This window comes from Cognatundibacterium squillarum, from assembly GCF_014652435.1.
Classification (GTDB): Bacteria; Pseudomonadota; Gammaproteobacteria; order Burkholderiales; family Burkholderiaceae_D; genus Undibacterium; species Undibacterium squillarum.
This window is the reverse complement of sequence record NZ_BMYU01000004.1, coordinates 1-56,499: the sequence shown is the minus strand read 5'-3', so window position 1 is coordinate 56,499 and position 56,499 is coordinate 1. Positions and strand designations below refer to the sequence as shown.

58 protein-coding genes and 1 pseudogene (1 of these 59 only partly in view) are annotated in these 56,499 nt (G+C 49.8%); 44 read left to right on the top strand and 15 right to left on the bottom strand.

Features of this window, described 5'->3' with window-relative positions; all coding sequences use genetic code 11:
- The 6 genes in view from IE092_RS09340 to IE092_RS09315 are tightly spaced (at most 17 nt apart) and all read right to left on the bottom strand, a layout consistent with a single transcriptional unit that may run on beyond the window.
- Positions 1 to 522, bottom strand: partial view of a pilus assembly protein gene (locus tag IE092_RS09340; RefSeq protein WP_189356906.1) — the start only. 3,666 nt of this gene lie to the left of the window's left edge; the window shows 522 of its 4,188 coding nt (coding positions 1-522); it begins with the start codon at positions 520 to 522; its stop codon lies beyond the left edge, outside the window.
- A 17-nt stretch (positions 523 to 539) separates the two neighbouring features.
- Positions 540 to 1,145, bottom strand: coding sequence for a pilus assembly PilX family protein (locus IE092_RS09335; RefSeq protein WP_189356905.1), 606 nt, complete (start codon positions 1,143 to 1,145; stop codon positions 540 to 542).
- Positions 1,142 to 2,206 carry a PilW family protein gene (locus IE092_RS09330; RefSeq protein WP_268249274.1) on the bottom strand — a complete coding sequence of 355 codons (1,065 nt, stop codon included), beginning with the start codon at positions 2,204 to 2,206 and terminating at the stop codon, positions 1,142 to 1,144. The genes IE092_RS09335 and IE092_RS09330 overlap by 4 nt, the downstream gene beginning before the upstream one ends.
- Positions 2,203 to 2,631 carry a type IV pilus modification protein PilV gene (pilV, locus tag IE092_RS09325; protein ID WP_189356904.1) on the bottom strand — a complete coding sequence of 143 codons (429 nt, stop codon included), beginning with the start codon at positions 2,629 to 2,631 and terminating at the stop codon, positions 2,203 to 2,205. Before pilV ends, IE092_RS09330 begins: the two co-directional genes overlap by 4 nt.
- The gene (locus IE092_RS09320; RefSeq protein ID WP_189356903.1) at positions 2,625 to 3,149 is read right to left on the bottom strand and encodes a GspH/FimT family pseudopilin; all 525 of its coding nucleotides are present in this window, start codon (positions 3,147 to 3,149) and stop codon (positions 2,625 to 2,627) included. The genes pilV and IE092_RS09320 overlap by 7 nt, the downstream gene beginning before the upstream one ends.
- Positions 3,143 to 3,589 carry a type IV pilin protein gene (locus IE092_RS09315; protein ID WP_189356902.1) on the bottom strand — a complete coding sequence of 149 codons (447 nt, stop codon included), beginning with the start codon at positions 3,587 to 3,589 and terminating at the stop codon, positions 3,143 to 3,145. Before IE092_RS09315 ends, IE092_RS09320 begins: the two co-directional genes overlap by 7 nt.
- 261 nt (positions 3,590 to 3,850) lie before the next feature.
- Between IE092_RS09315 and recA the strand changes: the two genes are divergently transcribed.
- The 11 genes from recA (at position 3,851) to IE092_RS09260 (ending at position 14,024) form a co-directional block, all read left to right on the top strand.
- Positions 3,851 to 4,888 carry a recombinase RecA gene (gene recA / locus IE092_RS09310; RefSeq protein WP_189356901.1) on the top strand — a complete coding sequence of 346 codons (1,038 nt, stop codon included), beginning with the start codon at positions 3,851 to 3,853 and terminating at the stop codon, positions 4,886 to 4,888.
- A gap of 47 nt (positions 4,889 to 4,935) precedes the next feature.
- The gene (recX, locus tag IE092_RS09305; RefSeq protein ID WP_189356900.1) at positions 4,936 to 5,394 is read left to right on the top strand and encodes a recombination regulator RecX; all 459 of its coding nucleotides are present in this window, start codon (positions 4,936 to 4,938) and stop codon (positions 5,392 to 5,394) included.
- A 613-nt stretch (positions 5,395 to 6,007) separates the two neighbouring features.
- Positions 6,008 to 7,186 carry an ADP-forming succinate--CoA ligase subunit beta gene (gene sucC, locus IE092_RS09300; RefSeq protein ID WP_268249276.1) on the top strand — a complete coding sequence of 393 codons (1,179 nt, stop codon included), beginning with the start codon at positions 6,008 to 6,010 and terminating at the stop codon, positions 7,184 to 7,186.
- A gap of 18 nt (positions 7,187 to 7,204) precedes the next feature.
- Positions 7,205 to 8,086 carry a succinate--CoA ligase subunit alpha gene (sucD, locus tag IE092_RS09295; protein WP_189356898.1) on the top strand — a complete coding sequence of 294 codons (882 nt, stop codon included), beginning with the start codon at positions 7,205 to 7,207 and terminating at the stop codon, positions 8,084 to 8,086.
- Between the two features lie 234 nt (positions 8,087 to 8,320).
- A complete protein-coding gene (locus IE092_RS09290; protein ID WP_189356897.1) occupies positions 8,321 to 9,127 on the top strand; it encodes a Stp1/IreP family PP2C-type Ser/Thr phosphatase in 807 nt (268 codons plus the stop codon).
- Positions 9,128 to 9,150: 23 nt separating this feature from the next.
- A complete protein-coding gene (locus IE092_RS09285; RefSeq protein ID WP_189356896.1) occupies positions 9,151 to 9,741 on the top strand; it encodes an FHA domain-containing protein in 591 nt (196 codons plus the stop codon).
- A 165-nt stretch (positions 9,742 to 9,906) separates the two neighbouring features.
- Complete coding sequence (locus IE092_RS09280; RefSeq protein WP_189356895.1) at positions 9,907 to 10,356, top strand: pilin; 450 nt, start codon at positions 9,907 to 9,909, stop codon at positions 10,354 to 10,356.
- Between the two features lie 29 nt (positions 10,357 to 10,385).
- Complete coding sequence (locus tag IE092_RS19025; RefSeq protein WP_308427127.1) at positions 10,386 to 10,886, top strand: pilin; 501 nt, start codon at positions 10,386 to 10,388, stop codon at positions 10,884 to 10,886.
- A 144-nt stretch (positions 10,887 to 11,030) separates the two neighbouring features.
- Positions 11,031 to 11,492 carry a pilin gene (locus IE092_RS18845; protein ID WP_189356894.1) on the top strand — a complete coding sequence of 154 codons (462 nt, stop codon included), beginning with the start codon at positions 11,031 to 11,033 and terminating at the stop codon, positions 11,490 to 11,492.
- A 30-nt stretch (positions 11,493 to 11,522) separates the two neighbouring features.
- Positions 11,523 to 12,302: a pilus assembly protein gene (locus IE092_RS09265; protein ID WP_189356893.1), complete on the top strand. Its 780-nt coding sequence runs from the start codon at positions 11,523 to 11,525 to the stop codon at positions 12,300 to 12,302.
- 9 nt (positions 12,303 to 12,311) lie between these two features.
- Positions 12,312 to 14,024 carry a PglL family O-oligosaccharyltransferase gene (locus IE092_RS09260; RefSeq protein WP_189356892.1) on the top strand — a complete coding sequence of 571 codons (1,713 nt, stop codon included), beginning with the start codon at positions 12,312 to 12,314 and terminating at the stop codon, positions 14,022 to 14,024.
- Positions 14,025 to 14,048: 24 nt separating this feature from the next.
- On the opposite strand, the gene moaC is transcribed toward IE092_RS09260, so the two are convergent.
- The gene (gene moaC / locus IE092_RS09255; RefSeq protein ID WP_189356891.1) at positions 14,049 to 14,555 is read right to left on the bottom strand and encodes a cyclic pyranopterin monophosphate synthase MoaC; all 507 of its coding nucleotides are present in this window, start codon (positions 14,553 to 14,555) and stop codon (positions 14,049 to 14,051) included.
- Between the two features lie 21 nt (positions 14,556 to 14,576).
- Between moaC and IE092_RS09250 the strand changes: the two genes are divergently transcribed.
- The 10 genes from IE092_RS09250 (at position 14,577) to IE092_RS09205 (ending at position 24,559) form a co-directional block, all read left to right on the top strand.
- Entirely contained in the window at positions 14,577 to 16,166 is a 1,590-nt protein-coding gene (locus tag IE092_RS09250; protein WP_229793119.1) for a M48 family metalloprotease, read from the top strand.
- A 120-nt stretch (positions 16,167 to 16,286) separates the two neighbouring features.
- The gene (locus IE092_RS09245; protein WP_189356890.1) at positions 16,287 to 16,586 is read left to right on the top strand and encodes a hypothetical protein; all 300 of its coding nucleotides are present in this window, start codon (positions 16,287 to 16,289) and stop codon (positions 16,584 to 16,586) included.
- A gap of 23 nt (positions 16,587 to 16,609) precedes the next feature.
- Positions 16,610 to 18,694 (top strand): O-linked N-acetylglucosamine transferase, SPINDLY family protein, encoded by a 2,085-nt coding sequence (locus IE092_RS09240; protein ID WP_189356889.1) that lies wholly within the window; start codon positions 16,610 to 16,612, stop codon positions 18,692 to 18,694.
- On the top strand, positions 18,684 to 19,808 hold the full coding sequence (locus tag IE092_RS09235; protein ID WP_189356888.1) for a DegT/DnrJ/EryC1/StrS family aminotransferase: 1,125 nt from the start codon (positions 18,684 to 18,686) through the stop codon (positions 19,806 to 19,808). Before IE092_RS09240 ends, IE092_RS09235 begins: the two co-directional genes overlap by 11 nt.
- A complete protein-coding gene (locus IE092_RS09230; RefSeq protein WP_189356887.1) occupies positions 19,805 to 20,839 on the top strand; it encodes a 3-oxoacyl-ACP synthase III family protein in 1,035 nt (344 codons plus the stop codon). The genes IE092_RS09235 and IE092_RS09230 overlap by 4 nt, the downstream gene beginning before the upstream one ends.
- 10 nt (positions 20,840 to 20,849) lie before the next feature.
- Positions 20,850 to 21,077, top strand: a complete 228-nt coding sequence (locus IE092_RS09225; RefSeq protein WP_189356886.1) for an acyl carrier protein — start codon at positions 20,850 to 20,852, stop codon at positions 21,075 to 21,077.
- 1 nt (position 21,078) lies between these two features.
- A complete protein-coding gene (locus IE092_RS09220) occupies positions 21,079 to 22,140 on the top strand; it encodes a ketoacyl-ACP synthase III (protein ID WP_189356885.1) in 1,062 nt (353 codons plus the stop codon).
- On the top strand, positions 22,137 to 22,898 hold the full coding sequence (locus IE092_RS09215) for an SDR family NAD(P)-dependent oxidoreductase (protein WP_229793118.1): 762 nt from the start codon (positions 22,137 to 22,139) through the stop codon (positions 22,896 to 22,898). The genes IE092_RS09220 and IE092_RS09215 overlap by 4 nt, the downstream gene beginning before the upstream one ends.
- A gap of 6 nt (positions 22,899 to 22,904) precedes the next feature.
- Entirely contained in the window at positions 22,905 to 23,552 is a 648-nt protein-coding gene (locus IE092_RS09210; protein WP_189356884.1) for an acetyltransferase, read from the top strand.
- Positions 23,552 to 24,559: an aromatic ring-hydroxylating oxygenase subunit alpha gene (locus IE092_RS09205; RefSeq protein ID WP_189356883.1), complete on the top strand. Its 1,008-nt coding sequence runs from the start codon at positions 23,552 to 23,554 to the stop codon at positions 24,557 to 24,559. The genes IE092_RS09210 and IE092_RS09205 overlap by 1 nt, the downstream gene beginning before the upstream one ends.
- A gap of 6 nt (positions 24,560 to 24,565) precedes the next feature.
- Here the strand turns inward: IE092_RS09205 and IE092_RS09200 are convergent, their stop codons facing one another.
- From IE092_RS09200 to IE092_RS09185, 4 genes are read right to left on the bottom strand one after another with little or no spacing between them, the layout of a single operon-like run.
- Entirely contained in the window at positions 24,566 to 25,162 is a 597-nt protein-coding gene (locus IE092_RS09200; RefSeq protein ID WP_189356882.1) for a DUF2946 family protein, read from the bottom strand.
- A 1-nt stretch (position 25,163) separates the two neighbouring features.
- Positions 25,164 to 26,114, bottom strand: coding sequence for a YheT family hydrolase (locus tag IE092_RS09195; RefSeq protein WP_189356881.1), 951 nt, complete (start codon positions 26,112 to 26,114; stop codon positions 25,164 to 25,166).
- Positions 26,114 to 26,545 (bottom strand): YybH family protein, encoded by a 432-nt coding sequence (locus IE092_RS09190; protein ID WP_189357211.1) that lies wholly within the window; start codon positions 26,543 to 26,545, stop codon positions 26,114 to 26,116. Before IE092_RS09190 ends, IE092_RS09195 begins: the two co-directional genes overlap by 1 nt.
- Before the next feature lie 16 nt (positions 26,546 to 26,561).
- The gene (locus IE092_RS09185; protein WP_189356880.1) at positions 26,562 to 26,759 is read right to left on the bottom strand and encodes a zinc-finger domain-containing protein; all 198 of its coding nucleotides are present in this window, start codon (positions 26,757 to 26,759) and stop codon (positions 26,562 to 26,564) included.
- Between the two features lie 245 nt (positions 26,760 to 27,004).
- Here IE092_RS09185 and IE092_RS09180 point away from each other — a divergent pair, with 245 nt between their 5' ends.
- The 9 genes from IE092_RS09180 to IE092_RS09140 all read left to right on the top strand — a co-directional run bounded on the left by IE092_RS09180 (position 27,005) and on the right by IE092_RS09140 (position 35,880).
- Positions 27,005 to 27,706 (top strand): AzlC family ABC transporter permease, encoded by a 702-nt coding sequence (locus IE092_RS09180; RefSeq protein ID WP_189356879.1) that lies wholly within the window; start codon positions 27,005 to 27,007, stop codon positions 27,704 to 27,706.
- A complete protein-coding gene (locus IE092_RS09175) occupies positions 27,699 to 28,043 on the top strand; it encodes an AzlD domain-containing protein (RefSeq protein ID WP_189356878.1) in 345 nt (114 codons plus the stop codon). Before IE092_RS09180 ends, IE092_RS09175 begins: the two co-directional genes overlap by 8 nt.
- 185 nt (positions 28,044 to 28,228) lie before the next feature.
- Entirely contained in the window at positions 28,229 to 29,422 is a 1,194-nt protein-coding gene (locus IE092_RS09170) for a phosphoglycerate kinase (RefSeq protein WP_189356877.1), read from the top strand.
- A gap of 37 nt (positions 29,423 to 29,459) precedes the next feature.
- Positions 29,460 to 30,890, top strand: a complete 1,431-nt coding sequence (pyk, locus tag IE092_RS09165; RefSeq protein ID WP_189356876.1) for a pyruvate kinase — start codon at positions 29,460 to 29,462, stop codon at positions 30,888 to 30,890.
- A gap of 87 nt (positions 30,891 to 30,977) precedes the next feature.
- Positions 30,978 to 32,042, top strand: coding sequence for a class II fructose-bisphosphate aldolase (gene fba / locus IE092_RS09160; RefSeq protein WP_189356875.1), 1,065 nt, complete (start codon positions 30,978 to 30,980; stop codon positions 32,040 to 32,042).
- A gap of 80 nt (positions 32,043 to 32,122) precedes the next feature.
- Complete coding sequence (locus IE092_RS09155) at positions 32,123 to 33,025, top strand: phosphoribosylaminoimidazolesuccinocarboxamide synthase (RefSeq protein WP_189356874.1); 903 nt, start codon at positions 32,123 to 32,125, stop codon at positions 33,023 to 33,025.
- Positions 33,022 to 33,516: a 5-(carboxyamino)imidazole ribonucleotide mutase gene (gene purE / locus IE092_RS09150; protein WP_189356873.1), complete on the top strand. Its 495-nt coding sequence runs from the start codon at positions 33,022 to 33,024 to the stop codon at positions 33,514 to 33,516. The genes IE092_RS09155 and purE overlap by 4 nt, the downstream gene beginning before the upstream one ends.
- 115 nt (positions 33,517 to 33,631) lie before the next feature.
- Positions 33,632 to 34,849 carry a 5-(carboxyamino)imidazole ribonucleotide synthase gene (locus IE092_RS09145; RefSeq protein WP_189356872.1) on the top strand — a complete coding sequence of 406 codons (1,218 nt, stop codon included), beginning with the start codon at positions 33,632 to 33,634 and terminating at the stop codon, positions 34,847 to 34,849.
- Complete coding sequence (locus IE092_RS09140) at positions 34,846 to 35,880, top strand: L-threonylcarbamoyladenylate synthase (RefSeq protein WP_189356871.1); 1,035 nt, start codon at positions 34,846 to 34,848, stop codon at positions 35,878 to 35,880. Before IE092_RS09145 ends, IE092_RS09140 begins: the two co-directional genes overlap by 4 nt.
- Before the next feature lie 39 nt (positions 35,881 to 35,919).
- Here IE092_RS09140 and IE092_RS09135 read toward each other — a convergent pair whose 3' ends face one another.
- Both IE092_RS09135 and IE092_RS09130 read right to left on the bottom strand, forming a co-directional pair.
- Positions 35,920 to 36,180: a SemiSWEET transporter gene (locus tag IE092_RS09135; protein WP_189356870.1), complete on the bottom strand. Its 261-nt coding sequence runs from the start codon at positions 36,178 to 36,180 to the stop codon at positions 35,920 to 35,922.
- Positions 36,177 to 36,686 (bottom strand): flavin reductase family protein, encoded by a 510-nt coding sequence (locus IE092_RS09130; RefSeq protein WP_189357210.1) that lies wholly within the window; start codon positions 36,684 to 36,686, stop codon positions 36,177 to 36,179. Before IE092_RS09130 ends, IE092_RS09135 begins: the two co-directional genes overlap by 4 nt.
- Positions 36,687 to 36,851: 165 nt before the next feature.
- Here IE092_RS09130 and IE092_RS09125 point away from each other — a divergent pair, with 165 nt between their 5' ends.
- From IE092_RS09125 to lnt, 7 genes are all read left to right on the top strand, one after another.
- Positions 36,852 to 37,235, top strand: a complete 384-nt coding sequence (locus tag IE092_RS09125) for a hypothetical protein (protein WP_189356869.1) — start codon at positions 36,852 to 36,854, stop codon at positions 37,233 to 37,235.
- 20 nt (positions 37,236 to 37,255) lie between these two features.
- On the top strand, positions 37,256 to 38,596 hold the full coding sequence (gene miaB / locus IE092_RS09120; RefSeq protein WP_189356868.1) for a tRNA (N6-isopentenyl adenosine(37)-C2)-methylthiotransferase MiaB: 1,341 nt from the start codon (positions 37,256 to 37,258) through the stop codon (positions 38,594 to 38,596).
- On the top strand, positions 38,593 to 39,693 hold the full coding sequence (locus tag IE092_RS09115; protein ID WP_189356867.1) for a PhoH family protein: 1,101 nt from the start codon (positions 38,593 to 38,595) through the stop codon (positions 39,691 to 39,693). Before miaB ends, IE092_RS09115 begins: the two co-directional genes overlap by 4 nt.
- Positions 39,680 to 40,150, top strand: a complete 471-nt coding sequence (gene ybeY, locus IE092_RS09110) for an rRNA maturation RNase YbeY (RefSeq protein ID WP_189356866.1) — start codon at positions 39,680 to 39,682, stop codon at positions 40,148 to 40,150. The genes IE092_RS09115 and ybeY overlap by 14 nt, the downstream gene beginning before the upstream one ends.
- A gap of 59 nt (positions 40,151 to 40,209) precedes the next feature.
- On the top strand, positions 40,210 to 41,061 hold the full coding sequence (locus IE092_RS09105) for an ion channel (RefSeq protein WP_229793117.1): 852 nt from the start codon (positions 40,210 to 40,212) through the stop codon (positions 41,059 to 41,061).
- A 119-nt stretch (positions 41,062 to 41,180) separates the two neighbouring features.
- A complete protein-coding gene (locus tag IE092_RS09100) occupies positions 41,181 to 42,062 on the top strand; it encodes an HlyC/CorC family transporter (protein ID WP_189356864.1) in 882 nt (293 codons plus the stop codon).
- Positions 42,046 to 43,632: an apolipoprotein N-acyltransferase gene (lnt, locus tag IE092_RS09095; RefSeq protein ID WP_229793116.1), complete on the top strand. Its 1,587-nt coding sequence runs from the start codon at positions 42,046 to 42,048 to the stop codon at positions 43,630 to 43,632. Before IE092_RS09100 ends, lnt begins: the two co-directional genes overlap by 17 nt.
- A 420-nt stretch (positions 43,633 to 44,052) precedes the next feature.
- Here the strand turns inward: lnt and IE092_RS09090 are convergent, their stop codons facing one another.
- Positions 44,053 to 44,409 (bottom strand): hypothetical protein, encoded by a 357-nt coding sequence (locus IE092_RS09090; RefSeq protein ID WP_189356862.1) that lies wholly within the window; start codon positions 44,407 to 44,409, stop codon positions 44,053 to 44,055.
- 378 nt (positions 44,410 to 44,787) lie between these two features.
- Between IE092_RS09090 and IE092_RS09085 the strand changes: the two genes are divergently transcribed.
- The 7 genes from IE092_RS09085 (at position 44,788) to IE092_RS09055 (ending at position 56,289) form a co-directional block, all read left to right on the top strand.
- A complete protein-coding gene (locus IE092_RS09085) occupies positions 44,788 to 47,463 on the top strand; it encodes a TonB-dependent receptor (RefSeq protein WP_189356861.1) in 2,676 nt (891 codons plus the stop codon).
- Between the two features lie 226 nt (positions 47,464 to 47,689).
- Entirely contained in the window at positions 47,690 to 49,015 is a 1,326-nt protein-coding gene (locus IE092_RS09080; RefSeq protein ID WP_189356860.1) for an MFS transporter, read from the top strand.
- 51 nt (positions 49,016 to 49,066) lie between these two features.
- On the top strand, positions 49,067 to 50,782 hold the full coding sequence (locus tag IE092_RS09075) for an alpha-amylase family glycosyl hydrolase (protein WP_189356859.1): 1,716 nt from the start codon (positions 49,067 to 49,069) through the stop codon (positions 50,780 to 50,782).
- On the top strand, positions 50,779 to 53,190 hold the full coding sequence (locus IE092_RS09070; RefSeq protein WP_189356858.1) for a glycoside hydrolase family 31 protein: 2,412 nt from the start codon (positions 50,779 to 50,781) through the stop codon (positions 53,188 to 53,190). The genes IE092_RS09075 and IE092_RS09070 overlap by 4 nt, the downstream gene beginning before the upstream one ends.
- Positions 53,191 to 53,278: 88 nt before the next feature.
- Entirely contained in the window at positions 53,279 to 55,132 is a 1,854-nt protein-coding gene (locus IE092_RS09065; RefSeq protein ID WP_189356857.1) for a glucokinase, read from the top strand.
- Positions 55,133 to 55,184: 52 nt separating this feature from the next.
- A complete protein-coding gene (locus IE092_RS09060) occupies positions 55,185 to 56,015 on the top strand; it encodes a DUF6348 family protein (protein ID WP_189356856.1) in 831 nt (276 codons plus the stop codon).
- Positions 56,016 to 56,037: 22 nt separating this feature from the next.
- On the top strand, positions 56,038 to 56,289 hold the full coding sequence (locus tag IE092_RS09055) for a hypothetical protein (RefSeq protein WP_189356855.1): 252 nt from the start codon (positions 56,038 to 56,040) through the stop codon (positions 56,287 to 56,289).
- Between the two features lie 105 nt (positions 56,290 to 56,394).
- Here the strand turns inward: IE092_RS09055 and IE092_RS18840 are convergent.
- Positions 56,395 to 56,499: pseudogene (locus IE092_RS18840) on the bottom strand (biopolymer transporter ExbD); the annotation flags it as partial.

Below are 56,499 nucleotides of genomic sequence, written 5' to 3'. Positions count from 1 at the left end.
TTTTCCGCCAATGGTAGAAGGCAGCAGGAAATTATTATTCCGCAGACAGTCACTGGGATTATTGTCATTGCACCAGACAAAATCGTCCAGATCGGTTAGCAGATTCACAAAAGGTGAGTCCGGATCAAAAGCGTTTTGCCTGACGCGGGTATAAGTGGTGATTGATGGATATTCGTTACCTGCGCCGTCAACGGGAGGCTGATAGCGGATCTCAGGGTTGTAGTAAACCGCGTTAAAGTCGCCGCTGAAATAAGGAGGAAGCTGGCGGCAATCCTGACCGAAGTACATGTATCCGTCCAGCTGATATGCACAGTAAACCCAGCCTGCCCAGTCTGGTAAATACTTCTCCCCCATACTGCCGGACGAATCAAGAATAAACATCAGGTTTGGTTTCACCTGACTAATCGCAGCAGTAGACAGCGGAGCCTGCGGAATCGTGAGTGGTGCCGCAGCGAATGCCACATTGCTGTGTACCATTTGCGTAACCAGAGAGAAAGACAGCAGATAAACAGACTTCTTCATAGCGATTTTATCCATGGTCAGTAAACAAAGCCTTGTACATAACTGATGGTGTTGCGCGGGCCGCTGATTTTGACGGTAATCCGGTAGACTGGGCTTTTACCGTTCTTCACAGCACCCGCCTGTGTGGCATTGATAACGTTATGGCCGTCGTTATCTTCGGCAGAGTCGCTGAACAGGCAGTTCGCATCACTCAGTACCTGATTGGGAGTGCGGCACATACGCTGAATCACATATCGGATCTGATTGGATGCGGCATCTTTTCCGGCATCCACACTGTTCGTGTTATTCCATGTCATGCTGATCAGATTTTTTTGCGGATCCATGCTGGAGTAATAGCCATTTGCGGCACGGTCCGTATTCAGCGGATGGGCTGTGCTCTGCCACGGGTCCATTCCGCCGGCACCGTTATCCGATGTGCGCAGCCAGCGGATGGCGACTTCAATCCCGCGGTCACCTCCGCTGGTGGCGGATTCCCGGAATGCAAGATTGCCGGCAATAATGGCATTGATATCGGTCATCTTGACCAGCGCAACCATGGATATCGAAATGATGACCAGAATGATCAGGGCGAAGAACATGGAGATGCCCCGCTGATTACGAGCTAACTGAAGTGAAATATTCATAAATTCCCCCGTGCCCAGATGACATTGCGTAAAGGAATAATGGTTTCAAAGACCCGATACCGATAGCGGCGCCAGTCCGGGTCCTGCAGCGCGAGATTCATGAGTGGCGAAGGATCGGCTGCAGTGCCGGCCCATGCGCAGATACCGCTGGGTTTCGCCGCGGTCAGTGAGCTGCAGGAAACTACTTCGGGAATTTCTTCGCGCTCAGCCTGACCACTCCGTACAATCAGCGCTACGCGGATCGCGCGAATCCGGTTACGGTTTGCCAGTGTCGGTGTGGCCGCTGTGTATGACCAGTCGTTACCGCTGGCATTCACCCAGCTGGTGATCTGATTCGAATTCACATCATTTGCAAGACCGTACTGTGCTTGCAGACTGACTACATCGCTGGCAATTTCCCGTTGATTTTCAGTGAGTTTTTGCAATGCAGTGGTTGCAAAGCGGAATTCAGTAAAATTTCCCATACAGGCAACCGAAGCCCCGATTGCAGCGTTCGTTGCGGCTGCAGTTACGATGTCGGTGTTGTTGCCGGCAGGTACATTCGTCACCTTTGTCATGGAGCAGGCTGAGCCATTGCTGATCATGACGACATCCCCGTTTTTGCAGCCAAAGTTACTGTTCAGCGTCAGGGTGTTGCCTGCCATAGTGTTGATGCGTGCAGGAATGCCGCCGGTGTCAGAATCTCCCTGATGGACAATCAGTGTATCGCTGGCACCGTTGGCGCCATCGATAATGGATACCGGAAAATAGTCAATCGGATCTGTCGCCGGATTATTGTCATGATCCAGTCCAGTGCCTACCGCACAGCGCATTGCCGGATTATTCTTATTTTGCAGAGGTAAGCCGAAAGCAGCATTTGCAACTCGGCGCTGGATCAGGTACAAGCTGATGTTGCCACTGGTTTGTGCATTGGTGACACCGCTGTTGCGCTCTCTGCTTTGTATAAAACTGACATACAGACTGGTGCTGATTAAAACAACAGCCAGACCAATCGCCAAACCTATCATCAGTTCGATCAGGCTGAACCCGCCGGATCTTTTGTTTAAAGGGCGCCGGATCATACGCCACCTGTCATATAGGCTGTCCGGACAAATGAACGGGTTTCTGTTGAGCCTGGAATTTTCCACTGAATAGTGATAACGAAACACTCAGCGTTTTTCGCATTCGACGCGTCGGTATCACAATCGGCAGTCGCACGTTGCGTACTCCGCTTCGCGCCCGGAAGCGTGGTTTGGGATGAGATATCTGTAGACGTCTCAATGAAATTGTTCAGATTTTCCTGATTAACGAATATTTCCGAGATGCGCTTTTGTGCCAGTAGTGCAGCCTCGGAACGGTATTTTGCATCGGAGGTATTTCTGACATTCAGTGATTGCATATTGAGCAATGCGATAATGCCAATTGCAACCAGAAGAAGCGATACCAGAGATTCGATCAGCGCAATACCTTGTTGCGCGTCAGGCTTACGGATGGTTTGTGTCAGCATGGTGTTGTCACCGGTGTTGAAGGAATAGTCTCTTTCGGGCACTGACGGACACTTCCCGTCTGAGCAATCTGAATACGGACCTGACTGTTGATTTTCGAATCCGGGCTTTTCACCGTGATAAAGAGCGGACCTGGATTACTGAGTGGGATTGCCAGTTGGCCAAGTGAATTGAAAACAACACTATTGCCTTCACTAAACTGGGTCACCAGTCGTCCGGTTTTGGTTTCGCCCGACTTTTGTTGCTGAATAACCGCCGGACAATCGGGTGTAACCGTAACGCAGGAGATGGTCCACGCATTGCTCGCGTCTTTGGTCAGTTTGACCAGTGCATTCCTGCGCAGACTTTCGCTCTTGGTGAGTTGCACAGCGCCGGTAATTTGCTGTGCAGCAGAGCGGATCTGGGTGTTTGCTGTCCAGCTCTGAAATGCGGGTGCCGCAAATGCCATCGAAATCGCAAGAATTGCGACTGCCGTGAGCATCTCGATCAGTGTGAATCCTGCCTGGCGGAAGTTCAGCATGTCTCGCCCGCCTTAGAAATCCAGCAGGGTTGAGGTGAGCTCATGCCCGGAAGCAGACTGCTTTTCTGCCTGTCCTGATCGACCGTAAGCACATAATCTTTCATACCACCCGATGCTTTACCTTTTGCGGTGATCGAGTAAGTCATATCGGTGGTCGTGCATTCAAAACTGAAGTACTGACTTGGCTGAATGATTGTGCCAAAGGCGGCGTTCTCAGGACTGCAATCTGCTTTCACATAGTTGAGGTAGGTGCGCGCATCCTGAAAGCGCTGCTCCAGACGCATCTGTGCTTCAGTCAGCCCTTTAGTGGCTTCCATCAGTTTGCCCCGGACCATCTGTTCCTTATAGTTAGAAAAGGCAAAGCTGCTGAGTATCGAGATGAGAGCAACCGTTACCAGTGCTTCGATCAGGGTAAATCCGTTTGATTTGAGCGATATCATAAGTTGCTTTCAGTAAATATGTGTTAAATATATTTGAATTTGGTGAATGTAGCATGCTTCCGCAGGCTAATCGTTATGACATTGATAAAAGGTCGTTTTCAGCCGACGAAGATACTTTGGGAAGGCTTTCAAATCGCCTTCGGTCAGCAATGCTGTAATCAACGGAACAAATGCTTGCAAAAATCACTGATCTTTTATACAGTACTGTTCATGGCGACTTTGCTGCCTGAAATTTCCGCTTATTAACCGACGAAAGACATCATGGACGATAAAAAACCTGATAACGCTTCTGAAAAAAGTAAGGCTCTGGCTGCTGCGCTGGCGCAGATTGAAAAGCAGTTCGGCAAGGGGTCCATCATGCGTATGGGCGACGATGAGGCTAAAGAAGAAGTGCAGGTCGTCTCTACCGGCTCTCTCGGATTGGATATTGCATTAGGTGTTGGTGGTTTGCCACGTGGTCGCGTCGTTGAAATTTACGGCCCTGAGTCCTCGGGTAAAACAACACTGACGTTGCAGGCAATTGCAGAGATGCAGAAACTCGGCGGAACTTGTGCGTTTATCGATGCCGAACATGCACTGGATGTCGGATATGCACAAAAGCTGGGCGTGAATATTTCTGAGTTACTCATTTCCCAGCCAGATACCGGTGAGCAAGCCCTGGAAATTACGGATGCACTGGTACGTAGTGGCAGTGTCGATCTGGTGGTGGTCGATTCGGTTGCTGCACTTACCCCGCGCGCTGAAATCGAAGGTGATATGGGCGATAACCTGCCGGGCCTGCAAGCACGTCTGATGTCTCAGGCTCTGCGTAAATTGACCGGTAGCATCAAGCGAACAAATACGCTGGTGATTTTCATTAACCAGATTCGTATGAAAATCGGTGTCATGTTCGGAAGCCCTGAAACGACAACTGGCGGTAATGCACTGAAATTTTATGCATCGGTTCGTCTGGATATTCGCCGCGTCGGCTCAATTAAGTCCGGTGATGAAGTGATTGGTAACGAAACGAAAGTTAAAGTCGTTAAAAATAAAGTTGCTCCACCTTTCAGAGAAGCCCACTTTGATATTCTTTATGGCGAAGGTACTTCTCGTGAGGGCGAGATTCTTGATCTGGGCGCGGAAGCCAAGATTGTTGAGAAATCCGGCGCATGGTATAGCTATGGTGGTGAAAAAATTGGTCAGGGCAAAGACAATGCCCGCATTTATCTCAGAGAACATCCCGAACTTGCTCGTGAAATTGAAAATAAAGTACGGGCACATCTCGGCGTACCTTTGCTCGCACCCGTAAGTGCAGAGTAATTAACTGAAAATACCTACAGGCCGGGGGCTTTCCCGGCCTTTGTTTTATGCGTCAGAAACTTAGTCTGAAGGCAAGAGCCTTGCGATATCTTGCTGGCAGAGAATATAGTCGCCCCGAGCTGTTAAGAAAACTGGGCCCTTATGCGGAATCCGAGGATGAACTTGAGTCCGTTCTCAACTGGTTGCTGAAGTGCGGATATCTTTCAGATCAGCGTTTTGCAGATTCATTAGTGCACCGTATGCAAAATAGGTATGGCAATCAGAGGATTTTGTATGAGCTGACGCAACATGATCTGGATCCTGATCTGCTGGCAGAGTGTCGGACATCGCTCTCAGAGTCGGAGTCTGAGCGTGCAATTTATTTGTTGCAAAGAAAGTTTGCCTCGCAGGAGGTAACGCCGGAACTAAAAGCCAAAATGTACCGTTATTTAGCTCAGAGAGGTTTTTCAAGTAATCTTGTGCAGCGAGCAATTAAAAACTGGATTGCTGAAAATCATCCTGAATAAGGTACGGATGCCGGATCAGGAAAGTTTTTGCGAATTGTCAGAACCGTTTGCAGCTGTGCTAGAATTTCGAGGTTTTGCAGCGCCGCAGGAGCGGCTGTTACCATAGAAACTGTGGTGACGACACGCAATTGTGGCTAGAAAAGATTAGCCGCCGGAAGGCTTTATGCCATCAAAACCACTTACACCGCTGAGCCAACAGTTCTTCTGCCAGCTCTCGCCATACGTGTTACTGCTCTGCACGACGCGTCAGGGGTTTATGCTGAGGACAAGACGCACAAATATTATGCGTTTGAAAGGGCCACTGTTATTTTCCGGAATCGGACAAATAAGTATAGTGTTGTTCTTACTCAGCAGCGCAATCCAATTTCAATTCTGCATAATACCCAAACAATCAGTTCAGTCTGTACTCCGGTTATATGCGCCGACGATTTTCAAATTTTCGAATCAACAGTCTATAATGCAGCCGGTAAATCAGGGGAACGCGTGATTTCGCAGCTTCATTCAAATTTCAGAATGTCGTCGCAGATCATTCAGTCATTATCAATTTCTGATTAAAACAGGAATTGTAGTGTTCAAAAAGTTTGTTTGTTATTAACTATTTATACCTCAGTGTCTGAAGGGAAGTCGTATGAAAATCCATGAGTATCAGGGTAAAGAAATCCTCCGTAAATTCGGAGTGACTGTACCACGCGGTATCCCATGCTTGTCCGTTGATGAAGCAGTAAAAGCCGCAGAAACCCTGGGCGGACCAGTTTGGGTCGTTAAGGCGCAAATCCATGCGGGTGGCCGTGGTAAAGGTGGTGGCGTTAAAGTTGCAAAATCGATCGAACAAGTTCGTGAATATGCAGATGCGATCATGGGTATGCAACTGGTTACTCACCAGACTGGCCCTGAAGGCCAAAAAGTCCGTCGCTTGCTGATCGAGGAAGGCGCAGATATTAAGAAGGAACTGTACGTAAGTATGGTGACAGACCGTGTTAGCCAGCGTGTAGTGCTGATGGCATCGTCTGAGGGCGGTATGGATATTGAAGAAGTGGCGGAAAGCCATCCTGAACTGATTCACTCGATCGCTATCGATCCGGGTGTCGGTCTGAAAGATGAAGAAGCCGACGACATCGCGCGTAAAATCGGTGTGCCTGATGCTTCCGTTGAAGATATGCGTACACAGCTGCATGGACTGTACAAAGCGTTCATGGAAACCGATGCGTCTCTGGCTGAAATAAATCCGATGATTCTGACGGGTTCCGGTAAAGTAATCGCACTGGATGCGAAGTTCAATTTTGATGCGAACTCACTGTTCCGCCAGCCAGAAATCGTTGCATACCGTGATCTGGATGAGGAAGATCCTGCTGAAATCGAAGCCTCTAAATTCGATCTCGCGTACATCTCTCTGGATGGCGATATTGGCTGCCTGGTAAATGGTGCTGGTCTCGCGATGGCAACTATGGACACAATTAAGTTGTTTGGCGGTGAGCCAGCTAACTTCCTGGACGTTGGTGGTGGCGCTACAACTGAGAAAGTCACTGAAGCTTTCAAAATTATGCTGAAAAACCCTGGTTTGAAAGCAATCCTGGTCAACATCTTCGGTGGCATTATGCGTTGTGATGTGATCGCAGAAGGCGTTATTGCTGCTTCTAAAGCGGTTTCTCTGCAAGTGCCGTTGGTCGTTCGCATGAAAGGTACTAACGAAGACATCGGTAAGAAAATGCTGGCCGATTCCGGTCTGCCTATTATCTCCGCTGACACGATGGAAGAAGCTGCACAAAAAGTTGTTGCAGCTGCTAAAGCTTAATATTTGCAAGGAAATAACATGTCCATCCTGATTAATAAAGATACAAAAGTTATTACCCAAGGTATCACTGGTAAAACTGGTCAGTTCCATACCCGCATGTGCCGTGATTATGCAAACGGCAAAGAATGTTTCGTTGCAGGTGTTAACCCTAAGAAAGCTGGTGAAGATTTCGAAGGCATCCCGATTTACGCAAGCGTAAAAGACGCTAAAGCAGAAACCGGTGCAACTGTTTCTGTCATTTATGTACCGCCAGCAGGTGCTGCAGCGGCGATCTGGGAAGCTGTTGAAGCTGAGCTGGATCTGGCAATCTGTATCACGGAAGGTATTCCTGTTCGCGATATGATGATGCTCAAAGATCGTATGGCAAAAGCTGGCAGCAAAACAAAGCTGCTTGGCCCTAACTGTCCTGGTTTGATTACACCGGATGAAATCAAAATTGGCATTATGCCGGGTCATATCCATAAGAAAGGCCGTATCGGTGTTGTTTCCCGTTCCGGTACGCTGACATATGAAGCAGTCGGTCAGCTGACAGCTCTGGGCCTCGGTCAATCTTCTGCAGTTGGTATTGGCGGTGATCCAATCAATGGACTGAAACATATCGACGTGATGCAGATGTTCAATGATGACCCTGATACAGATGCAGTCATCATGATTGGTGAAATTGGTGGTCCGGATGAGGCGAATGCGGCATACTGGATTAAAGAAAACATGAAGAAACCGGTTGTTGGATTCATCGCTGGTGTCACTGCGCCACCAGGAAAACGTATGGGTCACGCAGGTGCTCTGATTTCAGGTGGTGCAGATACTGCGCAAGCTAAGCTGGATATCATGGAAGCTTGTGGTATTCGTACGACTAAGAATCCGTCAGAAATGGCGCGATTGCTGAAAGCAATGCTGTAATCGCGGAAATTTCGCAAAAGCGGCTTCCTCCTGGAAGCCGCTTTTTTTATTTTAAAGTTTTCTAAGTAGCGTTGATAAGCACGTTGTATGAGGTTTGATCGCAACTTTCCGATTAAGCGGAGTGCAAAGCAACGATCTTAGTGTTAAGCTATTTCAGAGCGAAATAATGTTGAATTTTGGAAACTTTTTCCTTTTTAGCTAATCTGAGACGAGTTTTCATTTGCACGCCATTCGATGAGTCACCGACAAATCCTAGAATTTTCAGCACAGTCCGATACTGGGCAGGTCAGAGAGCATAACGAAGACGCAATCATTGTTTGTGCTGAATATGGCTGCGTTGTGCTTGCTGATGGGATGGGAGGCTATAACGCTGGTGAAATTGCCAGTGCAATGGCGACACAGATCGTCGCAGATTACCTTTGTGAGAAACTCGATACCCTGTGGTTGAGGCATGTTGGTATTCGCGCCAAGCCATTGCAGCGGTGGATGGCTGAAGCAATTTCTGAAGCTAACCGGCAGATTCTCGAGTCGTCATTATCCAATCCTGAATGTTCCGGAATGGGAACGACGATCGTTGCGACATGCTTATTTGATCATAAAATTCTGGTTGCGCATGTAGGTGATTCTCGTGCTTACGTCTTCAGGCAAGGGAAATTAGTCAGACTCACGCATGATCACTCTGTTTTGCAGGATCAGATTGACGCTGGATACATTAGCGAGGAGCAAGCAAGGTTTTCTGCCGTTAAGAATCTAATAACCCGGGCGGTCGGAACGCAACCTGATCTTGAAGCTGAGTTGCATTTGTATCCGGCTGACGAACGAGACCTTTTTTTAATCTGTTCTGACGGATTGACCGATATGCTTAATCATGATGAAATCGAACGTATTATCATCACAAATCATGATGATCTGCATCTCTGCTCTGCGGCACTGATTGCTGAAGCGAACGCCGCTGGTGGTGCAGATAACATTTCCGTTGTTCTGTTCAAGGCAGAACCCCTCCGGGAAAGCTCATGGGTCCGAAGAATTTTTAAACGATAAAAAGAACGTTTTCTGAGAGTGCTATGGCGAAAATTATCGTCACATTTAACGGGTTAGTGCAGCAAGAGTATGGAATAACCAAATCCAGAGTCACGATTGGGCGGCGCCCGGGAAATGATCTGGTTATTGATCACCTGACTGTCAGCGGACAACATGCAGCAATAGATACTACGAGTAGTGGCTCTTTTGTACTTGATCTGGGTAGTACAAATGGAACTATGGTTAATAACCAGCCAGTGAAAAAGCACTTGCTGCAGCATGGTGATGTGATTGATGTGGGTAAATATAAGCTGCGATTCCAGCAGGACGTATCTGCCCAAACACATTCAATTCCATCTGCTGTGCAGCAAGTATTAACTGGAAAGATTAAGGTTCTTAACGGGCCCAATGCAGGTAAAGAGCTTACATTATCAAAACCATTGACCACAATAGGGTCGCCGGCAACATTGGTTATGGCAATCTCAAAGCAAGCTGACCAGTATTTTTTACGCCATGTTGAGGGGCGTGATGCTCCTAAAGTGAACGGGATTCCGGCTGGCGCAGAGCCTTTATTGCTAAAAGGTGGTGACATCATCGAAATGCTGAGTGTTCAGATGCAATTTTTCCTTGCTTAAGCCAAATCTCGGTCACTTGACTGACAAAAAACGGCATTTTCTTGTGACATCAAATGTCAGAAAAAAAGGATTGATCAAAAATATGCATTTTGCATAGCTGGCATAAGAGTTGCTCTCTTAAATGTTCGGGGAGAATCCTCTTTCTACATTTTTTGGAGAGCAAATATGAAAGTTGCAAAAAAAGTACAGCAAGGTTTTACCTTGATCGAGTTGATGATCGTTGTTGCGATTATCGGTATTTTGGCAGCGGTTGCACTGCCTGCTTATAACGATTACACAACCCGCGCTCAGGTTTCTGAAGGTATCGAATTGATGGGTGGCTTGAAAGGTCCACTCGCCGAGTATGGGTATCAAAAAAATGCATGGCCAAGTGCTTTAATCCCTTCCACAGGCACTCCGGCAGCGACAGAACTGACAGCAACTTTGGTTGGTAAATATTCTACAGTTAGTAACTCTGTTGCAGGTACATTCCCATCTGGCACATTGACTGCAACTATGACTTCTGGCCAGGCCAATGGCAGCACTGTAACTCTGGCAACAGCTGACGGTGGCAATACTTGGACTTGTACTGGTGGTACGGTTGCAAACAAATACCGCCCAGTTGCATGTAAATAATCTGTTTTGAGTGAAAAAAGGCGTCCTTTGTGACGCCTTTTGTTTGTCCGTTATTCCGGGGGGATGCAGTGAGTAATTTGAATACAAGTAGCAAGCGTTTGCAGCAAGGTTTTACTTTGATTGAGTTGATGATCGTTGTTGCGATTATCGGTATTTTGGCGGCGGTTGCATTGCCTGCTTACAATGACTATACGACTCGTGCTCAGGTTTCTGAGGGAATTGAGCTGATGGGTGGTTTGAAAGGCCCTTTGGCAGAGTATGGATATCAGAAGAATGCTTGGCCTTCAGGTTTGGTGCCTTCTACTGCGACGCCAACAGCATCCCAGTTAACTGCGACTCTCGTCGGTAAATATTCTACGGTTTCGAACTCAGTTGCCGGTACTTTTCCATCTGGTACTTTGACTGCGACGATGACTTCTGGTCAGGCAAATGGTAGTACTGTTACACTTGCAACAGCTGATGGTGGAAACACGTGGACGTGCACAGGTGGCACGGTAGCGAATAAATATCGTCCAGTTGCGTGTAAGTAATCGTAGCTTGTTTAGCAGAAGCCACAACTTGGGTTGTGGCTTTTTTATTTGTTTTTTGTGAGCCATTGGAACAATATATGCTAGAGACGGCAAATATTCGTTTGTTCTCGTTCAGGGAACGTTACTTTTTTCCGGAAAGTTGCCATGGAAAATACCAGAGGGTTGTATCGTGCCGTCCAGTCAGGCTTTACCTTGATTGAGCTGATGATTGTTGTTGCTATTATTGGGATATTGTCCGCTATTGCCTTGCCAGCATATAACGATTATGTGACAAGAACCCAGGTGATTGAGGCAGTTAATTTGCTTAGTGGAATGAAGGAGACAACAACTGAGTTCGCTGCACAGAGGAGTTCATGGCCAACAGCATTTGTTCTATCCAGTGCTACTCCGTCACAAACCGAGATTATTGCCACAATCAATGGTAAGTACAGTACTGTCAACTCGCCCATGACAGGAAGTTATCCTTCTGGCACAATATCCGCCACCATTAATTCTGGCCAGGCGGCAGGCAAAACAATACACATGTCGACTGTAGATGGCGGTAATTCCTGGGATTGCCGCGGTGGAACCGTGGATAAAAAGTATCGTCCTGTTGCTTGTCAGTGAAGTAGATAATTTGAAATTCAGATTCTATCCATGAATAGTGTTACATACATCAGATTGAAAGCGGCGCTGATTCATTTGACATTATCTGTTGTCGTTGCTGTGCTCTGTGCAGTCCTGATTTTGCACTTATGGTTTCCCGGTCAATACAGGGAAATGGCAGGCGGTAGTCATTTGTTGATTCTGATAATCAGTGTTGATGTTGTTCTTGGGCCTTTGCTGACATTTGTTGTGTTTAATACGCAAAAGCCACGCCGTGAGATTCTTCGTGATTTACTCGTAGTTTTTGTACTGCAAATTAGTGGGTTGGCTTATGGTATTCATACCGTATACCTGGCGCGACCAGTGGCGCTTGTTTTTGAGCAAACCAGATTTCGTGTCGTTAGCTTTATCCAGGTGGAGCAATCAGAACTCTTGAATAAGTCATCTGATGTGGAGGATATATCCTTGTCTGGCCCTATATTGTTATCAGTCCGGGATTTTAAAGACGATAAAGAGAAGTCTGATGCGGCAGAGAAGGGTTTGGCAGGTTCCGATGTCGGCGTCCGTCCAAAATTCTGGCAACCTTATCATTTTGCAGATATGCAATTGAGGAAAGTTGCTCGGCCATACGATGTTTTATTAAAAAAATATCCGGCGGATTCGATCGTAAGTGAATTACCCGGAAAATTAGGGGCTGCTCCAAGTGAGTTGGTCTTTGTGCCCGTGGTGACCAGGACCGGAGATTGGGTAGCTGTGCTATCGTCTCGGACTTTAGTTCCTTTAGATTTTATTCCTAAAGATGGCTTTTTCGAGCTTGCGGCAAAATCTTGAATAGTTGTAATGAAAAACTATCTTACGCCTCGTGCTGCTGTTGTAGCTTTTTCAATTGGAACAGCATTTTCCGTATTAGTCCCATTTCATATCCATCCATTGCGTAGTTTTTGGAATGACTTTGTATCATTCTATGCACTTTTCTTAGCATTTCTATTGTTATCGTTTTTAAATTTAAAAACATGGCGATGGACAAAATTGTCTCTATTGCCGATCGCGTTGTTGGGGATATTTGCTATTCAGCTTTTGTGTATTGATGGGATTTTTGGCTGGGACTTGCTCCTACCAGCAATGTATCTTCTCGCCTTACCTTTTGCATTTGGACTTGGCGCTACAATTTCCGAAAGCCGCGAGAACTTCGATTATTTCTGCTTCGCATTGAGTTGTGCTTTTGTTATTTCTGCAGTTTGTTCGGTAGTTGTACAACTTATGCAAGTTGGTGGGATTCGATTGTCACCATGGATCATGGCAATGCCAGTTTCAGGCTGGAGTATTCGACCTTATGCAAACCTGGGGCAACCAAATCAACTCGCACTTTGGATTACCTTCGGACTAAGTGCTGTCTGGTATCTGTTCCGGCAGGGAAAGTTTTCAGGTGTGCTGGCTTATGCAATTTCTGCATTACTCGCATTTGGACTTGCGCTGACCCAGTCAAGAATTGGCTGGATCATACTTCCCGCGATGTTTTGTTTGTTTATTTTCTATCCCCGTGAGCGTAAGAGGTCTTTGTGGGGCAGTGGAATATCCATCGCGCTACTATATTTTTTTTTCGTATTCGGGCTGCCGTTGCTCCTTGCGCATTTTAATCAGGAAAATTCGGCCGGCGTTGTTGCACGAATTGGAGGAAGATCAGAGCGCCTTGGGTTGTATCAACATGCGCTGCATATGCTCCAGGCGCATCCGTTATTAGGCGTTGGGTGGGGGCAATTTGGGGAGCATCAGGTGATGATCGCCAGTGAGTTTTCCTCAACGACGTATTCAGAGCATGCACATAATCTTGTGATGCAATTTGCTGCCGAAATAGGTGTTATCGCAACATCCTTAATTCTGGGTATTCTTGGATATTGGAGTTTTCGAGTTTATCTGCAGGCAAAAGAATTAGATGGACTAATGTTTATCTTTGGTTGTCTGGTGGCGATTGGTGTTCACAGCATGGTTGAATTTCCACTATGGTATGCGTACGTGCTCATACCTGCAGCTGTGCTGATGGGGGCTGCAGACGGCCATGTCTCCAGAGGCACTTTTTATAGAGCTTATCCTTTGGTGGGCATTGTTGTATTCGGAGTGGTAATAGTTTTTTCCGTATTTCTGATTCGTGATCACAATAAAGTAGTCAGCGGATTTAATCAGTTGAGGAGTGCGCAATCTGATAAGTCAGGTTCACTGGCAATTGTTACACAGCCTACTTATACAGCATTGCCCTATTACTACCGTTATTTTGAATTGATGCGAATTGAGCCAGTCGAAAAAATGTCTTTGTCCGATATTCAATTTCTTGAGCGCTGGAGTCTTCGCTTCGGATTTGTTCACATTATCAACAAACTTGCTGAGGTACATGCTTTGAACGGAATGGAAGATGCAGCTGTCAAAGATATGATGACTTTGCAAAAGCTGCACCCAGATCGATATCCGGAATATTACGACTACTGGTATTCCAAGAGTGCGTTTGATTTCAGATACGGGAGAGTTGTTTCAAAAATGCCTGCTCGAAATTCTCCATAAGCTGCCGCAAGACAACTAAGTTTGTCAGCTTTGAGCAGATGCTATCCAAGTACCTGATTGGCCTCCCGATTTTTCGATAAGTTTTACGTCTGTGATAGTCATGCCTTTATCAACGGCTTTACACATATCATAAATTGTCAATAAACCGACTTGTACTGCCATCAGCGCTTCAATTTCTACGCCGGTTTTTCCAAATGTTTCGACACGGGTTTCGCAAATGATGGTTGATGTATTCTCGTTGGTTTTAAATTCGACAGCAACTTTTGTCAGTGCAAGAGGGTGGCATAATGGAATTAGGTCAGCGGTTCGTTTTGTAGCCATAATTGCGGCAATTCTGGCAATGCCTATGACATCACCTTTACGATGGTTACCACTGAGAACCAATGCAAGTGTCTCTGGGAGCATGCGGATGACGCCGGATGCCTTTGCAATCCTGTGGGTGATATCTTTGTTGCCGACATCTACCATATGTGCCTGACCAGCTTGGTCGAAGTGCGTCAATTCTTTGTGGTTAGTTTGAATTTTATTCATCGTATCAGGAGAGTTAAATACATGTCCGGAGTATATCGGCGGAATTTTTTTGTTACCAGTACAGATGATAAATTCTTGACCTGGAAGCGTAGATTGATAAGTTTTGGCTTGGCGACAATTTCCGGATTTTTCTTTCCGGCAATGTCAGGGGATGCGATGGCTCAGAATTTACCGGTTCTGGGAGATACAGCACGCGAAGAGTTGTCTCCGTTAATGGAGAGGCGTCTTGGTGAGCAAATTATGTACATTGTCCGGCGTGATCCTGATTACATTGAAGACTGGGCAATATCTGAATACCTAAACCGGCTCGGAAATAAAATGCTGGATGCACGTCCAGATGCCAGAGGTGAGGCTAACTTTAATTTTGATTTTTTTGCAGTACGTGATCCTGTATTGAACGCATTTGCATTTCCGGGTGGTTTTATTGGCTTTCACTCCGGACTTATCCTGTCAGCGCAGTCTGAGTCGGAGCTCGCGTCGGTGATGGGACATGAGATTGGGCATGTCGCCCAGCGGCACATTGCTCGAATGCTTGCGGCACAAAAATATGATGCATTTATACCTATTGCGGCTTTAGCATTGGCAGTGCTTGCAGCAAGAAGCAGTCCCGATGCAGCAATTGCTGTTGCGACCGGAGGGCAGGGGTTAGCAATTCAAAAGCAGCTTAATTTCTCCAGAGATGCAGAACGGGAGGCAGACAGGATTGGGTTTTTGATCCTGCGTGATGCTGGGTTTGATACAAACGGCATGGTGAGTTTTTTTGGCAGATTGCAAAATTCGATGCGAAATTATGCGGATAATGCACCTGCATTTCTCAGAAGTCACCCGCTGACAAGTGAACGCATTGCTGATATTCAAGGGCGCGTTGCTGATCAGCGCTACAAGCAGGTGCCGGATAGCCTTGATTTCCTGTTGACTAAAGCAAGGATCAGAGTGCTGCAGGATTCTGGGGCGCAGGGCCTTATTGATGCGCGCGCATGGTTTGACCAGGCACTTCGGTCTGGACGTGCCGAAGACCTTGTGATGGCTTACTACGGGCTTTCATTTGTTGCGATGAAGCAAGGGTTGCATTCGGAGGCGCTTCGGTATCACAAATTATCATCGAGCATTGTTCAGAAGAGTGAATCACTTGCAATTCAGGCGCGGGCGAGTTGTATGTATATATGCCTGGAGCTTGAAATAAAGTTAGCGGCAAAGCAATACGACGACGTTATTCGCCAGGCTGAACCTGCAATGAAGGAGTTGCCATTGTCGCGGGGAATCGTATATTTATTTACCGAGGCTCTGTTGAATAATAAATCACCGAATCGGGCAGAGAATTTTCTTCGCGACCAGATTTCCCTTTACCGTACAGAGCCTAAATTGTACAAATTGCTTGCAAGAACATATGCGCAGCAAGGAAAGCAGGCATTGCAGCATATAGCGCTGGCGGATGAAGCTGCTGTACAGGGGGGCTGGAGTGCAGCCATACATCAGCTTGAAATTGCAAGACAGCAAAAAGATGCCAGCTACTACGATATGTCGGTTATTGATGCCAAAGAGCGGGAGTGGAGAGAAGTGCATAAAGAAGAGCTTGCGGCTGAAAAGAAACAATCAAAACATGCACAGTAAAATTTTTTAGAACTTGTTCAATCTGGCACTATCTTTGCTTTTTACGAAGTAGAGAAATTCGTTTTCGTCTGTTGCATTTGAATTTGACGTCCTGCATAAGTCAGGTTAGAGAGTGTGTATATGATATTTGGTTGGTTTAATGCTAAGGAATCTAAGAATTTTGGTGCTTCACTCGCAGATTACTATCTGAGTGGTATGAAATTTGATCAGGTTAAACGATCATTGAAACAAAATGACAAAAAGCAAAAAGAAGTTCTGATTCAGGTGGTGAACAGAGTGGAGTCGTTTAAAGATAGAGAGAAGTTAAACATCTATAAAAAAGCGCAACTTTGTAATGCATTTAAGTGGCGTCTGCTCGAGGCGGGGGTGGAAAGATCTCATGTTGACGAATTGACAGCCTGGCTGGTTCGCGGCCTATAAACATCATTGAATATTTCCTGAATATGTCATTTATCGCAAGACTCGGCACCAAATTGCATCAAATCATGAATCGCCGGCTTGATGTCTTGATCGCCCGCCAACATGCCGAATCTGCCGAACTGCCTCACAAAGGTGGCGGCAATCTTATGGCGCTGAAATTTGAACAAGCTGAATTGTTGATTACAGATGGTCATACCAAGGAGGCTGTAAATGACTTTGCCGGTGCATTTGAATGTTACCAGCAAGCTGACAGACTGGCTCCTGAGTTTCCAAAAGTGCCGTTGAATTTAGGAAATATCTATCTTTATCAGGGCAACCTGAATTCTGCATTAGACCAGTACAAGCGCGCCGTGCGGCTTGATCCTGAATATGCCGCAGCACATTTTAATCTGGGAAATGTGCTGGATATGCTTAATCAGAAAGCAGATGCTGAACTCAGCTATCTGGAAGCGATTCGTCACAAGCCTGACTTTGCAGATGCTTACGTTGGTCTCGGCAATGTCCAAAGTGATACGGGACGCAAAGATGCAGCAATTATCAGTTATCGAAAGGCGCTTGAGCTTGTTCCGGACTATCACAATGTACGCTGCAATATTGCGCTGGCGTTAAGAGAGCTGGGAAACAGAGAGACCGCAGTCACTGAATACGAGTTCATACTTGAGCGTGATCCGGACTTTCTTGAAGCATACGGAAATCTGGCCGTTGTTTATCGGGAATTGGGACTGCTGAATAAGGCGATGGAAGTATGTCGTGGATACTTAGACCGCAATCCACACAGTGCCATGATGGCGACTCTGCTATTGTTCTGCATGGCACATAGCGAAAAAGTAAGCTCCGATGAATTGTTTGATTCTCATCGTCAACTGGGATTGCAGATGGAGTCCCCATTTTCCAGTTTGTGGAGTCGGCCGCTTCGTGAACCGAACCCAGGTCGGGTATTGAAGATTGGCTTCGTCAGTGCGGATTTTTTCCGGCATGCTGTTATGCAGTTTCTTGAGCCATTGCTGGAACATTTGCATTCAGATCCAGATGTTGAAATCTATATCTATTACAACAATGTTGTTGCCGATGAGGTAAATCAGCGACTTCGTCAGAAATATTCCAACTGGTTTGATGCTGCCTCAGTTAGCGACGATGAGTTTTTTCACAAAATCGAATCGGATAAGATCGATATACTTATTGACTTGTCCGGGCATACCAGTGGGCACAGACTTCCGGTATTTGCACGTCGTCCTGCTCCGGTTCAGGCAAGCTGGCTGGGGTATCCGGGTACAACAGGTATGTATGCAATGGACTATTTTCTTTGTGATCCATATTTTGTAGATGATCATTTGAAAAAACATTTCACAGAAAAATTAGCCAGACTTCCGATAACCACAACTTTTGCTCCCGTAACTTATGCAGATCCAGTCTCAGAGCTTCCGGCAACGCAAAATGGATTTATTACTTTTGGAAGTTTTAACCGCATTGAAAAGCTATCGTCCCACGTGCTGCATTTATGGGCAGAGGTATTAAAGGCTGTTCCTGCAAGCAGGCTCATTCTGGCAGGTCTACCGGAGAAAATGGATGTGTCTAAATTTTCAGAGTTATTTCAAACTTGCGGAATAACTGCCGACCGTATCGAATTTCATCACCGAATGGATATGGGGAAATATCTCGAACTACATCATCGTGTGGATGTCTGTCTGGATACTTTTCCTTATACCGGTGGTACTACAACAAATCATGCACTTTGGATGGGTGTTCCAACACTTACTTTGGTCGGCACTAGTGCGCCTGGCAGACAATCATTCGCCAATATGCGCCATGTTGGTTTGGAAGAAGAGTTTTACGCAACCAGTCACGAGGAATTCATTCGTATGGCAGTTCTTCTTTCGAATAAAGTGCCTTGGTTGGCTGAACTCAGGGCTGGTTTGCGTACGAAATTTGAACAATCATTGTTTTGTCGTCCGGATGTCGTTGCGGCTTCATTAAAACATGCGTTTGTATACATGATGGAGCGTTGGAGTAATGAACTGAGTCCGGAGCATTTTTCTGTCCAATGGAACGGAGCTAACTTTTGTGCTGTGCAGGACAATGAAGAAAAGGAAGTGACGAATGAGTCATGATCCTGTCTATGTGACGCGACCTTTTCTTCCCCCCCTTGAAGAGCTGATACCGGATTTCAGCAATATCTGGGAGACCAGAGTACTGACAAACAGCGGTCCATATCATATGGCGCTGGAGAAGGCGCTTGCAGAATATCTGGAAGTTGAATATGTCAGTCTCTTTTGTAATGCGACGATTGCATTAGTCACGGCTTTGCAAGCTTTAAATGTAAAAGGAGAAGTAATCACAACTCCCTATTCCTTTGTTGCGACTTCGCATTCGCTGCTATGGAACAATATTCAGCCTGTGTTCGCTGACATTGATCCTGTATCGCTGAATCTGGATCCTGATGCTATTGAACGTGCAATCACTGAACGCACAACGGCGATTATGCCAGTGCATTGTTATGGTGTTCCCTGTGATACTGATGCAATTCAGAAAATTGCCGACAAATACAAGCTACACGTTATTTATGACGCTGCACACGCATTTGGTGTAAAGCGGGCATCCGGGAACTTGTTTGCTGCAGGGGATATTTCTGTACTGAGCTTTCATGCGACAAAAGTATTCAATACGCTCGAAGGGGGAGCAATTATTTGCCGTACACCAGAAATGAAACGGCATATCGATCATTTGAAAAATTTTGGCTTTGTCGATGAGGTTACAGTAGTAGAAGCAGGAATTAACGGAAAGATGAACGAGATTCAGGCTGCGATCGGCCTGCATCAGTTGAATTATCTTGAGGAAGCACTTTGCCGCCGCAGGTTAATTGATACTCAGTATCGTCAGGCCTTCAGTAAGGTTGAGGGTGTAACCTGCATGGCCGTATGTAACGAAAGCATATCGAATTGCGCTTATTTCCCAGTATTGATCCACGATAATTATCCGGTAACCAGGGATGCTCTGTATGCTTTGCTTCGTGAACACAATATTTTTGCACGCAGATATTTCTTTCCCCTCATTTCAGACTTCGACATGTACCGGCACCTTCCTTCAGCAAACCCGGCAAATCTTCCGGTAGCAGGTCAGATCGCCAGTAAAGTACTCTGTTTACCGATATATCCGGAGCTGAGCGATGAAGACTTGCAGCGAATCATTACATTGGTTCAAAACCCTTCCGGCGAAAAAAAATGAAACGATTTGCGGGCATTACAGCGATCAGCCGCTTCTTGCCAGAAAAAAGACTGATAAATGCTGAGTTGTCAGCGATTTTTCCCGAATGGAGCCCGGAGAAGATTTATGAGAAAACCGGAATTCGCGAACGTCGTATAGCTGACGAAAATATTATGGCGTCGGATCTTGCGACACAGGCTGCTCTGAAACTGATTGACGGTACCGGTTTTTCCGCGGAATCAATCGATTTTTTGCTGTTTTGTACGCAGACGCCGGATTATCTGCTTCCGTCGTCTTCATGTCTGATTCATCAGCGACTTGGCCTTCGACCGGACTGTGGTGCGCTGGATATCAATATGGGATGTTCCGGATTTGTGTACAGTTTATCTCTGGCTGTATCAATGATTGAATCCGGTACAGTGCAGCGTGTGCTTGTTTTATGTGCTGATACCTACAGTAAGTTAATTCAGACAGGTGATCGCAGTGTGATGCCTTTGTTTGGAGATGCCGGATCTGCAGTGATGGTTGAGGCAATCGATCTCGCTAAGGCATCCATTCAAGGCTTTGTTTTTGGTACTGATGGCACCGGTGCAGGGAATCTGATTGTGCATCACAGTGCCTGTAAGAAAGAATATGCTCAGCAGGGACTGTTTCGTGACAATTCAGGTGAAATGCGATCCCCTGAATTTCTGTATATGGATGGCCCTGAAATTTTGCAGTTCACTTTGGGAAGAGTGCCTGCTCTGTGTCGTGCAATCCTTGAAAAAACACGACTGGATTGGGATGCAATAGACTTGGTTGTTTTGCATCAGGCCAATCGGTTTCTGTTAGAGACTCTCAGAAAAAAACTGAAAGTTTCACAGGAAAAATTTTCGATTGAAATGGAGTTAACAGGAAATACTGTGTCCTGCACAATTCCGCTTGCTCTGATCGAGTGTGTGCAGAAAGGAAGTTTGAAACCGGATATGAATGTTTTGCTGGCGGGATTTGGAGTCGGGTATTCATGGGCAGGTTGCATGATGACCTCTGGCAATATCCGCGTTTTTATATAAGGAAAATAAAATGTTAAGTGAATTTATTGAAGGTCTCGCTGAAATTCTGGAAACGGAAGTTGAAAACATTCAGCCAGATACTTTGCTTGGAGATTTCGCCTGGGATTCTCTGGCGGTAGTCTCAACCATGGCGCTGGTTGATGATGTCTATTCCGTGATGCTGGACGGGCAAGCGTTGGCAAAATGTCAGACTGTTGGCGATATTCATGCGCTGATTACGGCTGCAAACGGAAAGTAAAATGGACGTCCCTGTGACCGAGGTTGGTAAAGCACTGTCTGTGCAGAATGTGGCTTTGCGCGGGATTGTCAGTGCAGTTCCCGAAACTGTCGTCGGAAACTCCGTGTTTGTAGATAAATTCGGCGCGAAAGCAGTTGCGGAAATTTCGCGGATGACGGGTGTTCAAAGCCGGCACGTATCATCGGAAAACCAGACTACAGCAGATCTTTCCGAAGCTGCTGCCCGTCAGTTGCTGGAAAAACTGCAATGGGCGCCAGATTCTGTCGACGCGATTGTATTTGTGTCCCAGACGCCGGATTATCGCTTACCTGCAACGGCTTGTGCTTTGCAAGCAAGGTTACAGTTATCTGCGCACTGCGCAGCATTTGATGTCAATCTCGGATGCTCGGGCTATGTGTATGGTCTGTGGATTGCCTCTAAGTTAATCGACGGTACGGGAATACGTCGTGTGCTGTTGCTGGCTGGCGATACGTCAACAAAGCTCGTGAATCCTGAAGATCGCGCGACCGCAATGTTATTCGGTGATGCAGGAACTGCGACTGCTCTTGAATTCGACGAATCTGCCGCACCGTGCTGGTATGTGTTGGGTACGGATGGTAGCGGTGAAAAGAATCTGATAGTTCCGCGAAGTCAATATCGAACCGCACTGCCTTCAGATGAAAAACTGTCTGCTGTGTTGCCGGATTATCTGTATATGGACGGCGCCGAAGTCTTTAATTTCACTATTCGCAGCGTTCCACCGCTTGTTAATCAGGTATTAAAAATTTCAAAGAAAGATATTTCTGAATTAACCCACGTGTTCTTTCATCAGGCTAATGCATTTATGCTTAAGCATATTGCAAAAAAATTATCATTGCGCCCGGATCAATTTCCAATCAATATCGACCGGTTTGGAAATACTTCGAGTGCTTCAATTCCATTGTTACTGGCAAGTATGGGAGATGATGCGAAAGCAGCCAGAGACGTTGTAATGACCGGCTTTGGCGTTGGATATTCGTGGGCGGCGGTTCAGCTTACGATGGATGGCTTACAAGTATGTGATTTGCTCGAGGTAAGTTCGTGATATTCAGCAATAATTACTTAGCCGGAAAACGGATTTTGGTTACCGGTGCCTCGTCTGGTATCGGAAGGCAGGTGGCGATTCTACTGTCTGCCTGCGGCGCAAGAATTTGTTTGTCCGGTCGCGATAACGAGCGTCTGCAGCTAGTGTTGAATGCTTTGCATGGCGAGGGGCATTCTGTTTTGTGTCTGGATTTGAACGGCTCCGACGCTGTGACGGATGCTATCCGTCATGATGCTGAAACATCAGGTACATTTTGGGGTGTATTTCACGGTGCCGGCATCAGCATGGTAAGACCTGCGAAGCTATGCAAAGAGAAACAGTTTGATGAAGTATTTTCAAGCAGTGTTCAGTCCGGTATCGCGATAGCACGTGCGATGTCTTTACGTGGTGTGATTGAGGACGGAGGTTCAGTGATTCTGATGTCTTCAGTCGCGTCACTACGCGGACAAGCTGGAATGGCTTTGTATTCAGCAGCAAAATCAGCAATCGATGGAATGACGCGATCGCTGGCTGTCGAGTTTGCACCAAGACGTATTCGTGTGAATTCATTGTGCGCAGGGGCAGTACAGACCCCGATGCATGAAAAATTGGTCAATTCGCTTAGTCAGGAATCTGTGAATGATTACGAAAATAAACATTTGCTCGGTTTTGGTACCCCCGACGACATTGCGAACACAGTCGCGTTTTTAATGGGTGAGGGCGGGCGCTGGATTACTGGCACTTCAGTTGTCGTTGATGGCGGATATACCGTCAGGTAAGGTGTTATGAAACAGGTCGTGATCGTAGGTGGCGGGGGAATGGCACGTGAAGTCATCGCATTAATGAGCCCGATGATACAGAGCGGTGATGTGAGAATTCGCGGAGTCATTGATGATACCTTGCCGCTGGGAGCGGATTTTTGTCCGGGCTATTCCTGTCAGGTATTGAGCAGCATCGAAAAATTTATTCCCGAGGAAAACGATTTACTGTTACTTGCCATCGGAGATCCTGCAGCGAGATTGAAGCTAGGGCGGGAGCTGAGCGCGCGAGGGTGTAAATTTTTCACTTTCATTCATCCGACCAGTATTATTGCTCCGGATGCCAAACTGGGTTCTGGTGTTGTAATTTATCCGTATTCATTGATTTCTGCGAATACCAGACTGGGTGATTTTGTACTGATTAACGTGCATTCAGGGGCCGGCCATGATGTCGTGATCGGCGATGGCAGCGTCGTTTGTGCCCATGTTGATTTAACGGGTTTTGTTCGTATTGGTGAGGCGGTGCTGATCGGATCTCATGCATCCGTTCTGCCAAAAGTGAAGGTCGGAGATCACGCAAAAATCGGTGCAGGTTCTATCGTTGTGCGAAGCGTTAGAGCGCATGCCACAGTGTTCGCTCAACCTGCACGTACCTTAAGACAGGCAGAAGAATAATGAATCGCTACCTTCGTGACAGTTATTGGCATTTGTTATGTCATCGAACAGAGTTGCCGGCGAACGGGGATTACCTTCGCTTGCAGTGGCTTGGGGAAGATGTTGTTGTGGCGAATGATCAGGGCGACTTAATCGCATTTGATAATGTTTGCCCGCATCGCGGTGCACGTTTTTTTTCAGAGGACTCGGGCAACGGGCCGGTTACTTGTCCCTATCACGGTTGGACTTTTCGGGGTGGGGAGTTACATATTCCTTGTCGTCATAAATTTCGTGAGCAGGAGCTGAATGGATTGCAGATCGGTGCGCTAGCTCTCGCCTGGTGCGGCGATTTTTTATTTGCATCGGTTAAACCCGCCGCCAGTCTGGAAAACCAGCTCGTAGGTATGTTTGACAGGCTTGCTGCGATTTCAATGGATATATATGGACGCCATGACTGGAACGCATACATTTACAACTGTGACTGGAAAATTGCGATAGAGAATGGTCTCGATTCGTTGCACACCCCGTTTGTACATACGAATTCGCTGGGGCGATTGCACTTGTCGGATCCTGTGAATTCGTATGAAGCGGCGAATTCGCTGGCAAGTTTTGAGATTAAAGATGCACAAATGCTGCGACGACTGAAAACAGTCGGCAAGCTATTCCATTTGTCAGAGCAGTTCGAGGGCTATATGAGTATGTTCATATTCCCATTCACGATGCTGACATCAACTTTCGGGTACTCCTATTCACTGCAGCATTTTTTTCCTGCTAAAGAGCCGGGCAAAACGCAGTTTTATAGCCGTTTGCTGAAAGGTGTGTTGCGGCCGGGGCTAGACGCCTCTGCGATGCAGCATTTCTTTGATTCGACAGCACAGGTCAACCGGATGGTATTCGAAGAAGATCACGCAGTTTGCCGCCAGATTGACGGCACCCGATACGACTGGCATGATTTATCGCGACTGTCTTCCGATGAGGAAAAAATCGCTCATTTCCGGCGTAGTCTGCAATCTGTGACGCCGCGCTGAACGACGTCAGCGAGGCGCTGGTTTCCGGTTAAACGGAAACTGTTCTTTCAATGCTGAGATGGTGGTTTGTTGTAGGGGAAGGGGGCTTTTCTGACCCGGAAGGCGTAAATACAGGGCATGGTCAGCCGGATTTTCCAGCCAGGTCTCCATCGTCCGGATGGCCTCTTCCGGTGTTGCTGCCACTATGCAATTAATCAGAATCTCAATATCACGGTCGTCCAGCAGGCACAGCTTGTTATCACCGGTAAGGTAAAATTGCTGCAGCTCGTCAATCAGTACTGCAGTGACAGAGCCAAGTGTTACACCTGTATGCAGGTAAATAGCCTCCGGAGTCAGCTTACATACCCATGGGCAAACTTCCAGATCGACAAAAACGCGTTGAGGTCCGTTCTGGAAATACCAGTTTCCATTTGCATCCGCCTGGTAGTTGCGTCCGATAAAAGCCTGTAGTGCGGGATTGCGGATAATATCCCCGGCACTATTGGCTCTCTGACATGCCTCATCTCTCATGTGCCACTGACCGCGTGCATCCAGTGTCAGCCAGCCATAGCAATCGGGTACGGCCGGCCATTTCAGCATGGCTGCTTTGACGATTTCATCCATGTCAGGACTCCAGAAAAGAAACGATTTTTTGTGGTAACCAGTTCAGATTCCCCGGGGGAAGTCCTGCGCCGAAGCCTACGTGCCCGCCATGTTCAGGATATTCCAGTGTTACGGCATCGGAACCACTGACTGGTAAATGTCTTTCCGGCAGAAACGGATCGTTACGGGCATTTAAAACCAGTGTCCTGACATGTATGTCCTGCAGCACGTGGCAGGCACTGGCACGATGCCAGTAATCTTCCGTGTTTTTGTAGCCGTGTAATGGCGCAGTAACGACGTTGTCGAATTCGTATAAATTCCGTGCAGTCAGCATTGCTTCCCGCGGAAAAAGGCCGGGAAACTGTTCCAGTTTGCGCAGGCATTTGGGCTTCAGTGTCCGGAGAAACATCTGCGTGTATATCCGGTTCAGTCCTTTGGACAAAGCTGCGCCACCTGCGCTGAGGTTCAGTGGTGCGGAAATGGCGCAAGCGGCATCTATATAGCTAGCCTGATGGCCGGATTCGCCCAGATAGCGGAGCAATGCATTACCACCCAGTGAAACGCCGCAGACGTAGAATTTCCGGTGCATGTCTGATGGGAAAACTGTCCGCAAACGCGCCAGTATCCATGCAACTTCCTGAGAATCTCCGGAGTGGTAAAAACGTGGTGCCAGATTCAGCTCTCCGGAGCAGCCGCGGAAATGCGGTATGACACCATGCCATCCGAGCGTACGAATTTGCGCCATCAGTGCACGGGCATAGTGACTGTCGCTGGAGCCTTCGAGTCCGTGAAATAGAACGAGCACGGGCTTGCCGGGCGCGCCATCAACAAAATCGAGATCGATAAAATCCTGGTCCGGTGTTTGCCAGCGCTCCCGGCGAAACGCAACCGGAGGACGCGGGCTGAACAAGGCCGGAAGGATAGTTTGCAGATGCCCGCCGGGCATCCATAGCGGGGAGCGGTATTCGGGCATCAGTGCAGAATGCTTGCTTTGAACAGGTCAAGCGGCGCTTTGCCGGCAGCGACAGATGCATGATGCATTGCGATGCGCCAGCCATGCGGGGTCTTCACAAAGACATTGGTTGCAATGATGTGAATATCCGGCAAATCGTCGTTCTGACGGGAAACATGCTCAATCACGCTGTGAATGGATGTCATCAGTTGTTGCACGGAGTGCAGTTGTGCCGCCCGAATGCTGACGGTACCACGCTCAAATATGGCTTCGTAAGAAGCGCGGATTGCTGCATGGCCGATCAGGCGGGATGCTCCGGGATGTATGCAGACTATTTCTTCGTCGTCGGCCCACAGCGCCATCAGTGCATCCAGGTCAGCATTGCTGATGGCTTCATAAAAAGCGGCTTCCGCCTCGTCAGGGGTACTGTTGAGTTGCTTTTTATCCGGCATGATCGGCACGCGGAGATCAGTGACCTTTAATAACTGTGCCCGGTGCCAGCTGATACTGGGTACCGCAATATGGGCAGTTTGCTTTACCACCATGAGACATATCAAGGAACACTTTCGGGTGGGATGACCAGAGCGGCATGTTCGGATTAGGGCAATATGCTGGCAGATCTTCTGCTTTGAGCTCGACTGGCGCCTGCGCGTTAGTGGTGGTCATAAAAAACTCCGCATTGTTAGATTGAAACTTAAAGCGCGATTTTAGCGGATTTGCCTGCTTCCCGGCAGTGTCCGGCACGGAAAAACGAATCTGGGTACAATGTATGCTGTTTTCCGCACGGCAAAAATGGCGACCACCCCGGACGCCCGCAGAACGACTGGACTTCCAGAAAACCGTATGCAGATTGCCGCATTTTCCGTAAAAATCAGGTGTCAGGACTGGTAACGGGCCAGTCAGTTTCCTTTATGTCGTTTCAAACTGAAAAAGATGCAGTGCACCACGCACTGAAAGCCGGAGCACCAACCTTGTTCGGGATCGGTGCCTGGGGACTGGTCGTGGGTGTTGCGATGATCAAGGCCGGATTAACAGTGCCTCAGGCACTGGGGATGACCCTGCTGGTTTTTGCCGGTTCCGCACAACTCGCTTCGCTGCCTTTGATCGCGAGCCATGCACCCCTCTGGGTGATTTTTGCAACGGCGCTCGTCGTGAATCTTCGTTTCGTTATTTTTTCTGCCATTCTGGCGCCGCATTTTGCGCATTTGCCGTTGCGTACGCGTGCGTGGCTCGGTTTTCTGACCGGAGATGTCTCAGTCAGCTTGTTTGTGCAGCAATATCCGGATTTGCAGAATGGTCGCTATAAACTCTCGTATCTGAAGGCGCTGGTATTTCCCAACTGGAGTGCGTGGCAAATCGGTTCAGTGACGGGCATTCTGGCCGGGAGTCAGGTGCCGGAAAGCTGGGGGCTGGGATTTGCCGGTACGCTGGCTATTCTGTGCGTAATGCTGCCTCTGGTGGTGGGCAGGGTGGCGGCAGCCGGTGTGTTAGTTGCCGGTACAGTCAGCCTTTTGCTGTACGGATTGCCCTACAAATTAGGATTGTTGTGCGCAGTAATTTCGGGCGTATCTGTTGCAATGATGCTGGAAAAACACGGAGCAAAACATGAGTGATCTGGAAATCTGGAGCGCCATCGTATTGCTGACGCTGGCAACTTTTATTGCGCGCAGTGGTTTCTGGCTGGCCGGTGCCCGTATTCGCCTGCCGGATGCGCTTCAGGGAGCATTACGGTATGCGCCGGCCTGTGCGCTGGCAGCGATTATTTTTCCTGATCTGATTCTTGTACAGGGGCAAGCCGATCTCAGCTGGCACAATCCGCGTTTGCTGGCGGGTTGCATTGCGGCTGCGTTTTTTATGGTGCGCAAGAATATGCTGCAGACAATTCTGTTCGGCATGCTGGTATTTACGCTGCTGCGTCTGTTGATGTCCTCGAATTTACCGGGATTCTGAGAGCTTTTCCTTGTTAAAAGCTGCAGCGATGTGGTCCTTGTGCCCGAAAGTGGTATCTGCATAAGAAACCCTTGGGACGGCAGCAATTGGTTTGGTAAAATATCCGGTTATTAACCGCCTGGGTATCTTGAAAGATTGTTCACCCTTGCAGGCCGCAGATTTTACCAACTTATCAATAGACAACGATGCAATTCAATCGACTCAGCGACCTCGTCGCAGCTAATCAGCTTCAGGGTAAGCGTGTTTTCATTCGTGCGGACCTGAACGTGCCTCAGGACGATGCCGGTAATATCACCGAAGATACCCGTATTCGTGCTTCTGTTCCTGCGATTCAGGCTGCACTGAGCGCCGGTGCAGCCGTGATGGTGACATCACATCTTGGTCGTCCGACTGAGGGTGAGTTCAAAGCGGAAGATTCGCTGGCGCCGGTCGCTGCCCGTCTGGCGGAATTGCTGGGCGCACCGGTCGAGTTACGTCAAAACTGGCTGGAAGGCGTTGACGTAGCACCTGGTCAGGTCGTGTTGCTGGAAAACTGCCGCGTCAACAAAGGCGAGAAAAAGAATGATGACGCGCTGGCACAAAAAATGGCAGCGCTGTGTGATGTGTACGTGAACGATGCATTCGGTACGGCACACCGCGCCGAAGCAACAACCCACGGTATCGCAAAATTCGCAAAAATTGCATGTGCGGGTCCATTGCTGGCAGCGGAACTGGATGCGCTCGGAAAAGCGCTTGGTCAGCCAGCGCGTCCGCTGGTTGCGATTGTTGCCGGCTCCAAAGTGTCGACAAAACTGACTATCCTGAAATCTCTGGCAGACAAAGTGGATCATTTGATCGTCGGTGGTGGCATTGCAAATACATTCATGCTGGCATCCGGCCTGAAAATCGGTAAATCTCTGGCTGAAGCGGATCTGGTCAGCGAAGCAAAAGCGATTATCGATATCATGGCAAGCCGCGGCGCAATCGTGCCGATTCCGGAAGATGTTGTATGTGCCAAGGAGTTTTCCCCTACAGCGACGGCAACTGTAAAAGCAGTGGCCGATGTTGCAGATGACGACATGATTCTTGATATCGGCCCTGTGACTGCGGCGAAACTCGCGGAACAACTGAAAAAAGCGGGCACAATCGTCTGGAACGGCCCGGTTGGCGTATTTGAGTTTGATCAGTTCGCTAACGGTACGAAAACACTGGCAGCTGCCATTGCAGAATCGCCTGCATTCTCTATCGCGGGTGGTGGCGATACGCTCGCTGCAATCGCAAAATATAAAATTGCTGAGCAAGTCGGATACATCTCCACTGGCGGTGGTGCGTTCCTGGAATTCCTTGAAGGCAAAACCTTGCCCGCAGTAGAAGTTCTGCTGCAACGCGCTGCGCAGTAATATTCATCGCATTTGACCCATAACAACAGGAGACCCGATGTCACGCGCCACAAAAATTGTTGCAACGATCGGTCCGGCTTCCAGTGATCCGGATATCGTCAAACGAATGATCATGGCAGGCGTCAGTGTTGTACGCTTGAATTTTTCACACGGAAAAGCGCAGGATCATATTGATCGCGCGATGATGGTTCGTCTTGCAGCAGCAGAGTGTGGTCGTGAAATCGCCATCATGGCCGATTTACAGGGGCCGAAAATCCGTATCGGGAAGTTTGAACATTCCCGTATTCAGCTCGTTAACGGTGACAAATTCGTGCTTGATGCAGATTGTCAGCTCGGTAATCAGGAGCGCGTAGGTCTGGATTACAAAGCCTTACCGCGCGATGTGAAAGCCGGTGACGTTCTGTTGCTGAATGATGGCCTGATTGTTCTGGTGGTTGAAGAAGTGAAGGGTAATGAGATTCACACCGTCGTAAAAATCGGTGGCGAATTGTCGAACAATAAAGGCATCAATCGCCAGGGCGGTGGCTTGTCAGCGCCAGCGCTGACTGCGAAAGACATGGAAGATATCAAAACGGCAATGTCTTTTCAGGCAGATTACGTTGCTGTCTCATTTCCGAAAAATGCGACCGATATGGAAATGGCGCGTCAGCTCGCGAATATTGCGGGTGAACCGTATAACCATCGTCCTATGATGATCGCAAAGATTGAGCGCGCCGAAGCAATCCCAGTCCTGCAGGATATTCTGAACGCGTCTGACGGCATTATGGTGGCACGTGGTGATCTGGCAGTTGAAGTCGGCGTTGCAGCAGTTCCGGCGCTGCAAAAGCGCATGATCAGCATGGCGCGTGCTTCCAATAAGGTAGCCATTACCGCGACCCAGATGATGGAATCGATGATCGTCAATGCAGTGCCGACCCGCGCCGAAGTATCGGATGTCGCGAATGCGGTGCTGGACGGTACGGATGCGGTGATGACTTCCGCTGAAACTGCATCGGGCAAATATCCGGTGGAAACGGTAGAAGCCATGGCAGCTATCTGTCTTGAGGCAGAGAAGTTCCAGGAGTCACGGCTGGATGCAGATTTCATGAATCAGACATTCACGCGTATCGACCAGTCTATTGCTTATGGTGCATTGTTTACTGCGCATCATTTGCGCGTGAAAGCCATCGTTGCGCTTACCGAATCTGGCTCAACTGCATTGTGGATGAGTCGCCATGATATTAACGTTCCATTGTTTGCGCTGACGCCGAGCAATGCAACGCGTCGCAAAGCAGCGCTTTACCGGAATGTCACAACGTTCGATTTGCCGCAGTCCACCGACCGCGACTTCGTTCTGCGTGAGGCCGAAAATGTCCTGTTATCGAAGGGTGTTGTTGCGCGCGGTGACCTGATTGTCATGACCTGGGGTGAACCGATGGGACAAATCGGCGGAACCAATGCACTGAAGATTGTCAGAGTCGGTGAGTAATAAGCGCGTGCCCGTGATATTTCCGGTGACTGTATTTGCCGTACGCTAAAAAGTTTTTATTTTTATTTTTTATATTTGGAGTTATTTATGCCACTCGTTTCCATGCGCCAGTTGCTGGACCATGCTGCTGAAAATGGTTATGGTTTGCCAGCATTTAACGTGAACAATCTGGAGCAGGTTACTGCAATTATGGAAGCTGCTGACGAAGTCGGCGCTCCGGTGATCATGCAGGCATCTGCCGGTGCACGTAAATATGCAGGTGAAGCGTTTCTGCGTCACCTGATCGAAGCTGCAGTTGAAGCATACCCGCATATTCCTGTGGTAATGCATCAGGATCACGGCCAGTCCCCTGCGGTTTGTATGGCTGCGATTAAATCCGGCTTTACATCTGTCATGATGGATGGTTCTCTGATGGAAGATGGTAAGACCGTTGCCAGCTACGAATACAACGTCGAAGTTTCGCGCAAAGTGGTTGAATTTTCCCACGCTATTGGTGTGACAGTGGAAGCAGAACTCGGTGTTCTGGGCTCGCTGGAAACGATGATGGGTGACAAAGAAGACGGTCACGGCGCAGATGGCAAAATGACCCGTGAACAACTGCTGACAGACGTAAATCAGGCGGCCGACTTTGTGAAAGCAACACAGTGCGATGCACTGGCGATTGCAATTGGTACATCCCACGGTGCTTATAAGTTCTCCCGCAAGCCAACCGGCGACATCCTGGCGATTGACCGTATCAAAGAAATCCACGCACGCATTCCGAATACCCATCTGGTGATGCATGGTTCTTCTTCTGTTCCGCAAGAACTGCTGGAAGAAATCCGTCAGTTTGGTGGCGACATGAAGGAAACTTACGGTGTGCCGGTTGAAGAAATCGTGACTGGTATTAAGCACGGCGTACGTAAAATCAATATCGATACGGATATTCGTCTGGCAATGACCGGTGCAATCCGTCGTTTCATGTTCGAAAATCCGGGCAAATTTGACCCGCGCGAATATATGAAACCAGCACGTGCTGCGGCGAAAGAAGTTTGTAAGGCACGTTATCTGTCCTTCGGTTGCGAAGGTCAGGCATACAAGATCAAACCACTGTCTCTGGAAAAAGTTGCAGAGCAGTACAAAAAAGGCTTGTTGTCACAGATCGTGAACTAATCAGCAAAAACAGCACAGGGCGCGTCATGCGCCCTGTGTGCTTATGATGCCGATATTTGCAGTAATTAATTGATATTTTTATGACTACCCTGATTCAATCCTCCCTGCACTCCCTGCCTTTGCTGGGCCGTGGAAAAGTTCGTGATAATTATGCAGTTGGTGAAGATAAGTTGCTGATTGTGACCAGCGACCGTCTTTCCGCATTCGATGTGATTATGTCCGAACCCATTCCGGATAAAGGTAAAGTGCTGAACCAGATGGCGAATTTCTGGTTCACTAAGCTGGCACACATTGTTCCGAATCACACAACTGGTATTGCACCGGAATCTGTTGTCGCTGCTGATGAAGTCGCGCAGGTAAAAGGGCGTGGCGTGGTGGTGAAACGTCTGAAACCGATCATGGTTGAAGCGGTTGTCCGCGGCTACATTATTGGCTCCGGATGGAAGGATTATCAGGAAACCGGTGCAGTTTGCGGCATCACTTTACCGCAAGGTCTGCAGCAGGCTGAAAAGCTGCCTGAACCTATCTTTACACCAGCAGCGAAAGCAGACGTCGGTGAGCATGATGAAAACATCAGCTTCGCGGATATGGAAAGCCGCATCGGAAAAGAGCTGTCTGAAAAAATCCGTGAAATTTCGATTCGTTTGTATAAAGAAGCATCTGAATATGCAGCAACACGCGGCATCATCATCGCTGACACCAAATTCGAATTTGGTCTGGATGATCAGGGTGTATTGCATTTGATGGATGAAGCGCTGACAGCGGATTCTTCCCGCTTCTGGCCGGCAGATTCTTACGCTGTTGGCATTTCTCCACCATCGTTTGATAAACAGTTTGTACGCGATTATCTGGAAACGATTACCGACTGGAATAAAACAGCGCCTGCTCCTGCATTACCGGATGACGTAGTCCAGAAAACAGCTGCGAAATATCGTGAGGCGCTGGAACGTCTGACAGGTGAAACTCTGAAGGATGCGCAATGACACAAAATGCACCTGTCGTAGGCGTGGTAATGGGCTCTTCTTCAGACTGGGACGTGATGCAGAATGCTGTCAGCGTTCTGAAGGAATTTGGTATTCCGTTTGAAGCTCAAGTGGTGTCAGCGCACCGTATGCCGGATGAAATGTTCACATTTGCTGAGACTGCCCGTGGACGTGGTATTCGCGCAATTATTGCCGGTGCCGGTGGCGCTGCACATTTGCCGGGTATGATCGCAGCCAAAACGATCGTACCTGTGTTCGGCGTACCTGTGCCGTCCCGTTATCTGCGTGGTGAAGATTCCTTATTGTCGATTGTTCAGATGCCAAAAGGCATTCCGGTCGCGACATTTGCGATTGGTGAGGCCGGCGCTGCGAATGCAGCCCTGTCTGCGATCGCGATGCTGGCAACAACTGATGATGTGTTGGCGGAAAAACTGGAAGCTTTCCGGGTCAAGCAGACTCAGGCCGCCAGAGATATGACTTTGCCGGTGTAAGTTTTTCGGGTAACGGAGAATGATGAAAGCCGGACTAGCTCCGGCTTTCTGATTTCCACAGCCAGTAAAATAGACTATGGTGTAATTCCGCGATAAAGCGAAAGTTTGACAAATTATGACGATAGAAAAACAGGTTTTGCCACGCAAGCCGCTGTTGCCTAATCAGCCCGGCGCATGGCTGGGAATGATGGGTGGCGGTCAGTTAGGGCGTATGTTTACACAGGCTGCGAATGCCATGGGTTATCAAGTTGCGGTACTGGAACCGGAACATGCCTGCCCGACAGCTCAGATAGCGCAGCATCATGTGAGTGCGGAATACACCAGTAAAGATGGTTTACGTGAACTGGTGAAGTATGCCCGGCACTTTACGACAGAATTTGAGAACGTACCTGCAGAAAGCCTGAAATTGCTGGGCTATGAAGGTCCGGTAGCGCCTTCGGCTGCCTGTGTTTCAGTTGCGCAGGACAGACTTGCAGAGAAGCATTTCTTCACCCGCTGTGGTACGCAAACAGGAGTTTATCCGGCACCGCACTGGGGCATTTCCAGTGTGAAAGATATCGCTGCAGTTAAAGAAGAGTTGCTGCCCGGCATCCTGAAAACCGTACGCATGGGTTATGACGGTAAAGGCCAGATTCGCGTGAATACACGTGAAGAATTATCCGCGGCCTTTGATACGCTCAAACACCAGACCTGCGTACTGGAAAAGATGCTGCCGCTGGCATACGAAGTATCGGTGCTGGTTGCGCGCGGTGTCGATGGTGAATCAGTGGTTTATCCGATTGCTGAAAATATCCACCGGGACGGAATATTGTTTGTGACGCTCGCACCGAGCCCGAATGTGACCGCGGAAGTGGCGCGTCAGGCGCAGGAAGCTGCCTTGCATATTATCAGCGAGCTCGGTTATGTCGGCGTATTGTGCATCGAGTTTTTCGTATTGAAAGATGGTTCGCTGGTTGTGAATGAAATGGCACCGCGACCACATAACAGCGGACACTATACGATTGATGCCTGTGTCACCAGCCAGTTCGAACAGCAGGTAAGAGCGACAGCGCAGTTGCCGCTTGGCAGTACCGCGCAACACATGCCTGCGGTGATGCTGAATATTCTTGGTGATATCTGGTTCCGTATTTCCGACACTGAAGCCGTGGATCCTCCGTGGGATCAGGTGCTGGCATTACCGGGTGCCAAGTTACATTTATACGGTAAGTCTGAGGCACGTCGCGGACGCAAAATGGGACATATTACGTTCGTCGCACCGGAACTGGCGCAGGCGAAAAAGCACTTAACAGAAGCATGCAGAATTCTGGGTATTCAGGAGCCGGAGTGGGTATGAAGGCAGCAGACTGTACGCCATGCAATCTGGCGGAAGCGGCGGAAGCACTGGAATCCGGCTTGCTGGTCGCCTTTCCGACGGAAACTGTGTATGGACTCGGCGCTGATGCCGAGAATCCCGAAGCGGTAGCCCGCATCTATGAAGCGAAGGGAAGACCGTCCGATCATCCTGTCATCGTGCATCTAGCACCGGGTGCCGATTTGTCATACTGGGCAAAAGACATCCCGGACGCTGCGCTTCAGTTGTCAGAGGCGTTCTGGCCGGGACCCCTGACACTGATTCTGAAGCGTGCCGATCATATTCCCGATGCGGTTTCGGGCGGTCAGGATACGGTGGGTTTGCGCTGTCCTTCGCATCCGGTTGCACAAGAGTTGCTGAAAAGCTTTAAAGCCGGACGCGGCGGTATTGCAGCGCCATCCGCGAATAAATTTGGCCGCGTCAGTCCGACCAAAGCGGAGCACGTGATTGAGGAGTTTGAACAGGAACTGGGACCGGGTGGACTGATAGCCAGTGTGCTGGATGGTGGTCAGAGCGATGTCGGTATTGAATCCACCATCATCGACCTGAGCCGGCTGGCAACGCACGGACCAGTGTTGCTGCGTCCGGGGCATATTTCGGTGGATCAGCTGAGTGCCGTGCTGGGTGTTGTGCCCGCCATGCCTGATGCCGCTGCTCCGCGTGCTTCCGGTACACTGGAATCGCATTATGCGCCACGCACACCGGTGATACTGGTCAGCCCTGACGAGCTGGATCAGGTCGTCTCGGTACTGGAAAGTAAGGGGAAAACAATTGCGCTGATGAGTTGTCAGGCACATCCTGAACTCAATGCGAAAGCATGGACGCAATTGCCGACAGATCCGGCTGGCTATGCGTTCGGGTTATATGCGGGGCTGAGAGAGCTGGATCAGGCAAGCGCTGATCTGATTCTGGTAGAGCAACTACCGTCAGATGCAGCCTGGCAGGGCGTCAATGACCGTCTGCGCCGTGCAGCTTTTGATTCCCGTCATGTACTCGGAGAATGGTTGTCCTGAGATACTGCCTGCCTGAACGGCAGGCAGTTTTTGGACGGCTTATTTGTAGACGATCTTCATTGCAAGAATGAAAATCGTCAGAAACAAGGTAATGATGTTCGCGATAATCACAGGCCATGCTGACAGCATGATTCCGTATGTCAGCCAGAGAATCACGCCTGTAATCAGGATGACATACATGCTCAGGGAAACACCTTCAGCACGTTTGTTTTTCCAGGTCATCAGGGCTTGCGGAATAAATGCGCTGGTGGTCAGTGTCGCGGCAACGTAGCCGACCAGGTCGCTGTTCAGCCAGTTCATGCCTGACTCGCCTGAATAAACTGTCCCGAGTGATATACCATCGCATCTTTCGGGTCTGCAAAACAGTGGGTCACTTCACCAACAAAAATGACGTGATCACCTTCCGGATACTGGCTGCGGTTTTTGCACTCAAACCAGGCCGCAGCGCCGTCCAGTACTGGCAGACCATTTGGTGATAAGCTGAAACCGATGCCTTCGAAACGGTTATCACGTTTGCTGGCAAATTGCTGTGCAATCCATTCCTGCCCTGCTGACAAAACATTAATTGCGTAGTGACTGCATGATGCGAATACCGGCATGCTGTTCGCCCGGCTGCCGAGACTCCAGAGTACCAGTGGCGGCGCCAGTGAAACAGAGTTAAATGAACTGGCGGTCAATCCAATGTAATGTCCGTCCGCAATACGGGCTGTAATGACAGTGACGCCGGTAGCGAACTGTGACAAGGCCTTGCGGAAATAACTTTCGTCGAACGGACTGATTTCGGTAGGGGCGTGTTTGTTTTGCATCATGAAATAGCGTTTTTTCCGTCATTATCCCAGAAAACGCTCTTGAAATTGATCTGCTGCCTGGAAATCTGTTTGCAAAGCCGCTCTGTGTTAAACTTGCTGCCTTTCATTTGGCGGTTTTAAGTAGTTGATTCTTCTCATATTTTTTGTCTTACAGGGGTGAGAATGCGTATATTCCGCAAGTTGTGCCAGATGGCCATATTTTTGCTGTTCGCACAAATGCAATTGCTGAGCTTTGCGCAGGTCAGCGCAGATCGTCAGTTTCCACCGGGTACCCAGCGCGGCAAGCTGGATATGTCCGCTTATCCGGATGTCCGGCTGAATGGCAAAGCAGTGTATCTCGCGCCTGCCTGCAGAATTTTTAATGCAGAAAATATGTTTGTGGTTCCTGCATCGCTGGATGAGAAAGAAATTATCGTCAACTACACCTTAAATGTGATGGGTGACGTTGATCGTATCTGGATACTGACACGCTCAGAAATTGGCAAGCAATTGCCGGTTGAGCAAGTGTTTAAGCCTGTGCCGTACAAGAATACCGAAATTAAATAATTAAGTAGTCAGTCAGAGAAATGCAAAAGAAAGTCTTTATTAAAACATTTGGTTGCCAGATGAATGAGTATGACTCAGACAAAATGGCAGATGTTCTCAACATATCTGAAGGTCTGGTGAAAACCGATACACCGGAAGACGCTGACGTTATTCTGCTGAATACTTGCAGCGTACGTGAAAAAGCATCGGAAAAAGTATTCTCTGATCTCGGCCGTATCCGTGAGCTGAAGCGCAAAAATCCGGATCTGCTGATCGGTGTCGGCGGTTGTGTTGCTTCGCAGGAAGGCGAAGCCATTATCAAACGTGCGCCGTATGTGGACGTAGTGTTTGGTCCGCAAACCCTGCACCGTCTGCCGAAACTGATGGATGCCCGTCGTACGACCGGTCGTCCGCAAGTGGATATCAGTTTTCCTGAGATCGAAAAGTTTGATCATTTACCACCTGCTAAAGTAGAAGGTGCAACCGCCTACGTTTCCATTATGGAAGGCTGCAGCAAATACTGCAGTTATTGCGTTGTTCCTTACACCCGCGGCGAAGAAGTGTCGCGTAAGTTTGAAGATGTACTGGCGGAAGTTGCTGGCCTCGCAGAGCAGGGCGTGAAAGAAATCACATTGCTTGGTCAGAACGTAAATGCTTATCGCGGTCAGATGGCTGACGGCGAAATTGCTGACTTTGCACTGCTGATTGAATACATCGCTGAATTTCCGCAGATTGAGCGTATCCGTTTTGTGACCAGCCATCCGAAAGAATTTACCCAGCGTCTGATCGATTGCTATGCGAAAGTGCCTAAGCTGGTCAGTCATTTGTACCTTCCAGCACAGCATGGTTCCGACCGTATTCTGTCTGCAATGAAGCGCGGATATACCGCGATTGAGTACAAATCTGTGATCCGCAAACTGCGCCAGATTCGTCCTGATGTTCTGGTGTCTTCCGATTTCATCGTTGGTTTTCCCGGTGAGACTGACGAAGATTTCCGTGCACTGATGAAACTGGTGGAAGACGTTGGTTTTGATAACAGTTACAGCTTTATCTTCAGCCCGCGCCCGGGCACGCCTGCTGCGAATCTGACTGACGATACAGAGCCGGAAATCAAACTGCGCCGCTTGCAAACCCTTCAGGCTGCAATTGACGAAAATACACGTAAATACAGTCAGCAAATGCTGGGAACGGTACAGCGCATTCTGGTTGATGGTCCGTCGGCACGTAATCCTGCTGAATTGCAGGGACGTACTGAAAATAACCGCGTAGTGAATTTTGTTGGTCCGAAGTCACTGATTGGTCAGTTTGCGGAGACCAAAATTACCGAAGTCTATAACTACTCGCTGCGTGGCGAACTGATCGGGGAAACCTCGGCATCATGATCAAAACACCGGTTCCTGTGCTGCATTTTGTCCCGCAACCGCTGGACAATAACCGACTGGCTAACCTGTGCGGTCCGCTGGATGAGAATCTGCGCCAGATTTCGGCCGCGCTGGATGTGACGATTTTTCGCCGTGGTGAAAAATTCATTATCAGCGGACATCAGTGCGCACGTGCGCTGGAATTGCTGGAGCAGTTCTATGCTTTGGCAAAGAAACCGGTCACGGTCGATGAAGTTCAGCTGGCGCTGGTAGAGCAGCGCGCACATCACACAGGCGCTGGCAGTACTGCGACGGGTGATGTGCCCGCCAGTGCAGCGGTCACAGGCGAGCCGTCCGAAACGGAAACGGAAGAGTCCGAATCTGCCGAAAGTCCTTTGCTGAAAACACGGCGCAGTGATTTACGCGGCAGAACGCCGCATCAGATCAAGTATCTGCGTGCCATTATTGAACACGATGTCACTTTCGGTCTGGGACCTGCCGGAACCGGTAAGACGTATCTGGCGGTTGCCTGTGCGGTGGACGCGCTGGAACGCGATCAGGTAAAGCGGATTATCCTGACGCGCCCTGCAGTGGAAGCTGGTGAGCGCCTGGGCTTTTTGCCCGGTGACTTGTCGCAAAAAGTCGATCCTTATCTTCGTCCTTTATACGATGCGCTGTATGACTTACTCGGCTTCGATAAGACGCAGAAACTGTTCGAAAAACAAGTGATCGAAATTGCGCCGCTGGCATATATGCGCGGTCGCACGCTGAACCATGCATTCATTATTCTGGACGAGGCGCAGAACACGACGCCGGAACAAATGAAGATGTTCCTGACGCGGATTGGTTTCGGCAGTAAAGCAGTGGTAACTGGTGATGCAACGCAGGTGGATTTGCCGCGCGGACAACGCAGTGGTTTGACCGATGCAGTGCAGGTGCTGAAAGATGTGCGCGGAATCGCCTTTTCCCGCTTCACCAGTGCTGACGTGGTGCGCCATCCGCTGGTTGGCCGTATCGTGGATGCTTATGAGCAGAACGCCAGACTGAATGAACACACGGAACCGGCGAAAAGTCTGATCAGTAAACGATTTGAGCAATTACACCATGGCAGAAAATAAAGCAGTTAAACCAAAACTTAACCTGTCCGTACAGTATGCAGATACCCGTCTGCAGGATCAGCTGACCCGTCCGCTGATTCGCAAAACAGTACAGGCTGCATTGTTGTTTCCGGCAGAAATCACACTGCGGATTGTCGATGCCGAAGAAGGTCAGCAACTGAATCGTGATTACCGTGGTAAGGACTACGCGACTAACGTGCTGACGTTTGCCTACACCGAAGATGAAGAAGCGGAAGTCACGCAGGCTGACATTATCCTGTGTACCGATGTATTGCTGCGTGAAGCCGCTGAGCAAAACAAAACCGTGATCGCTCATGCCCAGCATCTGATCGTGCATGGTGTGTTGCATGCGCAGGGTTACGATCATCTCGATGATGACGAAGCTGATGAAATGGAAGCGCTGGAAGCGGAAATGCTGGCCACGCTCGGTATTGCCAATCCTTATCAGGAACAGTGAGGTCCGCTTTGCTGAACCGGCAACGTGGAAGGCGGGTGCGCGTCAGAGACCGTGAAATCATGGTCTTTGGCCTTGACCACCCGATTTGGCAGGACGTGTACTACTACGCGCTGACATCCAGCTGGCCGGCTTTTTTTGTGGTCGTCGGCATCGTATTTCTGATCTTTAATCTGGTCTTCGCCACGCTGTATATGCTGGGGGCTGCACCGATTGCCAATATGGCGCCGGATAATTTTCTCGGCGCATTCTTTTTCAGCGTTGAAACACTGGCAACGGTGGGTTACGGGGATATGCATCCTCAGACCATGTATGCTCACATCATCGCGACAATTGAAATTTTTGTCGGGATGGCCAGCGTTGCACTGGCAACCGGTGTTGTATTTGCCCGCTTTTCACGCCCCCGTTCCAGTGTCATTTTTGCGCGCCATCCGGTCTGTTATCAGGGGCAAAACCGAAAGTTGCTGATGATACGTCTGGCGAATGCCAGACTGAATGTGATATCTCAGGCGAATGCCCGCCTGTTTCTGATGCTGAATGAACAGACGGAAGATATGGGCTTATTCCGGCGTATTTATGATTTGAAACTGGAGCGCTCGGTGCATCCGGATTTCATGCTTGGCTGGACACTGATTCACGTACTGGATGAGGATAGCCCACTGGCCTGCCTGAGTCCTGAAGCGCTGGAGCGTGCCGGTGCTGCGCTGATCGTCACCATTGACGGTCTGGATGATGCCACTGCGCAGGTACAGCATGCACGCCACCACTATCTGGTTGCTGATATTAAATGGGGTTACCGTTACAAGGACATTATGTCCGGCCTGATGCATACACCGCATCTGCACTACAAACATTTTCATGAAGTGGAACCTGCGGATTCTGCTGAAGCGCAGCATCCTGTCGTGACACCGTGATGACATTGCGCCTGATGTGGCAGCTTTGTTGTCTGTCAGGCTAACAGCAGGCCGTGGTTTGGGAATCTGCCTGATTTGTTGTATCCTGTAGGATTCCAACTACGGCTTTAAAGCCCGCTATGCAAGAGCACTCGCGCAGGGTCAGACCGGCTGACCTTAAACCTCCGCGGACATTGTTTGAAAAACTGACCGCACTGATCTCTCCGGAACCGGAAAACCGGGCAGAACTCCTTGAAATCCTGACTGAAGCACAAGAACGCAATCTGATCGATGCCGATGCACTGGCAATGATCGAAGGCGTGTTTCAGGTATCCGACTTATGCGCCCGTGACATCATGGTGCCGCTGGCACAAATGGATGTGATTGATATTTCACGTCCGATTGATGAATGGATACACCAGGTACTCGATACCGCACATTCCCGCTTTCCTGCTATTGATGATGATCCGGATAAGATCGTCGGTGTCTTACTGGCCAAAGATTTGCTGCGCTATTACGCCGGTGAAACCTTTGAACTGAAGACGATGCTGCGTCCGGTTACTTATATTCCCGAATCCAAGCGCCTGAACGTGTTGCTGCGTGATTTCCGCGCCAACCGCAATCACATGGCGATGGTTGTCGATGAATACGGTGCCGTTGCGGGGCTGATTACCATCGAAGACGTACTCGAACAAATCGTCGGTGATATTGACGATGAGTACGATTCCGAGGAAGAAGATCACGTTATTGCGCTGGATTACAAAGGTAATGCCAAACGCTGGCGCGTGAAAGGCACCACCACGCTGGCGCAATTCTACGAAGAAACCGGCGAGCTGTTAAAAGAAGCCAGCGACCGTACGCTGGGTGAATTTGTGGTGTCGCATCTCGGTGAAATTCCGCACAAAGGCGATGAATTTGACTGGGAAGAACTGCATATCGAAGTGCTGCGCGCCGATGCGACCGAAGTACAGCTGCTGCAGATCGAGCAGATTATTCCTGAAGAGCGTGACAGTGAAGACTGAGCTGGGCATAGGTCAGAAACTCCGTCAGCTGTCGCTTCCGAAAACGCTGTTGTTATCACTGGCAGCCGGTAGCAGCGCAGTGTTTTCCTTTGCGCCGTTTTATGTGTGGCCTGTGCAGGTGGTCAGTATGGCTTTGCTGTTTGCCATGCTGCTCAGTCTGCCTGACAACACCGAAAAGAAACGCCCGTTTCTGACCGGTGCAGTGTTCGGTTTCGGCTGGATGCTGACAACGATCGCCTGGCTGGTGATTGCGATGTCGCGTTACGGCGGCATGCCCGTGGTGCTGGCGGTGCTGGCGCTGGTGGTGTTGTGTGCTTTCCTCGCCTTGTATGCCGGTCTGGCTGCATTGCTGATTCACCAGATCCGTCACCGTTTCCGTATCCCGCTTGCACCTGCGCTGCTGCTGCTGACGCCTGCTGTCTGGATGCTGTCTGAATGGCTGCGCGGCTGGTTGCTGACCGGTTTTCCGTGGGCGATTTCCGGTTATGCGCACAGCCAGAGCGTGTTTGCCGGTTTTGCGCCGGTTGCCGGCGTGTACGGACTGAGCCTGATCGCGGCATTTGCCGCTGCCGTGCTCGCGCTGTTTCTGATCGGCGACGCACCTGCGCGCTGGCGGCAGGGCGCGGTCGCCGCGCTTTGCGTCTTGTCAGTGGCTGGCAGCGCGCTGCGCCATCAGCACTGGACGCAGGCCAGCGGTCAGCCATTACAGGTGCGCTTATTGCAGGGTAATGTGGATCAGACGATTAAGTTCGATCAGCAGCATGTGAATGATTCGCTGGCGCTGTATCACCAGATGGCAACAGCCAAAGCCACGGATCTGGTCGCCATGCCGGAAACAGCGCTGCCGGTATTGTCATCGATGCTGCCGCCGGATTATCTGTCTTCGGTACGTCAGTTTTCTGAGCGCAGCGGAACTGCCGTATTGCTGGGGCTGGGCATGCACGACGGCCCGCAGAAATATGCAAACAGTCTGATCGGTTATGGTCCCGCGATTGCTGCAAACAGTTACTACCGTTACGACAAACATCATTTGCTGCCGTTTGGTGAGTTTGTGCCTGCCGGATTCGGCTGGTTCGTCAAAATGATGCAAATCCCTATCGGTGACTTTACCGGTGCCGGTGAATTGCAAATGGCGATGCCGGTCAAAGACCAGTGGATCATGCCGAATATTTGCTATGAAAGTCTGTTCGGCGAGGAAATCGCTAACCAGATTCGCCATCAGATACAAAGCGGCGTTCCTGCAGCGACGATACTGCTGAATGCGTCAAATCTGGCATGGTACGGCGATTCAATCGCCATGCCCCAGCACTTACAGTTCGCCCAGATGCGGGTGCTGGAGACTGGTCGCCCGATGATCAGCACCACCAACACCGGCGCAACGGTGGCGATCAGCACCGACGGTAAAGTCTATGCGCAGCTGCCTTATCTGAAGCAGGGCGTGCTGGAAACCAGCGTGCAGGGCTACAGCGGTGCCACGCCGTATATCCGCTTCGGCAATCTGCTTGCACTGTTTGCCGGTTTGCTGATGCTAGCTGCAGCGCTGCTGCTGTTCCGGAATAAGGCGGAATAAATTAGCCGGCGCCTGAACCGGATCACGTATCACCAGCAGCTACATTGCTGAGCAAAACACAAAAAGCCACGCCGGATACCGGTGTGGCTTTTTGCTTTCAGAAGCACGCCATTCACCATCTGCCGCGCCGATACCGGGGCTGAGATGGCAGGAGAAAAATCGGGTGATTGTGCAGCTATCCGCATGCACCATTTCCGGTGAGCCAGACTTTCTGCCAACGACCGCCGGGGTGCTGTGCCGGAGTCCGCATTTGAGGCAAAAAATGGCGGTTTTTGGCGCTTTCGGATGGCAAAAGTATGTCCGGTGTAGTTTGGACGACGACTGGCAGAGTGCTGCGGACTTTGGATGAAGCGCGAACGGTGTAAAGCAAAGAGTGCGGGAGAAGGGGGAGGCAGGGCGGGTGATCCCGCCATGCGGGGCTTACGCCATGCCAGCGTCGGCCAGGATTTCGCGTGCCTTATCGGTCACTTTCCAGTTGTTTTCTTCATCGCGGCAAATCATCGATTTGCGGGATAAATAATCACGGACTTCCGGTGTCAGTTGCACCGGTTTGCCATCGCTGAGTTCTTTCAGTGCGGTCAGGCACAGGTCGGCGAAGATCGCTTGCTGGCCTTGTGCGGTCAGTTCGGCGCTGCCGTCGCGGCGGAAAATAATCAGCTTCTGGGCAGCCAGTTTCTTATACTGCAAGTGCATGCCACTCGGCGCTTTGGCTTTGCGGCCGGCAGCGTAGATGCGGCGGAGTATCCGGAACTCGTCCTGATTCAGTTTGAAATTCATAAGTGATGGGTGAGTGAGACTGTATTGCGGAGGACGGAGCATATCACATGCAGCGAGTGAATCCTCGCTTTCTGCTGTTCAGTTGATGCTGCGCGTCAGGGCGGATGGCCGACTGGTATTGATTGGTTTGGTAGTTAAACTACATAAGGTAGTTGAGTTACATTTGTGCATCGAAATGAGGCTTTTTGCTGAAAAAGTGTGCGTAAAAAAGACGGCATTGCACAATAAGTGCACATATTTATGTAGTTTTCTGTAGTTGAGGTTTGACTGAGAATCTAGTTTTAGTACAAAATTCTGACTGGGACGCAGGGATCTGGCAGTTCTGAACAGGTGGATATGTAGCTTTAGTAGCAGTCAAACAAGATCGAGGGGACAGCAATGAAACAAACTACAGAACGTGTGATGTGCGGTGCTGCACATCAGCAGAAAGTGTTTCGACTCAATCCGGTAGCGATGGGTTGCGCAATTCTGATGATGACAACATCTGCAGCCGCATTTGCACAGGAAGCGAAAGAAACAAAAGAAACCAACACGGTGGTTGTGACCGGTATCCGTAAAGGTATCGAAGACGCGATCAGCGCGAAAAAGAATGCAAACGCCATCGTAGAAACCATTTCTGCGGAAGATATCGGCAAACTGCCGGATACCAGCATCGCAGAATCGATTGCACGTCTGCCGGGTTTGTCCGCACAGCGCGTGAATGGTCAGGCACAGCAAATCAGTATTCGCGGTACTTCCGGCGATTTGTCCACCGTAACACTGAACGGTCGTGAACAAGCCAGTACCAGCGCAAGCCGTATCGTGGAATATGATCAGTATCCGTCTGAGCTGATCAGCAATGTCACTGTCTATAAAACCGGTGATTCTTCTCTGGTCGGACAAGGTTTGTCCGGTACAGTTGATCTGCAAACCGTGAAGCCACTGGCATTTCCGGGTCGTACCATCGCTGTGAATGTACGCGGCGAACGTAATTCTTACGGCAGCGAAAGCGTGGGCGCACCGAGCACCGGTAACCGTATCAGCGCATCGTATATCGATCAGTTTGCTGACCGTACCATCGGTGTGGCACTGGGTTTTGCGCACAGCGATAAACCAAATGTTAATAATTTCTTTGAAACCTGGAACTGGGTTGAAGGTAACAAAGGCGTGCCAGCCGGCGTGAAAGCACCGCAGGGTATTAAAGCACTGGCACTGACCGGCAATTCTCAGCGCGATGGTCTGATTGGTGTGGTGGAATGGAAACCAGCCAAAAACTTCACATCGACTGTTGATGCTTACTATTCCAAACTGAAACAGGATGAAGTACGTCGCGGCTTTGAAGTGCCGTTTGAATCCTGGTCTGATGCGAACTTTACGAATCTGACGATTGCTAACGGTATGGCGCTGGCAGGCACTGTTAACGCCAGTCCGGTGATCCGTAATAACTGGTTCACCAAAGAAAGTGAAATCACTGCAATCGGCTGGAACAATAAATACAAGCTGGATGCATGGACGCTGGCGGCAGATCTGAGCCACTCCAAAGCAAAAATCCGTGAGCGTCTGGTAGAGATCAACTCCAGTCGTGGCGCAATGGATATCGGCTTCAATTACCTGAACGGTAATCCGATTCCGACCTTCACTTTTGCGAACAGTCTGGCGGATGCATCCGCGATCAAAATCGGCGGTAAATTCGGTGACGGTTATGTCAATCAGCCATCGCTGGAAGATAAACTGAATGCAATCCGACTGAGCGCAGTACGCGAGTTTTCTGACGGTATGTTCTCCAGCCTGGAATTTGGTGTGAACTACGCGAAACGCGATAAAACCAAAGAACATCTGGAAACCGGCTTTGACAAAAAAGGCGATGGTTCTTTCTCTCCGTCCGTGATTTACGGCGCGCAAGATCTGTCGTTCATCAATATGCCAGGCACACTGGCATGGGATATCCCGGGCGTTCTGGCTGCGAACTTCGGTCCTTTCACACCGGTATTGCTGAACCCGTGGGGTGCAACGAAAAACTGGACGCTGACCGAAAAAGTCACGACCGGTTACTCTAAACTGAATATTGATGCCAATGTATCCGGCGTGCCGGTCACAGGGAATGTCGGTCTGCAAGTAATCCGTACCGATCAGTCTTCGACATCGAACGCACTGCTGGCATGGCCAATCGCTGCACTGGTACCGGTGACAGACGGTAAGGTTTACACCGATGTATTGCCGAGCGTGAATCTGGCAGCCAGCTTGTCGAACGAGCAAATCGTGCGTCTTGGCTTCGGTAAATCGCTGGCACGTGCCAAACTGGATGAACTGAATGCAGCACGCGAAGTTGGTCTGTCTAACGGCAAAACCGGTACGCCAAAAGGTAACGGCGGCAATGCGCAGCTCGACCCTTGGCGCGCAGATTATATCGATCTGTCTTACGAAAAATACTTCGGTAAAAAGGCTTATTTTTCAGCGGCAATATTCCACAAGCAACTGAAATCCTATATCTATCGTCAGACCACACCATACGATTTCTCGTCGATGGCGATTCCGGGGGCGACAACGAACATGGGTACATTCACTCAGCCAGTGAATGGTCAGGGTGGTAAGCTGCAGGGTCTGGAACTGGCGGCATCGCTGCCACTCGATCTGGCAACACCGGTACTGAGCGGCTTTGGCGTGACTGCGAATCTGGCGCTGACAAACAGCTCGATTTCGATTCAGGATCAGCGTTTCGGCAGCATGAGTGTGCCGCTGCCAGGTCTGTCCCGTAACGTGCTGAATCTGACTGCATACTACGAAAAAGATGGCTTCTCTGCGCGTATCAGCCAGCGTCGTCGTTCTGACTTCGTTGGTGAGATCGGCGGTCCGGGCGGACAAAACGAACTGACTTTTGTGAAGTCTGACCGCGTCGTCGATATGCAACTGGGTTATGACTTCAACTCCGGCTGGGCAAAAGGCATGTCCGTGCTGTTCCAGGTAAATAACCTGACTGACACTGCATTCCAGACTTACTCCGGTTCGCCTGACCGTCCGCGTGGCTATCAGCAATACGGACGTCAGATGTTTGTCGGCCTGAACTACAAAATGTAATTCACTCCAGTGTGTCCTTTGACCCTTCTCTGACCCTGTCTGAGGAGGGTTTTTTGTTGGCACACGGTTGCAAGCCTGAATGCCGGAACAGCAAATGCAGGTATGCTAACGCTGTCCGGCAAACATCCGTCTGACGGATGAAACCAATACAAAAAAGACCGCATGGCGGTGATCGCAGCCTGACTGAGCCATAACAGTGCGGGCGAAATCCTTGGAGACGGTAGAGATGCAAAATTCAATTCAGAAACCAAGACTGACGTTCTGGCAGTTATGGAACATGAGCTTTGGTTTTTTCGGCATTCAGTTTGGTTTCGCTTTGCAAAACGCGAACACCAGCCGGATTTTTTCCACGCTGGGTGCCAGTCCGGATGACTTGCCGTTGTTCTGGCTGGCAGCGCCGGTGACAGGTTTGCTGGTACAGCCGGTGATTGGCTACCTGAGTGATCACACCTGGCATCCGCGCTGGGGACGCCGTCGTCCGTTCTTCTTTATCGGCGCATTACTTGCCAGCATCGCGATGTTCCTGATGCCAAATGCCTCCGCAGTCTGGATGGCGGTGCTGGTGTTGTGGATGATGGATGCGGCGATCAATGTATCGATGGAGCCATTCCGCGCATTCGTGGGCGATAAACTGGACAGCTCTCAGCAAACAGCCGGTTATGCCATGCAGACATTTTTCATTGGCTGCGGTGCGGTGATCGCTTCGTTATTACCGGAATTTTTTACCAAAGTCATGCACGTCAGCAATGTACCGGTGAACGGCGGTATTCCCGACAGCGTGCGCTTTGCGTTCTACACCGGCGGCGCCATTTATTTTTCTGCAGTGATGTGGACTGTACTGACTTCACAGGAAGCGCCGCCAGCCGATATGCAGGCGTTTGAACGCAACCGTCAGCAGGCAGGGTCGGTGTCGCATGCGGTCAAAGAGATCGTTGCCGGCTTGCTCAGTATGCCAAAGCTGATGCGTCAGCTGGCAGTGGTGCAATTCTTTACCTGGATCGCTTTGTTTGCCATGTGGATTTATACAACGACAGCGATCGCAGATCATTTATTCCATGTCACAGACGCTGGCTCACAAAGCTTTCAGGATGCGGCAAACCGCGTCGGTAATATGTTTGCTGTGTATAACGGGGTTTCTGCGATTGCAGCGTTTCTGCTGCCGCTGCTGGCCAGATTTATGGCAAAGCGCCTTGTGCACGCTTTGTGTCTGGCGGCTGGCGGACTCGGTCTGATGACACTTTACGTAATCGGATCTGCAGATTTGCTGTGGGTGCCGATGGTCGCAGTCGGACTGGCGTGGGCCAGTATTCTGACCATGCCGTATGCCATGCTGGCTTCGGTACTGCCGGCAGATCGCATGGGTTATTACATGGGCGTGTTCAACTTCTTCATCGTGATTCCGCAAATTCTGAGTGGCTTGCTGCTGGGCTGGGTGACAAAGCACTGGTTTGCCGGACAAACCATCAAAACACTGGTACTGGGTGGTGCCTGCATGCTGATTGCAGGCCTGATCAGCGCAATGATCAGCGAACCGGAACAACAGAAGGCGTAACAGCAAATGCGGTGATCTGCGGATCACCGTTTCTTTTTGGATGATGTATCTATGTTCAAACAAGCATGGCTGAATCAGCCTTTGCGTGCGCTGGCGCTCGCATTGCTGCTGACAAATACCACGGTTTTTTCTGTAAGCGCTGCAACAACAGCGGTGCATACAGCACCTGCGGCTGAGCAGGATGTCGCGTGGTGGAAGCACGGAACGGTTTACTTCGTTCTGACCGATCGCTTCGTGAATGGCGACAAGGCAAATGATGCGGCTTACGGACGGCAGAAAGACGGTGCGCCGCTGCGTTATTTTATGGGCGGTGATTTCGCCGGCATCACGCAGAAAATCCGTGACGGTTATTTCAATGCGCTCGGCGTCAGCGCTTTATGGATTACGCCACCGGTGGAGCAGATACACGGTTACACCGATGAAGGTACAGGAAAATCCTATGGCTTTCATGGTTACTGGGCACGGGATTTTACGACCACGGATCAGGCACTTGGCAGTGAAGACGCGTTCCGTGAAATGGTGGATGCCGCGCACGACAAAGGTATCCGCGTATTACTGGATGTGGTAATGAACCATGTCGGACCAGTCACAGCGCAGGATAGTGCATGGCCGCAGGAATGGGTGCGGGACGAACCGGTATGCAGTTACCGCGATATTCCGAGCACGGTATCCTGTGCACTGGTAAAGGGTTTACCGGACTTGCGCACAGAAACGCTCAGCGACATGAAACTGCCGCCATTCCTGATCAATAAGTGGCAGCAGGAAGGGCGTTTGCAGCAGCAGATGCAAAATCTCGACGTGTTTTTCCAGCGTTACCGCTTTCCCCGCGCACCACGCTACTACCTGATGAGCTGGCATGCAGACTGGATCAGACGCTTTGGTATTGATGGCTTTCGTGCCGATACCGTTAAGCATGTAGAGCCGGAATTGTGGGCAGAATTAAAGCAGGTCGCCAGTGATGCATATGCTGAATGGAAGCAGAATCATCCGCAAAAGGTTCGCTTCCGTACGCCGTTTTATATGGTTGGCGAAGCTTACGGCTATGGCATTCAGCAGGGAAAATCATTTCATATGGACGGCGGCAGCAAACTGGCTTTGTTTGATGCCGGCTTCGACGCACTGATTAATTTTTCATTTCGCAGCGATATCAGCAAAGATGCAGAGGCGCAGTTTTCTGAATATCAGAAATTACTGTCAACAGACTTGAAAGGTGTTTCCGTTCTGAATTACCTTGCATCGCATGATGATGAACATTCTTTTGACCGTCAGCGTAAATTCCCTTTGCTGGCTGCCGAGCGCCTGTTGCTGAGCCCCGGTGCCGCGCAGATCTATTACGGTGATGAATCCGGCCGCAATATGGATGATCCGGATGCAGCAGGTGATGCGAAATTACGTTCACCAATGAACTGGGACGATCTGGCGCAGAAGGCCAGAATTGCCGGCATACCTGCGCCACAAGTACTCATGCACTGGCAGTTGCTCGGACAATTCCGGCAGCGCCATCCGGCAATCGGTGCAGGAGTGCATCAGCAAATGTCGGCAACGCCCTATGTATTCAGCCGGCGCCTGAACACACCGCATCTTCAGGATCAGGTGGTGGTGGTTCTCGGCGCAGTCGCAGGTCAGCGTGTTTTTGTCGGTGAGGTGTTTCCGGCGGCGCAAAGCTTAAGAGATTTTTACAGCAAGCAGATTCTGACAGTGAAAGATGGTTACGTGACTGTGCCATCCGCCAGTCGCGCTGTGTTGCTGGAAGGAGTGAATGAATGAAGTTAGTGTATTTTTGTAGTCTGGCGGCTGTTGTGGTCAGTCAGGCAGCGTTTGCGGATGAACAGACGCTGCAGAGTTTTGCGCTGAAGAATCATGTTCTGACGATGCAGACTTCGCATGGTCAGATGGAGTTGCGTTTATTGCGCGACGACATACTGGAAAACCGCTTCATACCAAAAGGTAAATCCGCATCGCCAGCACGTGCATCGCATGCAGTACAACTACATCGCGCATTGCCCGGAATGCAGCTGGAGCAACAGCAGAATCTGCTGAAAGTTCAGGCCGGACAAATGCTGGTGGAAATTCAAAAGTCGCCGATGCGACTGCGTTATTACGCGCAGGGACGTTTTCTGTTCGAGGATATTGTCAGCGACCGTACTGAGAACGGACTGGCACTGACCGAACTTGCTGTGCAGCCCGACGAAGTGCTTTACGGTGGCGGAGCCCGTGCACTTGGGATGAACCGTCGCGGACATCGCCTGCCTTTGTATAACAAGGCCCATTACGGTTATGAAGAGCAATCCCTGCAAATGAATTTTGCGATGCCATTGTTTCTGTCTTCGCAGAAATATGCGGTGCACTTTGACCAGCCGTCGACAGGATTTCTGGATTTAGACAGTCAGAAAAATAACCGTGTCGTGTATGGTGCGGGTGGTGACACCCGTACATATCAGGTTCTGGCTGGAACGCAGTGGCCGCAACTGATAGATGCCTACACGACGCTGACCGGAAGGCAACCTATGCCGGCACGCTGGACACTGGGAAATTTTGCCAGCCGGTTCGGTTATCATTCAGCAGAGGAAGCACTGAAGACAGTGGCTTTATTCAGGGCGGAAAAGATTCCGCTGGACGCCATTGTGTTCGATCTTTTCTGGTTCGGTAAAGAAGTCAAAGGCACGATGGGCAATCTGGCATTTGACAAAGATAACTTCCCGGATCCCGCAGGCATGATGGCGAGTTTGAAAAAGCAGCAGGTACGTACCGTGCTGATTACAGAGCCATTTATTCTGACTTCATCCGGGCGCTGGGAGGAAGCAAAGCAAAACGCCATTCTTGCAACAGGCAAAGATGGTAAGCCGTATGAATATGATTTTTATTTCGGACATACCGGACTGATCGATATCACAAAACCTGCAGCGCGCGACTGGTTCTGGCAACGTTATGCTGAGCTGAAAACATTGGGTGCCGACGGCTGGTGGGGTGATCTGGGTGAGCCTGAAGTTCATCCGGATGATATTCGCCACGCGGGCGGCAGCGCGGCTGAGGTTCACAATATATACGGACACGAGTGGGCAAAATTGATTGCGGAGAAATCTGCGCGATTTTATCCGAAGGAGCGGCCATTTATTCTGATGCGCGCCGGCTACTCCGGCTCTCAGCGCTTCGGCATGATTCCGTGGTCGGGCGATGTGAATCGCAGCTGGGGTGGCTTGCGTTCACAGCCGGAAATCGCATTGCAAATGGGGATGCAGGGTATGGCATATATGCATTCCGATCTTGGCGGTTTTGCCGGTGCAGTAGATGATGATGAGCTGTATACGCGCTGGTTACAGTATGGCGTGTTCCAGCCTGTGTTCCGCCCTCACGCTCAGGAAGAGGTGCCTGCAGAACCGGTGTACCGGCGCGATGCAGCGAAAGCGCTTGCCAAAGCCGCTATTGAACTGCGCTACCGCTTACTGCCGTATAACTATACGCTGGCATTTGAAAATCATCGCAGCGGTATGCCGCTGATGCGTCCTTTGTTCTTTGCCGCTGACGCAGGAGCAGAGGCACGGACGTCCGCCAGTGCATATTTCTGGGGCAATGATTTTCTTGTGTTTCCGGTGTTAAATGCAGGTCAGAAAACCATGCAGGTCAGCTTTCCGCGCGGACATGACTGGATCGATTTCCAAAGTGGCGTGACTTACGCAGGCGGCAGTCAGCATCAGCTGGTGCTGAGCAGCGGTACGATCCCGGTGTTTGTGAAATCTGGCGCGATGATTCCGATGGCTGAAGGTTTGCAAAGTACAGAAGACTTCCGTGTCGCAGATCTGAACTGGCATATTTACCCGCAGACAGTCAGCGAGACAAAAGCGTCTGAAGGTCAATTGTATGACGATGACGGAAAAACAAGGCTGGCATGGGAGCAGCAGGCGTTTGCACTGACGCGCCTGTCACAGCAGCACACCGCGGAAGGCTTACTGCTGACAGTGGATGAAAAAGCAGGGCGTCGCTATCAGTCGGTGCCGCGTCAATGGACGATGTATGTTCATGGTGTCAGCAAAGAGCCGCAAATCATTACGATTGACGGTAAGGCGCAGACATTCAGTTACGATGCAGCACAAAAATTGCTGCGCTTTACACTGACATTTAAACCGGGTACCCGGCATCAGATTCGCCTGCCTGGTTTGCAGCAAGTGCGGGGCTGATAGGCACACTGGCGGCACTGTGGTAAATTGCTGCCAGTTTTCAATCCGGCAATTGTCCGGCACATCACCGTATCGTCAGGGCCGTAGTATGACCGAACACCAGAATCCGCTTTTACCAGTTGTTGCCATGTCGGGCGGACCGCGCCTGATTGCAGACATCGGTGCAACGCACGCCCGCTTTGCGCTGGAAACGTCAGTCGGCCATTTTGAGCATGTGCAGGTGTTGCCATGTGCTGACTATGCCGGGATTGTGCCGCTGATTAAATCGTATTTATCCAATGTACCCAGCGTCAAAATTCAGCATGCTGCTTTTGCGATTGCGAATCCGGTAGATGGCGACGCGGTACAAATGACGAATCGCGACTGGCGTTTTTCGATTGAATCCGTCCGTCGTGAATTTGGTTTATATACGTTGCTGATTGTGAATGACTTTACTGCACTGGCAATGGCATTGCCGCAGTTACGTGCGGACGACACTTTACAGATCGGCGGTGAGGCTCCGGTTGCAAAATCAGTGATCGGGGTGCTTGGTCCGGGAACAGGTCTGGGTGTGTCAGGGCTGATTCCGACGGCAGACGGATTTGTTACACTGGGTTCAGAAGGTGGCCATGTCAACTTTGCGCCCTGCGATGAGCGGGAATATGAAGTGTTGCGATATGCGTGGAAAGAATGGCAGCACGTTTCCGCTGAGCGCCTGATTTCCGGTCCTGGCATAGAGCTGATTTACCGGGCGCTGGCGCAATTACGCGGTCAGCCTGATATCGCGCTGGCATCGCGCGACATCGTGGAAAAGGCGGTGCGCGACCGGGATACCCTGTGTACTGAGGTAATCGACGTGTTTTGCGGCATGCTTGGCAGTTTTGCCGCAAATCTGGCGGTGACGCTAGGCGCACTGGGTGGTATCTACATTGGCGGCGGCATCGTGCCCCGCATTCTGCCTCTGTTCACCGAATCGCAGTTTCGTCAGCGTTTTGAAGCAAAAGGGCGCTTCAGTCAGTATTTGCGGCAGATTCCGGTCTATGTGATTACAACACCGGTTCCTGCGTTTTACGGCGTTTCAGCAATCTTGTCTGAGCACCTGCGCGGTAAGTCGGGTGATAACGGACTGCTTGACCGTATACAACAAATTTTGCCGGAACTGACGCCAGCGGAAAAAAGAGTAGCATCGCTGGTGCTGGATAATCCGCGCACAGTTTTGAATGAAGCGATTGCTGAAATTGCACGTCTGGCAGATGTCAGCCAACCAACCGTGATCCGCTTTTGTCGTTCTTTAGGTTTTGCAGGGCTGGCAGACTTTAAGCTGAAATTTGCCAGCAGCCTGACGGGTACGATACCGGTTCGTCATAGTCAGGTAAGGCGCAGTGACAGTACCCATGATCTGAGTGCAAAAGTCATTGATAACACGGTTTCTGCAATTCTGAGCTTCCGCGACCAGCTGGAGGTTCATGCAATCGAACATGCTCTGTCTTTATTGCGGCAGGCGCGAAAAATTGAGTTCTACGCGATGGGGAATGCCCGTGCTGTCGCGCTGGATGGACAGCATAAATTTTTCCGCTTCCGGATTCCAACCGCTAATTATGGCGATGCACATTTGTTCATGATGGCGGCAGAAATTCTTGGTCCCGGCGATGTGGTGATTGCCGTATCGAATTCGGGTAAGTTACCGGAAATTGTTAAAGCGGCAGAAGTGGCGCTGAAATCGGGCGCCAGCGTGATTGCAATCGCGCCTCAGCAATCGCCTCTGGGCAAACTGGCGACGGTTTGTCTGGCAGTGAATCATACCGAGGATAATGCAACTTTCCTGTCAATGATTTCCCGTATCCTGCAATTGCTGCTGATTGATATTCTCGCGGTTGGTTTATCGATGGACAATGCATCTGCAGAGGCGGTTGCAGAAAGCGGGCGTATCAGTCAGCTGCTGATTTCACATCTCGATAACTGACGCAAATGCGTTAGTGGCATACAATGACGCACTTTTATTTGATCTGATGATTATGCGTCTTCCACGATTTATCCAGGCGCTGTTTGGAAAACAGCATAGTGAATCCCGTTCTGTAAATATGTCCGGCAACCAGCCTGGCATTCATCAGGAGGGAGATCCCTTGTTGCTGGAAATGCTGCGCACAGCACTGACTGCACAGGGTGAATCGGCGACCGTTGAAAACGGATTCCTTCGGGCATCAAATCAGGTTTCGGTCAGTATGCTGGCGATGGAGTCGGTAGCGCTGGGTGCAGACCGTCACAGAACCGCAATCAGGGTCAGTGTTTCTCATCCGGTATGGTTTCCTGAGGGTTTCACTGAATATCAGCATGCGCTCGGAAAAACGGAAACAGATGCGTTTGCAGCCTGTATTCAGCAATGGCTGGCGCAGGACTGGATTGTGATCGCGGACGCTGTGCGCGAACAGCCTAAGGATTGTGCAGTCATTGAGCTTCCTGTGGCTGGCGTGGAAAATCAGGTCTCCGGATATCGTCAGATTTTGCTGGGGCCAGTGGCACATCTCGTGCAGACACCATCAGGAAAAAAAGAGGAGCACCCGTTCTGTCCGTGTTGCTTCGTCACCGAGGTGATGGATCATCTGCACAAAGAATTGCAAAGTCAGGCATTCCTCGGAATCCGCTTCTTTGTGTCGCGTGATCAGCATGGAAAACTGGCTGTGGACTGCCGTTGTAATGGTGAAAATCTGGAGGCGCTGGTGCCGGTACTTACGAAATACGCTGAGCGCTGGCCACAGCAGGGCCTGGAGTTCCGCAAGCAGTTTGTCGTGGTTCGCACATCTGCCGTCAGTTCGAAGTCGCCCCAGACAGGCGCCGCTAATGCGTAAGTCGGGTGCGGTGTTACTGCGGATGGTGATTCTTGCAGCATCAGCAGGCATTGCTGTGTTAATGGCGCTCATGCCTTCTGTGTTTGTTCAGTACGCATTGCCGTTTGCAGATCAATGGTACAGCCATCTTTCACCCGAAAGTCAGGACTCCATCGTTCGGCTGCTGCGTGTGTTGATTCCGGCACTGGCTGTTTTTGCGATATCGACCGGTATCTTTCAAATTGTCATCGGCGTGAAGCGTAAGAAAAGTAAGCCGGATAATGCTGATTCGTAGCTTTGTTCGCGACGGAAATTTCGTGCAGCAAGTATGGTGAAAATGAAGGCGATAAAAAAGGCAGAGTGAAAACTCTGCCTTTTTTACTGTAACGCCTGAAACGGATTATTTCAGGAACTGCTCGTTCCCCACCATACCGATCTTGGTTACACCCAGACGCTGTGCCGAGGCCATCACCGCCGCCACCGATTTGTACTCCACGACCGCATT

What these genes read in the sequence shown, in the direction of transcription:
- IE092_RS09070 (WP_189356858.1), top strand. Translation starts at nt 50,779, where the DNA reads ATGAAGTTAGTGTATTTTTGTAGTCTGGCGGCTGTTGTGGTCAGTCAG.
- sucD (WP_189356898.1), top strand. Translation starts at nt 7,205, where the DNA reads ATGTCCATCCTGATTAATAAAGATACAAAAGTTATTACCCAAGGTATC.
- miaB (WP_189356868.1), top strand. Translation starts at nt 37,256, where the DNA reads ATGCAAAAGAAAGTCTTTATTAAAACATTTGGTTGCCAGATGAATGAG.
- IE092_RS09205 (WP_189356883.1), top strand. Translation starts at nt 23,552, where the DNA reads ATGAATCGCTACCTTCGTGACAGTTATTGGCATTTGTTATGTCATCGA.
- IE092_RS09335 (WP_189356905.1), bottom strand. Translation starts at nt 1,145, where the DNA reads ATGAATATTTCACTTCAGTTAGCTCGTAATCAGCGGGGCATCTCCATG.
- IE092_RS09105 (WP_229793117.1), top strand. Translation starts at nt 40,210, where the DNA reads ATGGTCTTTGGCCTTGACCACCCGATTTGGCAGGACGTGTACTACTAC.
- IE092_RS09075 (WP_189356859.1), top strand. Translation starts at nt 49,067, where the DNA reads ATGTTCAAACAAGCATGGCTGAATCAGCCTTTGCGTGCGCTGGCGCTC.
- IE092_RS09185 (WP_189356880.1), bottom strand. Translation starts at nt 26,759, where the DNA reads ATGACCACCACTAACGCGCAGGCGCCAGTCGAGCTCAAAGCAGAAGAT.
- IE092_RS09055 (WP_189356855.1), top strand. Translation starts at nt 56,038, where the DNA reads ATGGTGATTCTTGCAGCATCAGCAGGCATTGCTGTGTTAATGGCGCTC.
- IE092_RS09250 (WP_229793119.1), top strand. Translation starts at nt 14,577, where the DNA reads ATGTCCGGAGTATATCGGCGGAATTTTTTTGTTACCAGTACAGATGAT.
- IE092_RS09210 (WP_189356884.1), top strand. Translation starts at nt 22,905, where the DNA reads ATGAAACAGGTCGTGATCGTAGGTGGCGGGGGAATGGCACGTGAAGTC.
- IE092_RS09190 (WP_189357211.1), bottom strand. Translation starts at nt 26,545, where the DNA reads ATGCCGGATAAAAAGCAACTCAACAGTACCCCTGACGAGGCGGAAGCC.
- IE092_RS09235 (WP_189356888.1), top strand. Translation starts at nt 18,684, where the DNA reads ATGAGTCATGATCCTGTCTATGTGACGCGACCTTTTCTTCCCCCCCTT.
- recX (WP_189356900.1), top strand. Translation starts at nt 4,936, where the DNA reads ATGCGTCAGAAACTTAGTCTGAAGGCAAGAGCCTTGCGATATCTTGCT.
- moaC (WP_189356891.1), bottom strand. Translation starts at nt 14,555, where the DNA reads ATGAATAAAATTCAAACTAACCACAAAGAATTGACGCACTTCGACCAA.
- pilV (WP_189356904.1), bottom strand. Translation starts at nt 2,631, where the DNA reads ATGCTGACACAAACCATCCGTAAGCCTGACGCGCAACAAGGTATTGCG.
- IE092_RS09085 (WP_189356861.1), top strand. Translation starts at nt 44,788, where the DNA reads ATGAAACAAACTACAGAACGTGTGATGTGCGGTGCTGCACATCAGCAG.
- IE092_RS09080 (WP_189356860.1), top strand. Translation starts at nt 47,690, where the DNA reads ATGCAAAATTCAATTCAGAAACCAAGACTGACGTTCTGGCAGTTATGG.
- IE092_RS09145 (WP_189356872.1), top strand. Translation starts at nt 33,632, where the DNA reads ATGACGATAGAAAAACAGGTTTTGCCACGCAAGCCGCTGTTGCCTAAT.
- IE092_RS09060 (WP_189356856.1), top strand. Translation starts at nt 55,185, where the DNA reads ATGCGTCTTCCACGATTTATCCAGGCGCTGTTTGGAAAACAGCATAGT.
- IE092_RS09100 (WP_189356864.1), top strand. Translation starts at nt 41,181, where the DNA reads ATGCAAGAGCACTCGCGCAGGGTCAGACCGGCTGACCTTAAACCTCCG.
- IE092_RS09140 (WP_189356871.1), top strand. Translation starts at nt 34,846, where the DNA reads ATGAAGGCAGCAGACTGTACGCCATGCAATCTGGCGGAAGCGGCGGAA.
- IE092_RS09180 (WP_189356879.1), top strand. Translation starts at nt 27,005, where the DNA reads ATGTCGTTTCAAACTGAAAAAGATGCAGTGCACCACGCACTGAAAGCC.
- fba (WP_189356875.1), top strand. Translation starts at nt 30,978, where the DNA reads ATGCCACTCGTTTCCATGCGCCAGTTGCTGGACCATGCTGCTGAAAAT.
- IE092_RS09130 (WP_189357210.1), bottom strand. Translation starts at nt 36,686, where the DNA reads ATGCAAAACAAACACGCCCCTACCGAAATCAGTCCGTTCGACGAAAGT.
- IE092_RS09265 (WP_189356893.1), top strand. Translation starts at nt 11,523, where the DNA reads ATGAATAGTGTTACATACATCAGATTGAAAGCGGCGCTGATTCATTTG.
- IE092_RS09330 (WP_268249274.1), bottom strand. Translation starts at nt 2,206, where the DNA reads ATGATCCGGCGCCCTTTAAACAAAAGATCCGGCGGGTTCAGCCTGATC.
- IE092_RS09285 (WP_189356896.1), top strand. Translation starts at nt 9,151, where the DNA reads ATGGCGAAAATTATCGTCACATTTAACGGGTTAGTGCAGCAAGAGTAT.
- ybeY (WP_189356866.1), top strand. Translation starts at nt 39,680, where the DNA reads ATGGCAGAAAATAAAGCAGTTAAACCAAAACTTAACCTGTCCGTACAG.
- IE092_RS09290 (WP_189356897.1), top strand. Translation starts at nt 8,321, where the DNA reads ATGAGTCACCGACAAATCCTAGAATTTTCAGCACAGTCCGATACTGGG.
- purE (WP_189356873.1), top strand. Translation starts at nt 33,022, where the DNA reads ATGACACAAAATGCACCTGTCGTAGGCGTGGTAATGGGCTCTTCTTCA.
- IE092_RS09115 (WP_189356867.1), top strand. Translation starts at nt 38,593, where the DNA reads ATGATCAAAACACCGGTTCCTGTGCTGCATTTTGTCCCGCAACCGCTG.
- IE092_RS09195 (WP_189356881.1), bottom strand. Translation starts at nt 26,114, where the DNA reads ATGCCCGAATACCGCTCCCCGCTATGGATGCCCGGCGGGCATCTGCAA.
- IE092_RS09155 (WP_189356874.1), top strand. Translation starts at nt 32,123, where the DNA reads ATGACTACCCTGATTCAATCCTCCCTGCACTCCCTGCCTTTGCTGGGC.
- IE092_RS18845 (WP_189356894.1), top strand. Translation starts at nt 11,031, where the DNA reads ATGGAAAATACCAGAGGGTTGTATCGTGCCGTCCAGTCAGGCTTTACC.
- IE092_RS09225 (WP_189356886.1), top strand. Translation starts at nt 20,850, where the DNA reads ATGTTAAGTGAATTTATTGAAGGTCTCGCTGAAATTCTGGAAACGGAA.
- IE092_RS09125 (WP_189356869.1), top strand. Translation starts at nt 36,852, where the DNA reads ATGCGTATATTCCGCAAGTTGTGCCAGATGGCCATATTTTTGCTGTTC.
- IE092_RS09320 (WP_189356903.1), bottom strand. Translation starts at nt 3,149, where the DNA reads ATGCTGAACTTCCGCCAGGCAGGATTCACACTGATCGAGATGCTCACG.
- IE092_RS09240 (WP_189356889.1), top strand. Translation starts at nt 16,610, where the DNA reads ATGTCATTTATCGCAAGACTCGGCACCAAATTGCATCAAATCATGAAT.
- pyk (WP_189356876.1), top strand. Translation starts at nt 29,460, where the DNA reads ATGTCACGCGCCACAAAAATTGTTGCAACGATCGGTCCGGCTTCCAGT.
- IE092_RS09220 (WP_189356885.1), top strand. Translation starts at nt 21,079, where the DNA reads ATGGACGTCCCTGTGACCGAGGTTGGTAAAGCACTGTCTGTGCAGAAT.
- IE092_RS09175 (WP_189356878.1), top strand. Translation starts at nt 27,699, where the DNA reads ATGAGTGATCTGGAAATCTGGAGCGCCATCGTATTGCTGACGCTGGCA.
- IE092_RS09245 (WP_189356890.1), top strand. Translation starts at nt 16,287, where the DNA reads ATGATATTTGGTTGGTTTAATGCTAAGGAATCTAAGAATTTTGGTGCT.
- IE092_RS09315 (WP_189356902.1), bottom strand. Translation starts at nt 3,589, where the DNA reads ATGATATCGCTCAAATCAAACGGATTTACCCTGATCGAAGCACTGGTA.
- IE092_RS09065 (WP_189356857.1), top strand. Translation starts at nt 53,279, where the DNA reads ATGACCGAACACCAGAATCCGCTTTTACCAGTTGTTGCCATGTCGGGC.
- IE092_RS09170 (WP_189356877.1), top strand. Translation starts at nt 28,229, where the DNA reads ATGCAATTCAATCGACTCAGCGACCTCGTCGCAGCTAATCAGCTTCAG.
- IE092_RS09280 (WP_189356895.1), top strand. Translation starts at nt 9,907, where the DNA reads ATGAAAGTTGCAAAAAAAGTACAGCAAGGTTTTACCTTGATCGAGTTG.
- IE092_RS09260 (WP_189356892.1), top strand. Translation starts at nt 12,312, where the DNA reads ATGAAAAACTATCTTACGCCTCGTGCTGCTGTTGTAGCTTTTTCAATT.
- IE092_RS09230 (WP_189356887.1), top strand. Translation starts at nt 19,805, where the DNA reads ATGAAACGATTTGCGGGCATTACAGCGATCAGCCGCTTCTTGCCAGAA.
- IE092_RS09090 (WP_189356862.1), bottom strand. Translation starts at nt 44,409, where the DNA reads ATGAATTTCAAACTGAATCAGGACGAGTTCCGGATACTCCGCCGCATC.
- IE092_RS09135 (WP_189356870.1), bottom strand. Translation starts at nt 36,180, where the DNA reads ATGAACTGGCTGAACAGCGACCTGGTCGGCTACGTTGCCGCGACACTG.
- IE092_RS09200 (WP_189356882.1), bottom strand. Translation starts at nt 25,162, where the DNA reads ATGGATGAAATCGTCAAAGCAGCCATGCTGAAATGGCCGGCCGTACCC.
- recA (WP_189356901.1), top strand. Translation starts at nt 3,851, where the DNA reads ATGGACGATAAAAAACCTGATAACGCTTCTGAAAAAAGTAAGGCTCTG.